Raw genomic sequence first — 48,140 nt, 5'->3', positions numbered from 1 at the left:
CAGGAGCACGTTCTCATTTTAGGGTAGGGTAATCGCGCCATCGAAAGCTGCGCGCAGCGTCTCGGCATCGAGCGGATCGAGAATTGGCAACCGCCCCAGACACGGCACCTTCCCCAGCATCGGAATGATCCGCTCATTCTCCTCATGCGGCTCGCCGATGAAGGCGATTCCCGCGATCGCGATCCGGCGCGCGCGCAGCGCCTCGATGCTGAGCAGGCTGTGGTTGATCGTGCCCAGCCCCGTCCGCGCGCACAGGATGACCGGCGCGTCCCAATAAGCGAACAGGTCGATCATCAGCAGCGTCTCGCTGACCGGCACCATCAGGCCGCCCGCGCCCTCCACCACCAGCGGGCCATCCACCTTCGGCAAGGCCAGCCGGTCGAGGCTGATCTCCACCCCGTCGATCCGCGCCGCCAGATGGGGGGAGGCAGGCGTGGTCAGGCGATAGGCTTCGGGCAGGATATGCGATGGCGGAAGGCCGGACAGCGCGGCCACGCGTTCCTTGTCGCCCACGGGATCGACGCCCGCCTGGACCGGCTTCCAATAATGCGCGCCCATGGCTCCGGCGAGGCCCGCCGCGAACACCGTCTTGCCGATGTCGGTATCGGTGCCGGTGACGATGAAGGCGCTCATGCGACCACCTTCCGCAACGCCTCGCCCAGCGCGGCGATATCCGCGCGGCCGACATTCAGCGTCAGGGAAATGCGCAAACGGCTGGTGCCCGGCGGCACGGTGGGCGGGCGAATCCCGCGCACGTCGAACCCCGCCTCCTGCAATGCGGCGGCGGCGGCCATGGCACGGCGGTCCTCGCCCAACAGGACAGGGATGATCTGGCTGCGCGGAGCGGGCAGGCCGAGCGGGGCGCAAATCGCTTCGCTGGCATCCACCATCAGCGTCTTCAACCGGTCGCGCAGATCGCCCGCCTGCTCGATCCGGTCGAGCGCCGCCGAGACTGCGACCGCCATCAGCGGCGAGGGCGCGGTGGAGAAGATGAACGCCCGCGCCCGGTTGATCAGATAATCGACAAGCAGGCGCGGCCCACAGATCAGCGCGCCCTCGACCCCCATCGCCTTGCCGCAGGTATGCAGCGTGACGACATTGTGGAGGCCATCCAGCCCGGCCGACAGCCCGCGCCCCGAAGGCCCGAAGACGCCGGTGCCATGGGCTTCGTCCAGGATCAGCATGGCGTCATGCCGGGCGGCCAGCATCGCCAGATCGTTGAGCGGCGCCATGTCGCCATCCATGGAATAAAGCGTCTCGACCGCGATCCAGATGCGCCCCTTGCCGCCTTCCTGCCGCCAGGCGGCGATCAGGTCGGAAAAGCTCTGCGGGTCATTATGGCGGGCGAACACGGTCACGGCCTTCGACATGCGGATGCCGTCATGCACGCTGGCATGGATCAGCTCGTCCGCGACGATCAGGTCGCCCCGCTGCGGCAGCGTGGAGAACAGGGCGAGATTCGCCGCAAAGCCGTTCGCCATGAACAGCGCGCCCTGCGTCCTGAAGAATCCGGCGGCCTTGGCCTCCAGCCCCTCATGCTCGGGCGCATTGCCGCGCAGCAGCCGCGATCCGCCCGATCCCACCGGCACGCCGCGCGCTACGGCATCGGCGACGGCCTGACCGATGATCGGGTCGGAGGCGAGGCCCAGATAGTCGTTGGAGGCAAAGTCCCGCCCGGCGCGTGGCGTCAGGCTGCGCAGACGGCCGCGCTTTTCCAGCGCGGCGAGTTGCGAGCGGAAAGGTTCGCTGGTCATGGCGCGGGCTATAGGCCCGTGGGGGTGGAAGGAGCAAGCCTGCCTGCCGATCCGTCGGTCATCGTGACCGCGGACGGAGAGACGACTTTGGGTGGTTTCTTGCCACTAAGCCCCCCCCCTTCAGGGGAGGGGTTGGGGTGGGGCCGGTCCGTTAAAGATTAGCTTTCCCTTGGGGCACGCCCCCACCCCTCAATCCCCTCCCCTGAAGGGGAGGGGAAGATCAACTGCCCGCTTCCCGCCATGCCTTGCGCTATTGTCAGAAAGAAAAGCTCAACGACACCGACGCGACATTGTCATTGGGGTCATCCGCATGCTGGCGGAAGCCATGCTGGTGCAGATAGCCGATCTCCGCGTTCACATTCTTCGCGAGCGGCGTCGTGATGGCGATCAGGTTGCGCATCCGCTCTTCGCCGCCGACCCGCTGGAAATTGGTCTTGTTGAAGTCGATGAAGCTCTCATGGCTCAGCACCAGCGCGGTCTTGCCGCCTTCCTTGAAGGGCAGCACATATTTGATGTAGGGACGCAGCCGCCAGGCCGTGCCGTCAATCCCCTCGCGCCAGCGTTCCTCCAGCCGCAGCCGGGCGCTGAGCTGGCCGGGACCGATCTTCACGATATTGTCGAAGGTCACCTGCTGGCGGCCGCGATGCTCCATCACGGCAAAGTCGCCGCCATTATATTGCGGGTCATGGGTATAGCCCGCCCAGACCGTGACTTTCTTGCTGACCTTGTAGCCGATCAGCGAATTCATCTCGACCTCATACAATCCGTCGCGATCGTCGCTGAACCGGGCAACGACCTCTTGCGAAAAGCGCCAGTGATCGCTCAGCTTCACCGTCGCGTTGGCGGTGGTCCAGAGCTGTTCGTCCTCGCTGGCATGGGCCACGGCCGGAACGGCCAGCACGGCGAGCGCAGGCAGCAGCTTACAGGTCAGTCGCATGTCGTCATTCTCCCCTCGCCCATTGCTGGCGAACGGGGGCCCACTATGACTGTTTCGTTACAATCATGTGACTATCCCATTGCCAATTTGTGACGGGCATGCTTCCCGACAAAAGCTGCCCGCCGCAGTTCAGGCCGGATTATGCTCCTTCAGGAAAGCATCCATGCGCTGGAGAAATTCCAGCCGGTCGGCCTGGCGGGAAAAGAAATGGTCGGCCAATGGCTGTTCGACATAGATATAGTCGCGCCCGGCGACCTTGCCGGCGGCCTTCAGCTTTTCGGCCATTTCGCGCGACTGGTTCACCTGCACTCGCCGGTCCTTCCTGCCGTGCATCAGCAGGATGGGCGCGGAAAATTGCGCGGCGAAGTTGATCGGGGAGACGGAGGCGAAATCGGGCGCCTGTTCCTTCATCCAGTCCTTGCGCCCGCCATGGTTCAGGAAGCGGGCATCATAGCGCATCATCGCCGACAGGTCCGACACCCCGGCATAGGACACCGCGCACCGATAGCGGGCACCGTCGCGCTGCGCCGCGCGCATGGCCGCATAGCCGCCATAGGAGGCGCCGACGACGCAGACCCGCTTCGCGTCGGCGATCCCTTGCCCGACGGCCCAGTCGACCGCATCGTTCAGATCATCCTGCATGGCGAGGCCCCATTGCCCCTCGCCCTTGGCCGCGAAGGCCGTGCCATAGCCGGACGAGCCGCGATAATTGGGCTGAAGCACGGCATAGCCGCGATAGGCGAGGAACTGCACCCACCAGTCCCATTCCTCGCTGTCGCGCGCGAAGGGGCCGCCATGCGGCATCAGGATCAGCGGCAGATTCTTCGGGTCCCTGCCCACGGGCAGGGTCAGGACGGCGGCGATCTCCAGCCCGTCGCGCGCCTTGTAGCGGATCGTCCTGACCGGCGAGAGATGGGTGCCGGGACCGAAGCTGGTGCTGATCTGCGACAGAACGCTCATCGCGCCCGCGGAGGTGTCGTAATAATAATAGGTGCCGGGCTGATCCGCGCTGCCGACATGCACGATCATGCGGCTGTGGTCGCGGCTGGTGGACACGATCCGCGCCCGGCGATTGGCGCCCACTGCCTTGTCGATGTCGGCCTGCACCTTCGCCAGTCCTTCGTCGAACCAGTGCACCCCCGGTCCATCGGCGGTATAATGCACGCCCGCCAGCCCGGTGCCGGCGGCGTCACGCTCCACCGTGTCGATGTCGAAACCCGGGGCGGCGAAGATCTTCGTCCCCAGTTCCAGCCTGGCGAGATCATATTCATAAAGGGCATCGGTCCCTTCATGATCGTCGCTGGCGACCGCCTTGCCGGGGTCGGCGGTGAACAGCATCGGCACGACCATGGATTCGTCGCGGCGGCGATTGGCCCGGTCGACCACCCGGAAACCGGATCGGCCGTCGGCGCGGTAGAGCAGCTTCGACATGCGCGTCGCGTCGTCATAGCCCACGCCCATCCGCACCGTTCCGGCCGCGTCGGCATACCAGGACATGACCTGCTGGCGCGACGGCACGACCAGGTGCATCTTGCCGGTGGAGACATCCACTTCGTCCACTTGCGGCCAAAAACCCGCATCATCGCCATAGATCGACGTTTGATAGGCCAGCAGGATGCGCGGGCTGCCGTCGCGCGCGACCCAGATCACATCGTCGCCATTCTGCGCCGCCACCTTCTTCGCGAGCATGTTGATCTTCGACCCGTCGCGCTTGATGCTGGCGACCCGGCTGATCGACCAGGGCATGCCCTCGACATTGGTTTCGCTGGCTATGCCCGCGATCAGCCAGTCGTCATTGACCCAACTCCACCAGTTGAGGTCATTTTCCCCCAATTGCAGGGCTCGGATGCGATTGGGTTCATCGGCAATGGCGGCGATCATCAGCATCAGTTCGCCATCGCGCGCGACCTTCGCGGCAAGGCGCGTCCCGTCGGGCGAGAGTTCCGGACGCTCCATCAGCGGCAGTTCGGCAAAGGCCTCGATCGGCCATTCCTTGCGCGGCGCAACCGTCTCTGCACTGGCAGACACGCAAAGCTGCGCGAGCAGAACGCCCGCGACCACAGAAAAGCCCCTCAAATCTTTCCCCCCGTAAAAAATGGCCCCGCCCCTCCATAGGGCAGAGCCATTTTCCTGTCTTTCCCTTTTTAAACGGGGATTTAGAGCATTTTGAAGTCCGCCGGAACGGCAGGCGGCCCGCAAGATGCGGCCAACAAGGGCTACCCCCCGTGCGCCAACGCCGCCAGCAGCAGCAGGGCGACGATATTGGTGATCTTGATCATCGGATTGACCGCCGGTCCGGCCGTATCCTTATAAGGATCGCCCACCGTATCGCCGGTCACGGCCGCCTTATGGGCTTCCGACCCCTTGCCGCCATGATTGCCGTCCTCGATGAACTTCTTGGCATTGTCCCAGGCGCCCCCGCCCGAAGTCATGGAAAGCGCCACGAACAGGCCCGAGACGATGACGCCCAGCAGCAACGCACCCAGCGCCGCAAAGCCGTTGGGCGTCCCCGCCACCGCCGAGATCGCGAAATAGACGACGATCGGCGCCAGCACCGGCAGCAGGCTGGGCACGATCATCTCCTTGATCGCGGCGCGGGTGACGAGGTCCACCGTGCGGGCATAATTGGGCCGCGACGTGCCCTCCATGATGCCCTTGTTGGTGGCGAACTGGTCGCGCACGTCCTTGACAACGTCGCCCGCCGCCCGGCCCACGGCGGTCATCCCCATCGCGCCGAACAGATAGGGCAGCAGGGCGCCCAGCAGCAGCCCGACGATGACATAGGGGTTGGACAGGCTGAAATCGACCGGCTCGGTCAGGCCCAGCGCCGAATTGTAGAATTTGAGGTCCTCCGTATAGGCGCCGAACAGCACCAGCGCGGCAAGGCCCGCCGAACCGATGGCATAGCCCTTGGTCACGGCCTTGGTGGTGTTGCCCACGGCATCGAGCGCGTCGGTCTTGACCCGCACGCTGTCGTCCAGATGCGACATTTCCGCGATGCCGCCCGCATTGTCCGTGACAGGGCCATAGGCGTCCAGCGCCACGACCATGCCCGCCAGTGCCAGCATTGCCGTGGCGGCGAAGGCGATGCCGATCAGGCCCGCCTGGCTGTAGGCGACAATGATGCCGACAACGATCACCAGCGTCGGCAGCGCCGTGGCTTCAAGGCTGACGGCCAGCCCCTGGATGACATTGGTGCCATGGCCGGTTTCCGACGCGCGGGCGATGCTGCGCACCGGGCGATAGTTGGTGCCGGTATAATATTCGGTGATCCAGACGATCAGGCCCGTCACCGCAAGGCCCACCATCATCGACCAGAACAGCGCCATGCCGGTATAGCCGCCGCTGCCGTCGAGATCGGCGCCGAAGCGGGCGTTGAGGTCGCCCAAAGTGAAACGCGCCGCCGCATAGAGCGCCGGGATCGACAGGATCGCCGTCGTCCAGAAGCCCTTGTAGAGCGCGCCCATGATCGACTGGCTCGCCCCCAACCGCACCATGTAGGTGCCGATGATCGAGGTGATGATGCACACCCCGCCGACGATCAGCGGCAGCGACATGAGGTTCATGAGGAAGGCATTGTCGACGCCCTTCACCAGCAGCGCGGTCAGCACCATGGTCGCGCCGACCGTCACCACATAGGTTTCGAACAGGTCCGCTGCCATGCCCGCGCAGTCGCCGACATTGTCGCCGACATTGTCCGCGATCACGGCGGGGTTGCGGGGGTCATCCTCCGGGATGCCCGCCTCTACCTTGCCCACCAGGTCCGCGCCGACGTCGGCCGCCTTGGTGAAGATGCCGCCGCCCAGACGCGCGAAGATGGAGATGAGGCTGGCGCCGAAGGCCAGCGCCACGAGGGAGTCGATCACCAGCCGGTCATCGGGCGCATGGCCCGCCGGCCCGGTCAGATACCAGAAGAATAGGCTGATCGCGAGCAAGGCTAGCCCCGCCACCAGCATGCCGGTGATGGCGCCCGCGCGGAAAGCCACGGTCAGGCCGCTTTGCAGCGTATCACGGGCGGCTTCGGCCGTGCGCACATTGGCGCGTACCGAAATGTTCATGCCGATGAAGCCCGTGGCGCCCGACAGCAGCGCCCCGATCAGAAACCCGATCGCGGATGTCGCGCCAAGGAAGAAGAAGACCAGAGCCGCGACGACGACGCCGACCATGCCGATGGTCGTATATTGGCGGCCGAGATAGGCCTTGGCCCCCTCCTGAATCGCGCCCGCAATCTGCTGCATGGTGTCATTGCCGGCGGAGGCCGCCAGCACCTGTCGACTGGTGAAAAGGCCGTAGAGCACGGCCAGCACGCCGCACCCTATGGCGATCGAGACAATCTGCATGAATGTTCCTCTCCCCCTGTTATGCCTGTCATCGGCCGCTCCGCAGGGAATGACGGGCGGGCGAAAGGCGTGGGAACGGGCGGCCGGAATATACGCATCCGGCATCAGGCACCGCATCAATCAGCATCAGGCTCACGCACATCATGCGGTCCTACCGGGCTGAGAAAGGTCGGGGGTGAAGCTACAGGGCGGACGGGCCGCGTCAACCCGTTACGATATTAAGGCGAATCAGGGTCGATCAGCCATGCTCCCAGCCGAGCCGGTTGGGCAGCGGCATCGCCACCCCGTCGATCATCAGCGTCAGCCCGCTCCCTTGCGAAAAACACCCGACCGGGATGGCCCGCACAGGCGGCTTGACGGCGGCGGGCAGGGCAAAGAGCAACTCATAATCATCCCCGGCGCGCGCCGCCGCGATCTGAACCGCATTGCTGGCGCCGCGCGTGCTTTCCAGCGCCGGCGACAGGGGAATATGATCGATGGTGACGGCAAGGCCGCTCGCCTCCGCCATGCGCGAGGCATCGATCAGCAGGCCGTCCGACACATCCATCATGGCATGGACATGCGGCGCCAGCAGCGCCCCTTCGGCCAGGCGCGGCCGCGGACGGCGATAGGCGTCGACCAGCGGGCCGGATGCGGTGGGATTGGCCTGCAACAGATCGAGCCCCACCCCCGCATCGCCCACCGGGCCGGTCAGATAGAGCCTGTCCCCCGCCTTCGCGCCGCTGCGGGGCGGAACCGGTCCGGAAGCTTCGCCCAGAGCGGTCAGGCTGTAGCTGCGCGGCGCGCGCTTCGGCATCCGCACCGTGTCGCCGCCCAGCAGGGGCATGGCGTGGCGGGCGAGCGCTTCACCCAATCCTTCGAGGAAGGCGGCGTCCCACGCATCATCACCCGACAGCGCATAGTTGAGCAGGCAGCCGAGCGGCCTCGCGCCCTTGGCGGCGAGATCGGACAGGTTCACCGCCGCCAGCTTCCAGCCGATATCGGCGGGCGGATCCTGGGCAAGATAATGCACCCCCTCCACCATGGTATCGCTGGTCAGGATCAGGCGCGCGCCGCCGATTTCGAGGACCGCCACATCGTCCTGCAAGCCCTGCGCCGCCGGATCGTTCGCGAGCAGGCGCAACAGGGTCAGGAAGCGGGATTCAGCGGACATGGCATCCCGATCCTCTTTAGCTTGACGTGTTCCTGCGAAGGCAGGAGCCTAGACCCGCCGTCTGAACTGGGCTCCTGCCTTCGCAGGAGCACGCTGTTTTGTCGAGGATCAAGCAGATTTACTTCCGCACGTCCTTCGCCACCGCGTCCAGCAGGCCATTCACGAACCCCGCCTCGCGCTTGTCATAGAATGCATGGGCCACATCGACATATTCGCTGATGACGGTGCCGGTCGCCACATCCTGGCGGGCAAGCAGTTCATAGGTGCCCGCGCGCAAAATCTGCCGCATCGGCTTGTCGAGCCGCTCCAGGCTCCACCCCTTGGAAAGACGCGCCACGATCAGCCCGTCAATTTCCTCGCGCCGCCGGTCCACGCCCTGCACCACGTCGTCGAAAAAGCTCTCTTCCGCCTGCGCATAGGTCACGTCCTCGATGGTCGCGCCCAGACGGTGCTGGTGGAACTCATGCAGCAGCAGATGGAGCGGCGTGCCCTCCATCTCCAGCTGGTATAGCGCCTGAACCGCGGCAAGGCGCGCGGCGGAGCGGGATTTGGAGCGTTCGTTCATCAGGATTCCATGTAACCGTTCGCCCTCGGCTTGTCGAAGGGCTGTGTGTTTATTTCAGGCGGAGCGCCACTGACGCCGCATGCGCCGGCAGCCCTTCCGCCTCCGCCAGCGCGACGGCGGCGGGACCAATGGCATCGATGCCGTCAGGCGTGAGACTGAGGAAGCTGGTGCGTTTCATGAAGTCCAGCACCGACAGGCCCGAAGAGAAGCGCGCCCGGCGTCCTGTCGGCAGCACATGATTCGGCCCGGCGACATAATCGCCCACCGCCTCGGGCGTCATGCGGCCAAGGAAGACGGAGCCTGCATGGCGTACCTGCTTGAACAGAGCGTCGGGTTCATCGACGGCGAGTTCCAGATGTTCGGCGGCAAGCCGGTCGACCAGCGGCATTGCCTCGTCAAAGTCGCGCACGACGATGATCGCGCCATTGGCGTTCCAGCTGGTCGTCGCCACCGCCTGCGTCGCCAGCAGGGGCAGGCGCCGCTGCACCGCCGCGGCCACCGCATCGGCAAAGGCCGCGTCGTCGGTGAACAGGATCGACTGGCTGGTCGGGTCATGTTCCGACTGGCTCAGCAGATCGGCGGCGATCCAGTCGGGATTGTTCCTGCCATCGGCCACGACGACGATTTCGGACGGCCCCGCCACCATGTCGATGCCGACCACGCCGTAAAGCTGGCGCTTCGCCTCCGCCACCCAGGCATTGCCCGGGCCGGTGATGACGTCGACCGGCCTGATCCGACCCGTGCCATAGGCGAGCGCCGCGACCGCCTGCGCGCCACCGACGCGCCAGATTTCCCCGATCCCGGCAATCTGCGCGGCGGCAAGGACCAGCGGGTTGATCTCGCCATTGGGGGTCGGCGTGACCATGGCGATGCGCTGGACGCCCGCGACCTTGGCCGGGATCGCATTCATCAGCAGCGAACTGGGATAGGCGGCGCGGCCACCAGGCACATAGAGCCCCGCCGCGTCCACGGCATTCCAGCGCGCGCCGAGGCGCACGCCCGCCGCGTCGACGCTATCGCTATCCTGCGGTTTCTGCTTTTCATGATAGGCGGCGATGCGCGCCGCCGCGAGTTCCAGCGCGTCGCGCAGCTCGGTGGAAAGCGTATCCAGCGCCTTGCGGCATTCGGCCGGCTCCACCGCCCAGCCGCTGACATCCAGATCATGGCGGTCGAAACGGCTGGTATAATCGGCCAGCGCGGCATCACCCTCGGCGCGGACGCGCTTGAGGATCGCAGTCACATCGCGCGACACATCCTCGTCAGCCTCACGCCGGGCATCGACCAAGGCGGTGAAGGCGGTCGCGAAGTCTGCGCTGCGGCTGTCGAGCCTAAGCGGCATCCTGCACCCCCACGGCCTTGCGGAAGGCCTCCACCAGCGGCACCAGTTCGGCCGAGCGCATCTTGTAGGCGGCGCGATTGACGATCAGCCGCGCCGACACCTGCATGATGACATTGGTTTCAACCAGGCCGTTGGCCTTCAGCGTCGCGCCGGAGGACACAAGGTCGACGATCCGCCGCGACAGCCCCAGCGAAGGCGCCAGTTCCATCGCGCCGTTCAGCTTCACGCATTCGGCCTGAATGCCCCGCGCCTCATAATATTTGCGCGTCAGATAGGGATATTTGGTCGCGACGCGGACATGGCTCAGCGCCGCCTCATCTTCGTCGGCAAGGCCCACGGGTTCCGCGACCGACAGGCGGCAATGGCCCATGTCGAGGTCGACCGGCGCGTAGATCTCCGAATAATCGAACTCTTCCAGCACGTCCGATCCGACGATGCCGATCTGCGCCGCGCCATGCGCCACGAAGGTCGCGACGTCGAACGCCCGCACCCGGATGATCGACACGTCCGGCCGGTTGGTGGCGAAGCGCAGCGCGCGGCTTTTCTTGTCATGGAACTCCGCCTCCGGTTCGATACCGGCTTTGGCGAGCAGGGGCAGCGCTTCATCGAGGATGCGCCCCTTGGGATGGCGAAGGTGAGCGGACGAGTCATGACCCGCGCGCCTTACTTGCGAAGGGGCAAAAGGGCAAGGTTCAGGCCGCTTCGGCCAGCGCCGCCTCGGTCGCGGCGATCCAGCCGCCGCCCAGCACCCGGTCGCCCGCATAGAGCACCGCCGCCTGCCCGGGCGCCACGCCATATTCGGGCGCGTCGAAGACCAGCCGCTCCCCATCCAGCCGCGCCCGCACCGGCTTCGCCATGGATCGCACCTTGGCTGTCAGCGGCCCGGAAAAATCCCCGCCCAGCCAGTTGATATCGCTCAACCGCGCCGCCGACACCGCCAGCGCCGCCTTCGGCCCGACGATCACGCGCCTTCCCTCGGCATCCAGCCGCACGACATAAAGCGGCTCGGCCTGCCCTCCGATCTCCAGCCCCTTGCGCTGACCGACGGTGTAGTGGATCATCCCCTTGTGCGTGCCCATGACGCGCCCGTCGATATGGACGATTTCCCCGCCCTCATCGGCATCGGGGCGCAGCTTCCGCACGATTTTCGCATAATCGCCGTCCGGCACGAAGCAGATGTCCTGACTGTCCGGCTTCATGGCGACGGACAGGCCCAGTTCCGCCGCGATCTCTCGCACCTGCGGCTTGGGCAAACCTCCCAGCGGAAAGCGCAGATAGTCCAGCTGCGCCTGAGTCGTGGCGAAGAGGAAATAGCTCTGGTCCCGCGCCGGATCGGCCGCGCGATGCAGTTCCGCGCCATGCGGCCCCTCCACCCGGCGCACATAATGGCCGGTGGCGAGGCAGTCCGCGCCCAGGTCCCGGGCGATCTGGAACAGGTCGGTGAACTTCACCCCCATATTGCACTTCACGCAGGGGATGGGCGTGCGCCCGGCCATATATTCATCGGCGAAGTCGGCAATCACTGACTCGCGAAACCGGCTTTCATAATCAAAGACATAATGCGCGATGCCGATGCGATCCGCGACCGCCCGCGCATCCCGGATATCCTGCCCGGCGCAGCAGCTTCCCGTGCGGCCCACCGCCGCGCCGTGATCGTAAAGCTGCAACGTCACGCCGATGGTTTCGGCCCCCGTGCGCGCGGCGAGCGCGGCGACGACGCTCGAATCCACGCCGCCCGACATGGCAACGACGATGCGCCGCGCCTTGAGCGGCTCGATAAGCTGAAACTGGGGCTGCATGGGCGCGCATATAGTCGCCCCGGCCCCAGCATTCCAGCCGGATTCCACCTGCCCGATCCCATCTCACCAAAATTGAGGGCAAGTTTACCGGACTTTATCCTTTAGCCCTTACACCCCTCTCCCATGGATTTGAGTTTCCTTCGGACTGGCGGGCTGAAACCCAGCTTCGTCAAGCCTTCGGGCCGGCGGCGCGTGCCGGTCTGGCCGTCCCTGCGGGCTGCTTCGGCAGCGGCGCAGGCGGCCAGCCCGACCGCGCAGGCGGTGGCGGGGGTCCTGCGGGGGCAGGACATCGAAGGAGACTGGGTCCAGGAACTGGCCGATATCCTCGCGCCACGTTCCGCCGGCAATATCGACGCCGTAGGGCTCGCGGGAAGCTTTAACCCGTTGATCGCGAACCGTTTAAAGGTGGGGCAAGGATAATGAAGGGGGCGTTTACCGTGGCGCTTTAGGGCCTGTTCAGGGCTTGAAGCGCAAACAGCCAAGCACTGCTGGAAATCGGAAACGCCAGTGCCGCTTATTGAGGGTGATAATGATCGAAAACCAGAAAATCAGACCTGCGCAGGTCGTAGGGCCGCTCGGAGAACCCCTGACTCTGGAAAGCCTGCCTCCCGTGGACACGACACGTTGGGTCGTGCGCCGGAAGGCGGAAGTCGTGGCGGCCGTCAATGGCGGCCTGCTGACCGTGGATGAAGCCTGCGCCCGCTATTCGCTGACGCTTGAGGAATTTGCGAGCTGGCAGCGCGCCGTCGACCGTTCGGGCATGCACGGCCTGCGCGTGACGCGCATCCAATATTACAAGTCCCTCTACGAACGGCAGCAGAAATACTGATCATCCGTTTCTGGAACAAAGGGTCGCACAGGAAGGGGGATCTGGCATCCGGCGGCCTTCTGTTTTGGCAAAGTCAAGTCCAAATGGAACGCAAAGCCGACTTCTCCGTTGAACAACTCAGCCAACCCGAAAGGGGCTGTGGTCCAAGGAGAGTGAGAAATGGGCATCATTTTGTGGCTTGTCGTCGGTGGCGTCATCGGCTGGCTTGCCAGCATGGTCATGCGCACCGACGCGCAACAGGGCATATTGCTGAACATCGTCGTCGGCATCGTCGGCGCGTTCGTCGGCGGCCTGATCTTCAGTGGCGGTTCGATCAATGACGGCCTGACGCTTTACAGCTTCCTCGTGTCGCTGGTCGGCGCCATCATCTTGCTCGCAATCGTCAATCTGGTGCGCCGCGGCTCCGTCCGCTGATCGCCGGAAATGAACAAAGAGGCCGCGCCTGATGACGCGGCCTCTTTTTTAACCCTCAGCTCCGCCCCGCAAAGAAGCGATAGAGCGCCAGCACGCCGATCGCGCCCAGCACGGCGGCTATGAAGCTCGCCTGCTCGCCCGGCGCATAAATACCCAGCAACCGCCCGACATAGCCCGCCAGCAACGCCCCGGCGATGCCCAGCAATATGGTGACGACGCAGCCGCCCGGATCGCGGCCGGGCATGACCAGCCGCGCGATCGCGCCCGCGAACAGCCCGACAATGATCCATCCCAGCAATTCCATCGTCGCCCTCCAGCCGCTACAGGCGCCATAGCGCCACAGTCCGCCCGCTTTGGCAAGGGCACCAGTCCGCCAACGGCTTTGCAGTTCGCGCCGCAGCCGTGATAATGGGGGCTTGAGCCCAGTGATGTATTCATATAATACAGCAGCCCGAACGGCGCCTGTTGGTTGAAAAGCATGGCCGAAAGATGGATTCAGAATGAATTACGAAACCCAGTTGGTCGGCGATACCCCGGCAGAGGTCCTTTCCGGTCAGGATGAGCGCCCGATCTGGCGCCGCCGGCTGGTGATCGGCGCCGCCATCGCCATCATCCTGATCGCGGTCGCCACCTGGATCAGCATGCGCGGCAAGGGCGCAGACATCCCGGCCAACAGCGCCCAGGCGCCGGTCGTCACGGTCATCAGCCCCGGCCAGTCGATGGTGTCGCACACCGTCAGCGCCACCGGCTCGCTCGCAGCGCGCGTGGAGATGCCGGTCGGCGTCGTGGGCGAAGGCGGCGCCGTGACGCGGGTGCTGGCGCAGCCGGGCGACTGGGTGCGCGGCGGACAGGTGCTGGCGACCGTCGAACGCTCGGTCCAGACGCAGCAGATCCGCTCGCTCGCCGCCCAGGTGGAGGTGAACCGCGCCGACGCCAAGCTGGCGCAGGCCCAGCTCGACCGCGCCAAGGCGCTGGTGGCGCGCGGCTTCATCAGCCAGGCCGATATCGACCAGCGCACCGCGACCCGCGATGCCGCCAATGCGCGCGTCAGCGTCGCCGTCGCCCAGCTGGCCGAACAGCGCGCCCGCACCGGCCGCCTCGACATCCGCGCGCCCGCGGCCGGGCTGGTGCTGACCCGCGCGGTGGAACCGGGCCAGATCGTGGGATCGGGCAGCGCGGTGCTGTTCCGCATGGCCAGGGATGGCGAGATGGAAATGCTGGCCCAGGTCAGCGAAGGCGATCTCGCCGCGCTGCGCGTGGGCAACAGCGCCACCGTCACCCCGATCGGCGGCACCGCCCGCTTTGCCGGGCGCATCTGGCAGGTGTCGCCGGTGGTCGACAATCAGAGCCGGCAGGGCATTGCCCGCATCGCCATCCCCTATGATCCGGCGATCCGGCCGGGCGGCTTCGCCTCGGCCACGATCGTCAGCGGCACCGGATCGGCGCCGATGTTGCCGGAATCAGCGGTGCAGAGCGATGCGAAGGGCAATTTCGTCTTCATCGTCAACGGCCGCGACGAAGTGCAGCGGCGGGACGTCAGGATCGGTCAGGTGACCGATGCGGGCGTGTCGATCCTGAACGGCCTCAACGGCAATGAACGCATCGTGGCTTCAGCCGGCGCCTTCCTGACCCCAGGCCAGAAGGTGAAGCCGGAAGCCGGCAAGTCGAAATCATGAGTTTCCGCAATATATCCGCCTGGGCCATCCGCAACCCGGTGACGCCGCTGGTGCTGTTCGTGGCGCTGCTGCTGGCGGGCATGGTCAGCTTCAGCCGGATGGACGTCAACCAGCAGCCCGACATCAGCTTCCCCATGGCGCAGGTCGTGGTGCTGCAACCCGGCGCCGCGCCGACCGAGCTGGAAACGCAGGTGACGCAGCGGGTCGAGGCCGCCGTGCGCGGCATCAGCGGCGTCGATGAAATCACCTCCTTCGTGTCCGAAGGCCGGTCGATGACCAATGTGCAGTTCCAGATCGGCACGCCGGTCGACCGCGCCGTCAATGACGTGAAAAACGCCGTCGACCAGATCCGCAGCGACCTGCCCGAAGGGATTTTGGAACCGCAGGTCAGCCGCGTCGACATTGACGGCGGCCCGATCGCCTATTTCAGCGCCGAAGCGACCGACATGACGCTGGAGGAGCTGTCCTGGTATGTCGACAATAGCGTGGCCAAGCGGTTGTTGGCAGTGCCCGGCATGGCGGCGGTCAAGCGCGGCGGCGGCGTGTCCCGCGAAATCCGCGTCATCCTGAATCCGGCCAAGCTGCAATCGCACGGCATCACCGCGTCGCAGGTCAACCAGCAATTGCAGCAGGTGAACCTGAACGCAGCCGGCGGCCGCACCGAAATCGCCGGCGCCGAACAGGCGATCCGCGTGCTCGGCAATGCCCGCGACGCCTATGCGCTGGGCCAGACGCAGATCGCCATTTCCGGCGGCCGCACCGTCAAGCTCGCCGACCTTGCCGATGTGCGCGACATGTATGCCGAACAGCGCACCCTGTCGCTGATGAACGGGCGGCAGGTGACCAGCTTCAGCATGGAAAAGGCCAAGGGCTCATCCGACGTCACCGTCTTCGACGAGGCGATGAAGGTGCTGGACCAGCTGAAAAAGGAAAATCCCAAGGTCCATTACAAACAGCTCTACACCAGCGTCGACTATACCAAGAGCCAGTATCACAGCGCCATTGCGGCGATGATCGAGGGCGCGGTGCTGGCCGTCGTCATCGTCTTCCTGTTCCTGCGCGACTGGCGCGCGACGATCATTTCGGCGCTGGCCATACCGCTGTCGGCCATTCCCGCCTTCTGGTTCATGGACATGATGGGCTTCACGCTCAACATGACCTCGCTGCTGGCATTGAGCCTGGTGGCGGGCGTGCTGGTCGACGATGCGATCGTGGAGATCGAGAATATCGTCCGCCACATGCGCATGGGCAAAAGCGCCTATCAGGCCGCGATCGACGCCGCCGACGAAATCGGCCTGGCCGTGCTGGCAACCACCATGGCGATCGTCGCGGTGTTCCTGCCGGTCGGGATGATGCCGGGCATTTCCGGCCAGTTCTTCATCCAGTTCGGCCTGACCGTGGTGGTCGCGGTGCTGCTCAGCCTGGCCGTCGCGCGCCTGATCACGCCGATGGTCGCCGCCTATTTTCTGAAGGCGCATGGCGAGGAAAGCCATGGCGAAGGCTGGCTGATGGATATCTACATGGCGATATTGCGCTGGTCGCTGGATGAACGCAGGGCCATCGCCCATCGCACGCGCGGCGGCACGGCCCGCTTCACCGCCTGGCTGCGCGACCATCGCATCTGGACGATGGGCTTCGGCTTCCTCGCCTTCCTCGCGACCATCCTCGCCTTCTGGACCCTTCCCATGTCCTTCCAGCCGAGCATGAACACCGATTTCAGCCAGGTGAAGATCGAAACCGTGCCCGGCAGCACGCTGGAACAGACCACGGCGATCACCCGCAAGGTCGCGAACATGCTGGCTGCGGACAGGGATTATGTCGACGCGGCCTTCGCGGATATCCAGACGACGGGCGCCGACATCTTCCTGACGCTGCGCAAGGACCGGCCGACCAGCTCCGTCGACTGGGAACGCAAGGTCGCGCCCAAATTCCAGCAGGTCGCGGACGCCCGCGTCAATTTCCAGTCGCAATCGGGTGGCGGCTTCGGGCGCGACATCATCATCATGTTCGGCAGCGACGATCCGGCGCTGCTGGAACAGACCGCCAACAGGCTGGTCGCGGAAATGGCCGGCATCCATGAAATCCGCGCGCCGCGCGTGCAGGGCGACATGAACCGGCCCGAAATCGTCATCAAGCCGCGCTTCGACCTGGCCGCCAGCCTGGGCGTTACGACCGCCGCGCTCAGCCAGACGATCCGCGTCGCGACGATCGGCGATATCGATCAGAACAGCGCGAAATTCTCGCTGTCCGACCGGCAGATTCCGATCCGCGTGTCGATCGCGGAGGACAGCCGCCGCGATCTGGCGACCATCGAGAACATGCCGGTGCCGACCGTCAGCGGCGGCTCGGTCCCGCTGAAGGTCGTCGCCGATATCGAATTCGGCTCGGGGCCGACGCAGTTGCGGCGCTACAACCAGATCCGCCGCATCGTCGTGGGCGCGGATCTGGCCCCCGGCGTCGTCACCAGCCAGGCGATGACAAGGATCAACGCCCTGCCGACGATGAAGGCGGTGCTCGACGGCAAGATCGCGGGGGTGCAGAAGATCAACACCGGCGACAGCAAATGGCAGGCGGAGATGGTGATGAACTTCGTCATCGCCGTGATCTCCGGCATATTGCTGGTGCTGGCCGTGCTGACGCTGCTCTACAAGCGGCTGATGCCGCCCTTCGTGAACCTGGGCTCGCTGCTGCTGGCGCCGCTGGGCGGGGCGCTGGCGCTGCATGTCGCCGGGCAGCCTCTGTCGATGCCCGTGTTCATCGGCCTGCTGATGCTGCTGGGCATCGTCGCCAAGAATTCGATCCTCGTCATCGATTTCGCGCTGGAGGAAATGCAGAAGGGCGTCCCCCGGCTGGAGGCGATCATCGACGCCGGGCACAAGCGCGCCCAGCCGATCGTGATGACCACCGTGGCGATGGTGGCGGGCATGGTGCCGACCGCGCTGTCGCTGGGCGGCGACGGCGCATGGCGCGCGCCGATGGGCATCACCGTGATCGGCGGCCTGATCCTGTCGACGCTGCTGACGCTGGTCATCGTGCCGGCGACCTTCAGCCTGGCACTGGGGATCGAGGAATGGGTCGGACCACGCCTGGGCCGCCGCCTGCTGACCTATCGGCCGGGCGATGCCCGTGGGGGAACCACGCAACCGGCGGAATAGGGGGGATGGCAGACATGAAGCCCCTCCCCTTCAGGGGAGGGGAAGCGCAAACGTCGGCTCATGACCCAAATCCCCCTCCGGCCTCTCCCCACCAGTCCCCCCCGAAAAGAACCACTTGCCTGAACGAAACGGCGGCGTAACCGTTAGGCGGTCATGAAGCTGCTCGCCCTGCCCCGCCCCGCCGTCGTCACCCCTCCCCATCCGGCCCGGCGCATGCGGATGGTGGCGACGGGCATGCTGCTGGCCATGGCGGCGCTGTTCCTGGCGGCGCGGGCGACGGTCCATCTCCATCCCGCCATGGGCTTCGTCCAGGCCTTTGCCGAGGCGGCGATGGTCGGCGGCCTTGCCGACTGGTTCGCCGTCACGGCCCTGTTCCGCCATCCGCTGGGCCTGCCGATCCCACATACCGCGATCATCCCGCGCAACAAGGACCGGATCGGCGACACGCTCGCCCTGTTCCTGCGCGACAATTTCCTCACTCCCGCCGTCGTCGCCCGGCGCATGCAGCGGCTGGACATGGCGGGCGCGGCGGGCCGCTTCCTCGCCAGCCCGTCAGGCGGCGACGGCCGGCTACGCGAAGGCGCGTCCCGGCTGGTCGCGGACATATTGGAAGCGCTGGATCAGGAACGGCTGGGCGGCATGGTGAAGGGCGCCATCGCCCAGCGGCTGCGTGCCATCAACCTCGCCCCGCTGGCCGGCCAGGCGCTGGAAGCGGCCATGCGCGACGGTCGCCACGCGCCGGTGATGGACGGCATCATCCTGTGGGCCGACCGCGCGCTGGAGGCCAACGACCATCTGATCCGCCAGATGGTGCATGACCGTTCGGGCAAGATCCTGCGCTGGACCGGGCTTGATGAAAACCTCGCCAACGCGATCATCGACGGGCTGCGCAAGCTGCTGGCGGACATGGCGCGGGACCCCGGCCACGGCCTGCGCCTGAAGGCGGAGGAGGGCATGGCAAAGCTCGCCGCGGACCTGCAATCCGACCGCGAAATCCAGGCCCGGGTGGCCCGCATCCGGGACGAGATCGTCGACAATCCGGCGATGCAGCGCTGGATCGACGGATTATGGGAGCAGGCGCGCAGCGGCCTCCTGCGCGCCGTGCGCGATCCCGGCAAGGCCATGGCGGGGCGCCTGGGCGAGGCACTTCATCAACTCGGCGGCACCTTGCAGGACGATGCCCGCCTGCGGTTCCTGATCAACCGCTTCATGCGTCGCGCGGCGGTGGGCGCGACGGCCAGCTATGGCACGACGATCGTCAAGCTGGTCAGCGAAACCGTGCGCGGCTGGGATGCGGGCACCGTCACTAGCCGCCTTGAACATGCCGTCGGACGGGACCTGCAATATATCCGGGTCAACGGCACGCTCGTCGGCGGGCTGGTGGGACTCGCCCTCCACGCCGTCGATACCGTGCTTTAGGGGTGCGTGGGGATTTAGCTTGGTAGTGCAATTGGGTGGAAGGCGGACCGTCTCCTTTTCGTCACCCCGGGCTTGACCCGGGGTCCCGCTACCTTTTCAGGCGCGCTCCGAAAAGAAAAGCGGGACCCCGGAGCAAGTCCGGGGTGACGAGGGTGGGGATGTCGGGAAATGGCCAAAAGCAGCCAACCGATTCTCCTGTCCTACAGCCCCTTGCCCGCGCTAAGCTCCGACCCGGCTCTTTCACAAATAGGAAATGGAACAAAAAACGCCCTTTCCCGTGGGTCTATCGTGTCACCTATGTCACCCAAATCCTACAAGCTTGCCGCCACGCCCAAGGGAGATGCCATTTGTGCGACGTGATTTCCGAGCCGTGAAATGTTCCATTTCACGCGAAATCACTCTAGAGGGCCACGGCAAGCGAAGAGCGGCACCCGAACAGCAGGAAGCATCATGTCAGACGTCACCATCAAACGCGCCCTCCTTTCCGTGTCGGACAAGTCCGGCCTCATCGAACTGGGGCAGGCGCTGGGCAAGCATGGCGTCGAACTGGTGTCGACCGGCGGCACCGCCAGGGCGCTGCGCGAGGCGGGGTTGCAGGTGAAGGACATTTCCGACCTCACCGGCTTCCCGGAAATGATGGACGGCCGCGTCAAGACGCTGCACCCCAAGGTCCATGGCGGCCTGCTCGCGGTGCGGGGCAATCCCGCTCATGTCGCCTCCATGCAGGAACATGAAATCGGCGCGATCGATCTTGTCGTCGTCAACCTCTATCCCTTTGCCGCCACCGTCGCCAAGGGCGCGGAGCGCGAGGAGATCATCGAGAATATCGACATTGGCGGCCCCTCCATGGTCCGCTCGGCCGCCAAGAACCATGAAAGCGTGGCGATCGTCACCGATCCCGCCGACTATGCCCGCCTGATCGCGGAAATGGACGAGAAGGGCGGCGCGACCTGCTACGACTTCCGCCGGATGCTGGCGGCCAAGGCCTATGCCGCCACCGCCGCCTATGACTCGATGATCGCCAGCTGGTTCGCCTTTGCCGATCAAGGCGTCGACTTCCCCGAAACGCTGGCCGTGTCGAGCAAGCTGGGCGCGACCCTGCGCTATGGCGAGAATCCGCATCAGTCCGCCGCACTCTATCTGCCCGTCGGTCCCTCTGCCAACGGCATCGCGCAGGCGCAGCAGATCCAGGGCAAGGAACTCAGCTACAATAATTATAACGACGCCGACGCCGCGCTGGAGCTGGTCAGCGAGTTCCGCGATGGCCCGCCGACCGTGGTGATCGTCAAGCACGCCAATCCCTGTGGCGTCGCGACCGGCGACACGCTGATCGAGGCCTATGAAGCCGCGCTCGCCTGCGACAGCGTCTCGGCCTTCGGCGGCATCATCGCCGTCAACCGCCCGCTCGATGGGCCCACCGCCGAAGCGATCAGCGGCATCTTCACCGAAGTCGTCGCCGCCCCCGACGCGGACGACGACGCCAAGGCGATCTTCGCGAAGAAGAAGAATCTCCGCCTGCTGCTGACCGGTGAGCTGCCCGATCCGGCCCGCACCGGGTTGATGATGAAGAGCATCGCCGGCGGCATGCTGGTGCAGAACCGCGACAATGGCCGCATCAGCCGCGACCAGCTCAAGGTCGTGACCAAGCGCGCCCCGACCGAACAGGAACTGGCCGACTGCCTGTTCGCCTGGACCGTCGCCAAGCATGTGAAATCCAACGCCATCGTCTATGCCAGGGGCAACAGCACCGCGGGCATCGGCGCGGGCCAGATGAACCGTCTCGAATCCGCCCGCATCGCCGCGTGGAAGGCGAAGGACGCCGCCGAAAAGGCGGGCTGGAGCGAAGCGCGCACCATCGGCTCGGCGGTCGCCTCCGACGCCTTCTTCCCCTTTGCCGACGGCCTGCTGGCGGCGGTCGAGGCGGGCGCCACGGCGGTGATCCAGCCGGGCGGATCGATCCGTGACGAGGAAGTCATCGCCGCCGCCGATGAAGCGGGCCTCGCCATGGTCTTCACCGGCATGCGCCACTTCCGCCACTGACGGGAAATGATGCGGATGCGAAGGGCCATCGGTCCTTTCGCATCCGCAAAAATGAAGCTTTTCAGCCAGTTTTCGCCAACTGGCCTCTTTCCATCAGCCTGCACGAAGCCTATCTGATTCGTGACCCTTCTCCCACGTCAGGCGTTGGGCGGACCCGATAAAAGTTCGACAGGAGAATATAGGATGACCAGAAAGACCCTGGCGGCCCTTGCCGCCACGATGACCCTTGCCCTGCCCACCGCCAATGCCTTCGCGGGGATCAGCCAGATGGACGTGGTGGTCGACGGCCGCACCGGCGCGGAAACCCGCAGCCTCACGGTGTCGGTAGCGGATCTCAACCTTGCCAGCACCCATGGCGCCCGCCTGGCCGATTCCCGTATTACCAAAGCCGCCAAGCAGGTCTGCGGCTGGATGAACGGCTCGATCCTGCCCGCCACCCCGGAATATCGCGCCTGCTTCGGCGGCGCGCTGGATAGCGCCCGCGCCGACCTCAACACGCTGATCCAGGCCCAACGTCAGGGCTGATCCTCACCGATCGACCAGGGGCCGTTCCGCTTGGCGGGGCGGCCCTTTTCCTTGCCAGTCATCCTTACCAGCCATTAACCACTCCTTAGAGGATTTCCTTCACTCCCGGATGCGGAACTGTTCATCCCGGGGGGATTTAAACATGCCGCGTATCGACCAGAGTGTGGACGTCGCCATTATCGGCGCAGGTCCGGCCGGCCTGACCGCCGCCTATCTTCTGACGAAAAAAGGATATTCCGTCACCGTCATCGAGAAGGACCCGGTCTATGTCGGCGGCATCAGCCGCACCGTGGAACTGAACGGCTTCCGATTCGACATTGGCGGGCACCGCTTCTTTTCCAAGTCGAAGGAGGTGGTCGACCTCTGGAACGAGATTCTGCCCGATGATTTCATCCAGCGCCCACGCATGAGCCGCATCTATTATGAGGGCAAATTCTACAGCTATCCGCTGCGCGCCTTCGAAGCGCTGGCCAATCTGGGCCTGTGGCGTTCGACCCTGTGCATGGCGAGTTTCGCCAAGGCCAGGCTGTTTCCCAACCGCCATGTCCGCTCCTTTCAGGACTGGACCGTCAATGCCTTTGGCCACAAGCTGTTCTCGATCTTCTTCAAGACCTACACCGAAAAGGTCTGGGGCATGCCCTGCGACGAAATGTCCGCCGACTGGGCGGCGCAGCGGATCAAGGGCCTGTCGTTGTGGAGCGCGGTCGTCGACGGCCTCAAGCGTTCGCTGGGCCTCAACAAGAAGCCCAATGACGGCATGGCGACCAAGACGCTGCTGGAAAGCTTCCGCTATCCGCGCCTTGGCCCCGGCATGATGTGGGAAGCAGCGCGCGACTTCGTGGTCGAAGGCGGCAACCGGGTGCTGATGGGGCACAGCTTCAAGCAGCTTTCGCAGGATCAGGGCTCGGGCCGCTGGCGCATGGTCGCGCAGGGGCCGGGAGGCGAGGTGATCGTCAATGCCGGCCATGTCATCAGCTCAGCGCCGATGCGCGAACTGGCCGGCCGCATCCATCCCCTGCCCGCGACGCTCGGCAATGCGATGGAGCTGAAATATCGCGACTTCCTGACCGTCGCGCTGATGGTGAAAGGCGCGGATATCTTCCCCGACAACTGGATATACATCCACGACAGCAAGGTGCAGGTCGGCCGCATCCAGAATTTCCGCAGCTGGTCGCCGGAAATGGTGCCCGATCCCGACCTTGCCTGCGTGGGCCTTGAATATTTCTGCTTCGAGGGGGATGGCCTGTGGTCGTCCGGCGATGCCGATCTGATCGAACTGGCGAAGAAGGAAATGGCGATCCTGGGCCTTTGCGATCCCAGGGATGTCGTCGGCGGCGCCGTGGTGCGGCAGGAAAAGGCCTATCCGGTCTATGACGACGACTATGCCGCCAATGTGCTGGCGATGCGGACCGAATTGCAGGATCTTTACCCGACTCTGCATCTGGTCGGCCGCAACGGCATGCACCGCTATAATAACCAGGATCACGCCATGATGACGGCCATGCTGACCGTCCGCAATATCGAAGCGGGCGAACAGCTGTACGATATCTGGGCGGTCAATGAGGATGCCGAATATCATGAGGCTGGCGAGGAAGGCCAGGATGTCGCCGGTCAGCGCGCCGCGCTGGCAAGCCAGCGACTGGTGCCGGGCAAGCTGAAGGCAGCATAAGGCCATGGGGGGCAAGCTCAGGCCGCTGATCGCCCTGGTCGGCATGACGATCACGCGGCTGATGTTCGCCCGCTATGCGCTGGTGAGCCTCTGTGCGCTCTGCGCCGACATGGCCCTGTTCCTGGCCTTGTGCCGGGTCGGACTGTCGCCCACCATCGCTGCCTTTGCCGGTTATATGGGCGGACTGATCCTGCACTGGATGCTCAGCATCCGCTTCGTGTTCGTGGTGGCGGGCGGCGCCACGCATGGACAGCGGGTGGCGTTCGTGATCAGCGCCCTGCTGGGTCTGGGCATCACCGTCATCATGGTGACGGGCCTGTGCGCGCTCGGCATCGCACCGGCAGCAGCGAAGGCGCTGTCCATCCCCGTGAGCTTCCTTACCGTCTATGCGATCCGCAGATATGGCATATTCGCTCGCGCCTGAAGCCCCGGCGGGGGCAGGCGGCAACCCCTTCGCCGCCTGGGGGACGGCACGCTGGGCCTTTGTCGCATGGCTGCTGTGCTGCGCGATCATGATCTGGCTGTTCCGCCACGATTTTGCGGTTCTGGGCTTCTACGATCCCGACGACGCGCTGCGCCTGCAGGAGGTTCGGGACTGGCTGGCGGGCCAGTCCTTCTTCGATGTCAGCCAGCATCGCGTGAACCCGCCCATGGGCGGGCCGATGCATTGGTCGCGCATCGTCGACATGCCCATCGCCCTGCTGATCCTGCTCGCCCGCCCCCTGATCGGCGCCGCGAACGCAGAGATTTTCGCCTGCGTCACCACGCCTTTATTGCTGCTCGGCGGCACGGCCAGCGCGGTTTACTGGATGGCCAAGCGGATCGGCGGGCGCGACATCGCGCTGGCCTCCGTCGTCCTGCTGCTGGCGACACCCACCATCCTGATCCAGTTCATGCCATTCCGGATCGATCATCATGGCTGGCAGATCGGCATGGGCGCGATCGCGCTCACGGGCGCCTTCGATCCGAACGCGCGCCGTGGCGGCCTGATCTCCGCGCTGGCAATCGCGATCTGGCTTCAGATTTCAAGCGAAGCCCTGCCCTATGCCGTGCTGTTCGCGGGCCTGTTCGGGCTGCGGTCACTGATTGAGGGCGCGCAGGGGCCGCGTTTCACCACCTATGCGCTGACGCTGGGAAGCGGCGCGCTCACCCTGTTGACGGCGATGCGCGGTTGGCAGGCACCTTTCGACCAGCATTGCGACGTTCTTTCCGCCGCCTATGTCTGGCCGCTCGCCGCCTTTTCCGCCGCGACGGGGCTGGGAATGGCGTCCATCGGCTCGTCATCGACGGCACACCGTTTCGCCGTCATGGCCCTGGGCGGCGGGGCAGCCATCGCGATGTTCGCGATCGTCGGCGGCGACTGCGTCACGGGCGATCCGTTCCAGGCGCTCGGCCCCATCGCCTACAGGCATTGGTACATGCAGATCATGGAAGGGCGCCCGATATGGGAGCAGGATGTGGTGAAGATGGGCGTCATCGCCCTGCCGTCAGTCGTCGGCCTGTTCAGCGCTCTCCTCGCCGCCCGGGCGGCAGCGCCGCATAGCCGGGAGCAGGTGGGTTGGCTGGTCCTCGCTTTGCTGATCGGCGGAACCGCGGCGGTTGCCATCATGGTCATGCGGGCCCTGTCGGTCGCCCATCTGACGGCCTTGCCCAGCACGGCCTGGATGCTTCTGCATCTGTTGAAGCGCGTCCAGGCATCGCCCAGGGCTGCCCTGCGCATCATCGGATCGGTGGCGCTGACCGCGCTCACCCCTGCGGGTATCTGCGCGCTATGGGGCGTGGCCACGTCCCAGCCCGACAAGCCCGGCGGCAAGCTCGTCAGCTGTCAGGCCACCGCGGCGCTCCGCCCGCTGGGCGCACTGCCTGCGGGAACCCTGTTCGCGCCGGTGGACATGGGACCTGATATTCTGGTCAAGACCCATCACAGCGTGATCGCCACGGGCCATCATCGCAATGCGGCGGGGATCACCGAAGTCATTCAGGGCTTCATGGCGCGGCCCGACGCGGCCCGGAAGCTGATCGGCGGGCTGCGAGGCGGGCGTGGCGCCGACTATGTCATCGCCTGCAACAATCTGAACGAATTCACCTATTATGGCAAAGCCAGTCCTCAGGGACTGGCCGCGATGCTGTCCAGGGGCCAGCATCCAGACTGGCTGATACCCATGCCCGGCGAGAGGCCGGTGCGCATCTTCAAGGTCATCCGTCAGCCGGGCTCGAAGGCCAATGCTACGCCATTCATGCAATAACGCTTGCCCGTCGGCCTGGGGCCGTCGTCGAAGACATGGCCCAAATGGCCACCGCATCGGGCACAATGCACCTCGGTTCGGATATAGCCGAGTTCAAGGTCCCGGGACGTACCCACGGCTCTGGGCAGGGGCGCCCAGAAACTGGGCCAGCCTGTGCCGCTGTAGAATTTGGTCTTCGAACTGAACAATCGCTGCCCACAGCCGGCGCAGGTGAACGTGCCGGAGCGGTGTTCCTTGTTCAGCGGACTGGTGAAGGGATATTCGGTCGAATGCCTGCGCAACACCTGATAGGCGAGCGGGCTAAGGCGCTTGCGCCATTCCGCATCGCTCAGCGCGAAGGGGTAGGCGGCGTCGGCCCTGCCCGGCCCCGACTGCCAGAGGGCAAGCGCTGCGGCGGCATAACCGCCCATGACCAGAAATCGCCGCCGATCCATGGACCGCGCCATAGCAGGTTCAGCCTGTCGCGCTTCTGAACAGCTGTTTCCACCACCCGCCGCCCGATTTCAGCACATGCCGGCGGAACAGCAGCACGCCGACCCGGATGATGAGGGCAACCCAGAGAATCTGCCACATGATGGCCAGCAGATGCGGCCAGATCGCATCCACCTGCGCTGCCCGCGCGATCATCGCGAAGGGGGAGGAGAAGGGCAGGATGACGGCCGCGATTTCCGGCGGCGATCCCATCTTGTCGACCGCATAGGTGGCGAAGAAGAAGATCAGCATCTGCCCCATGGTCACCGGCATGTTGAGCGTCTGCACCTCCCGCACCGTCGCCGCCTGCGCGCCGATGCCCAGGAACAGCGAGCCAAGCAGCGTATAGGCCATGCCGAAATAAATGACGGCCAGCATCAGGAAGACCGGCCAGCCGGTCGCCGGGACGGGCAGGTTGGCGCCGGGCGTCTTCAGCGCCAGGAACACGCAGAAAGCCGTGCCGCCCCAGAACAGGATGCCGACGAAGCTCATCGCCAGCATCGCCATCAGCTTGCCCAGGAAGATCGCGTCGACCGGCACTGCCGCAGCGAGGATCTCGATGATCTTGTTCGTCTTCTCCTCGACCAGATTGGACAGGATCATGCCCGCGAGCAGGATGGTCAGGAAGAAGATCACGATCTGGGCGATGCGGCCGATCACCAGCCTGCCCTGCGTCTGCGCGCCGACGCTGGTCGCAACCTGCTGCGCCTCCACATGCACCATATGCAGCGACCGTTCGGCCACCGCGGCGCTGGCGAGCAGGCTGATATCGCCTTCCAGCCGTTGGATGTCCTGGGGCTGGCCCGTCATCACCGGACGCGCCGGGGACCCTGAAACGATCACCACGATATCGGCATCGGCCTTCGCCAGCTGGACCCGGGGCGGGGGCGAGAGCGGAACGCGGCGCAGCACCGGCAGTCCTTGCGGCCCCATGCGTTCGGCCAGCCTGGCATGGGCCCGCTGCATCCGGGCGACATCGCCCGCCGACATGGCGACCCCCACGACGGGGCGCAGATCGGTGGTGGATATCCGGTCGCCAAGCCCGCCGAACGCCATGCCGATGATGATCGGAAACAGCGGGCCGAGCAGAAAGAATATGAAGGTGCGGGACAGCACGACGGCGGTGAAATCCCGCCGGGCGATGACGAAGGCAGCGCGCATCATCTCCTTCACGCCGCTTGCTCCCGCGCCTGATCTTCCTGCATTTGCCGCGCCGCGGCCTCCCCCGCAATGGCGACGAAGGCGTCGTGCAGGCCGGGACGCTCGATCGAGAGGCTTTCTATCCCGGCATTGCCATCGAACAGCGCGCGCAGCAGGGGTTCGATGCCGTCCTGCGGCAAGGCGAAATGCCAGGTCCCATCCTCCGCCAGCGTTTCGGCGGGGAGGGCGCGGCGCCAGCCACCATCGCTGGCGCGGGTGCGAAGCCGCACCTGCGGGCGGAGGCGGTTGCGGGCGTCATCCACCGTGCCGTCGAAACGCAGGCGGCCACCGGCGACGATGGCGACGCGTTCGCAAAGACGTTCGGCATGGGCGATGACATGGGTGGAGAAGAGCACCGTCACCCCGCGCCGGGCCTGATCGCGGATCAGGGATTCCAGCTTGCCCTGATTGAAGGCGTCCAGACCGGAAAAAGGTTCGTCGAGGACGATCAGGCGCGGTTCATGAACGATCGTGCCGAAGAGCTGGACCGTCTGGGCCATGCCTTTCGACAATTGGCGGATCGGCTTTTCCACCGAAGCGCCCATGCCATAATCTTCCAGCATGGCGCGGGCGCGCTCCCGCCCGGTCCTGAGCGGCAGACCCCGCAGGGCGCCCATGAAAGCGATCGCCTCGAATGCCTTCATCGAGGGATAAAGACCCCGTTCTTCGGGCAGATAGCCCACATTGCGGGCCTGCCGCAGCGGTACGGGATCGCCGAGCAGGCTGCGATGGCCCTCATCCGGGTCGATGATGCCGAGCAGGGTGCGCAGCAGCGTCGTCTTGCCCGCGCCATTGGGGCCGAGAATGCCGTAGATCGCCCCGGTGGGCACCGCCATGTCGATGCCGTCGACCGCCCGGAAATTGCCGAATGTCTTGACAAGACCATGGCCTTCGACGGCATAGGTCGGTTGAGGAACCCCGATCATCGGCCTCTGATAGTCGCATCGCATGCCAACGCAAAACGAAACCTTGGAACAGCGGCTTAAGGCCGAAGCAGCGCGGCTGGGCTTTGCCGCCTGCGCCATCGCGCCGGCGGATGCCGCGCCGCGATCTGCCGAGCGGCTGCGGCAATGGCTGGATGCCGGACATCATGGCGGGATGCTGTGGATGGAGGAGCGCGCCGGGCAGCGCGGGTCGCCGCAGGGGCTGTGGCCGGACGTGCGCAGCGTCATCATGCTGGGGATGAGCTATGCGCCGGGGCGCGATCCGCTGGCGCTGGCAGAGGCGGGCGACCGGGGGCGGATTTCGGTCTATGCGCAGGGGCGTGACTATCATGATGTCGTCAAGAAGGGGCTGAAGGCCCTTGCCCGCTGGCTGGTCGAACAGCAGCCCAGCGCGCTGAAGGTCTTCGTCGACACCGCGCCGGTGATGGAGAAGCCGCTGGCGGAGGCGGCGGGGCTGGGCTGGCAGGGGAAGCACAGCAACCTCGTCAGCCGGGAACATGGCAGCTGGCTGTTCCTGGGGGCCATCTATAGCGAGATCGCCCTGACACCCGATGCGCCGGAGAAGGACCATTGCGGCAGTTGCACCGCCTGTCAGGCAGCCTGTCCGACCGGCGCTTTTCCCGCGCCCTATGTGGTCGATGCGCGGCGGTGCATTTCCTACCTCACCATCGAGCATAAGGGGCCGATCCCGGAGGAATTGCGGGCGGGGATCGGCAACCGGATTTATGGCTGCGACGATTGTCTGGCCGTCTGTCCATGGAACAAATTCGCCAATAGCGCCGCGGCGAACCGGGCCTTTATCGGGCGGGCGGAACTGGCGGCGCCGGACCTTGGCGATTTGCTGGCGCTGGACGATGCGGCCTTTCGCGAGATTTTCTCAGGCTCCCCGATCAAGCGGATCGGACGCAACCGGATGGTGCGCAATGCCGCCATCGCCGCGGGGAACAGCGGCGACAGGCGGCTGATCGATCGACTGCGGCCGCTGATCGGGGATGACGATCCGGTGGTGGCGGAGGCGGCGCGCTGGGCGCTGGGGCGGTTGGACGCATCGCAGGGATCCGGGTGACACAAGTGACACGACAAAAGGGCGGAGGTCCGGCCTTTCCGCTGCCATTTCCCGGCAAGGATTCCTGTTGTCAAAGAGCCGGTTCGGGCTTGGCATGACCGACCCTCGATAGGACAGGATTATTTCGCCTGGAGCGCGGCGGCGCAACTCGCCGGATCAACATCTGTCCCCGCGGGCGTGCGGGCGTCGACATGGGTGACGAGCGGTTCCCTGCCCTGCGGCGGGACGTAGAGATAGGCGTCCAGCACGCAGCGGCCATTGGCGAATTGCAGTTTGCGCATGGTGCTTTCGCGAATATCGAGCCGGGGCTGGCCGAACAGCTGGATGAGATGCCGGGCGTCCGATCCGATCAGCGGGCCGGAGCGGGTGAAGGCGCTGGCCGGGGGCCCGGCGGGCGGCGGGGCGACATGCGCTGCGGGGGGCGGGACGACGCCTCCGCAAGCCGCGAGGGTCAAGGACAGGAGTGCGACGAGCGCCGGACGGATGGCCAGATGGGAGCGGGTCATGGCATTTTCCTTCGGGCACCGTGCAGCATGGGGACTGCCATAGCCGCGCTCCAGATCGGCGCAAGCAGGTTGAGGATCGGCGCGAGGAAGATCAGCGCCGAGACGAGGCGCAGGCGCCACGGGTTGCCGCGCGGGATCGGCGGCAGGACGAAGGGCTGCGATCATGACCATGGCGCGGCGATTGCGGCGGCGATCAGTGGCGTTGCGCGGGGCATCGCGGACGGTTAGAGACTGCGGGATTTTTCCTGCTTTCCATTGATGAAGGATTTTGCGTGACCGCTGCTGCCCCCACGCTTGATGTTGTCGCCATCGGCAACGCCGTTGTCGACGTGCTCGCCCGGAGCGACGACGCCTTTCTGGCCGAACATGCGCTGACCAAGGGCGGAATGCAGCTGATCGACGCCGCCACCGCGACAAGCCTTTATGCCGACATGGGCGCGGGCAAGGAAATCAGCGGCGGGTCGGCGGCGAACACGCTGGCGGGGCTGGCGGCGCTGGGCAAGAAATGCGGTTTCATCGGGCAGGTCAATGACGACCAGCTGGGCGCGGTGTTCACGCATGACGTGCGGGCGCTCGGCATCCGCTATGACACGCCGGCGATGCAGGGCGACGTGCCGACGGCGCGTTGCCTGATCCTGGTCACGCCCGACGCGCAGCGGACGATGAACACCTTTCTGGGCGCGTCGCAGTTCCTGCCGCGCGAAGCGCTGGACCTGGACCTGATCCGGTCGGCCAGCATCCTTTATCTCGAAGGCTATTTGTGGGACCCCGAGCAGCCGCGCGCCGCAATGCGCGCCGCCATCGATGCGGCGCGAAGTGCCGGACGGAAAGTCGCCTTCACCCTGTCCGACAATTTCGTGATCGACCGGCATCGCGCCGACTTCATCGCGCTGATCGATCAGGGGCTGATCGACATCCTCTTTTCCAATGAGGGCGAGATTCAGTCGCTGGCGCAGGTCCATGATTTCGAGAAAGCGGTGGCGGCGATCGCGGCGAAAGTGCCGGTGCTGGTGTCGACGCGCAGCGAAAAGGGCGCGATCGCCGTGGTCGACGGCATGCGTTATGAGGCCTTTGCGGCGCCGGTGGCCGAGGTGATCGACACGACCGGGGCGGGCGATCTGTTCGCGGCGGGATTCCTGGCGGCGCATCTGGAGGGGCTGGAGATCGACAAGTGCCTGAAGCTGGGCGCGGCGGCGGCGGCCGAGGTGATCTCGCACTGGGGCGCGCGGCCGGAAGCGGATTTGCAGGCGATCCGGGCGAAGACGCTGGGGTGATATAGGGGCCGGGCGGAAGTCCGGCCTTTTTTAACGCTGTCGTGTTCCTGCGAAGGCAGGAACACATGGTTTCAAGTCGATAGGACTTATGCCGGCTTCTGCTTGCGGAACAGGGCGCGGTCGTCGGGGCCGAAGCCCCAGCGCCAGATGACGAAGCCGTAGACGCCGAGGATGGTGAAGACGCCGAAGGCCAGTTCCACCCATTCGAACCGGGGCGGTAGCGCGACGAAGGCCGCGCCGACGATGCAGGCGACGCCGGAAGCGCCGAGCAGCGGCCAGCGCCAGGCGTTGACCCTGGCTCCGAGCAGGATCGAGAGCAGGCGCGCCTTGACGAGGGCGCTGACGCCGAGCGCCATGCTGAGCGCGAGGGCGGGCGCGGCGGCGAGCGCCATGTCGTGGAGGCCGAGGCGCTTTGCGAGGAAGATCAGCGCGAAGCTGAGCGCCGCCTGCAAGCCGATCATCAGCAGCGAGATCATCAGGTTGCGGTGACGGGCGATATAGACCAGCGCGGATTCGCTGACGACGGCGGTGGCGGCGACGACTTCGGCCAGCAGCAGGAAGGCGAGCGCGCCGGTGCCGCCGACGAAATGCGGACCGACCAGGCCCATCACCGCTTCGCCGGGAATGCCGAGGGCGAGGGCTATGCCCGCCTGCGCGGCGATGATCCAGAAGCCGACCTGGCTCACCTGTTTCGCGATGGCGGTGAGGTTGCCCTCCGCCAGATTGCGGGTGATGACGGGGCCAAGGATCGGGTCGAAGCTGGTTTTCAGCTTCTGCGGCAGGGAGGCGACCTGCTGCGCGACATAATAGATGCCGACCACCGCCGGGCTGACGAACAGGCCGAGGATCGCCATGTCAAGGCGGCGCGAGCCCCATTCGACCCCGTCCGCCGCCGCGAGCGGCAGGTTGCGCCGGGCCAGCCGCCAGAGCCGGCCGAAATCGGGGCGCCAGCCATGGGGGATGCCGTAATGGCGGGTCAGCGGGATGATCGAGGCGACCAGCGCGGCGATCATCGAGACGACATAGGAGAGGATGAGGCCGTCGCGGGTCGAATAGAAGGCGAAGGCGAAGGCGCCGATGCTGATCGCCCATGGCTCTATGATCGACCGGGCGCGCACCGTGGCGCCGATGTCGAAACGATAGGCGCAGGCGGCGAGCGCCACGTCGGAACCCGCAACGGCTATCACGATCAGCGCGAGCAGACGGTCCAGGCCGTTGATACCGCTATTGGGGAACATCGCCTGCGGGAAGGCGACGAGGATCGCGCTGCCGATAAGGGAGGCGATCAACGTCACCAGCATGGCATCGGTCACGACATGGCTGTGCGGACGTTCGGTCTGGGCAAGCGCGCCCGCGAGGCCGCGTTTCAGGCCAAGGGTCGCGAGCTGGGCAATGAATTCCACCACCAGCACGGCATAGGCGAAGCGGCCGAGCGCATCGGCGCCGTACCAGCGGCCGGCGATGAACAGGAAAGGCAGGCGCGCGGCGAGACGGAGCAGGAAACCGAACACATTGATCCGTCCACCCCGGGCGAGCGCCGCAATGTCATCCTGCTGCGCGGGAGAGGCCCCTTCAACCGGCAACGAACTATGGTCCCCCTGTGAGATCAATGCTGTGACATCAATGCTGTGGCGTCATTTTGTGGTGCCGGACTGTAGCAATATCTGGAAAGAGCGCGAGTTTTTATTCGGCGCGCAGCGGACGGGCGAGCAGCGCGTCCATGACCTGGACGAGCGGCGCGGCGTCTTCGAGCAGGGCGCAGACAGCTTCGACCACGGGCATTTCGACCCTGGCGGCGCGGGCGGCCTGCCGCAGGACGGGGGCGGTGAAGGCCCCTTCCGCTACGGTCCGGCGGTTGGAGAGGAGGGTCTTGGCCGACTGGCCCTCGCCCAGCCCCTTGCCCAGCGAGAAGTTGCGGCTGTTGGTCGAGGAGCAGGTGAGGACGAGATCGCCAAGGCCCGAAAGGCCGGCCAGGGTTTCGGCGCGGGCACCGCGGGCGAGGCCGAAGCGGGTCATTTCGGCGAAACCCCTGCTGATCAGCGAGGCGCGGGCGTTGAGGCCGAGGCCAGCACCCTCCGCAACGCCGCAGGCGATGGCGAGGACATTCTTGACCGCGCCGCCGATTTCCGCGCCGACCACATCGTCGGACAGATAGGGGCGGAAGGCGGGGCGGGCGATGCGGGCGGCGATCTTTGCGCCAAGATCGGCGTCGGCGCAGGCCAGCGTGATCGCGGTGGGAAGGCCCTTGGCCACCTCATGGGCGAAGGTGGGGCCGGAAAGAACGGCGATAGGGGACGTTGGCTGGGCCTGCGCCGCGACTTCCGACATGAGGAGGCTGGTGCCGGCCTCTATGCCCTTGGAGCAGAGGATGAGCGGGGTGCCTGCCGGAGCCTGGGCCACGACCGCGCGCAGATGCTGGGCCGGGCTGACGATCAGCAGCATGTCGCGGTCGGCCATGGTGCTGATGTCGCCGGTCGCTTCGATAGACGGGCTGAGCGGGATATTGGGGAGATAGAGCGGGTTCTGCCGGTCCTTGTTGACCGCCTCCACCACTTCGGGCTCCAGTGCCCAGAGGCGGACATGCTGGCCGTCTGCGGCAAGGGTTTGGGCGAGCGCCGTGCCCCAGGCGCCTGCTCCGATGACACCTGCTTTCATGGGAGGGGGGCCTTCATGCTTTCACTCCTGCTCCGCGCGCTTTTTCGGCGCCGGGGTCCAGCGGCCAGCGCGGGCGGGCCGGGACGGTCAAGTCATCGATCAGGCCTGCCGCGTAACGCTCCGCGCCGGCCCATGCGATCATCGCGGCATTGTCGGTGCAGAGCCAGAGCGGTGGGGCGACGAAGGGCAGGCCGTGTTTGGCGGCCAGCGTTTCGAGCGCGGCGCGGATCGACTGGTTGGCGGCGACGCCGCCCGCGACGACGAGGGCGGTGATGTCCTTGAGGTCGGCCAGTTGCCGCGCAGTGCGGTCGATCAGGCAGTCGATCACCGCCTGCTGGAAACTGGCGGCGATATCCTCGGTCGAATATTGGCCGGATTGGGCCGCGCGCATGACGGCGCTTTTGAGGCCCGCGAAGGAGAAATGGGGTTCCGCCGTGCCGACCAAGGGGCGCGGGAGGGGAACGGCTTTCGGGCTGCCCATCGCAGCGGCCTTTTCCACCGCCGGGCCGCCGGGATAGCCCAGGCCGAGCAATTTCGCCGTCTTGTCGAAGGCTTCGCCGCTGGCATCGTCTATGGTGGTGGCAAGGCGGGTATAGTCGCCGGGGCCACGCACATGGAGAAGCTGGCAATGGCCGCCCGACACCAGCAGCAGCAGATAGGGGAATTGCAGGCTGGGGTCGGCGAGGCGCGGCGAGAGGGCGTGGCCTTCGAGGTGATTGACCGCGATCAGGGGCTTGTTCGCCGCATGGGCGAGCGCCTTGCCGGTGACGAGGCCGACCATCACGCCGCCGATCAGGCCGGGGCCGGCGGTGGCGGCGATCACGTCGACATCATTGAGGGTGAGGGCGGCGTCGGACAAAGCGGCCTCGATCAGGGGAGCGAGTGCTTCGACATGGGCGCGGGCGGCGATTTCGGGGACGACGCCGCCATAAGGGCGGTGCGCCTCTTCCTGCGTGGCGAGGCGATGGGCCAATATCCTGCCCTCCGCCGTCACCAGCGCCGCTGCGGTTTCGTCGCAGCTTGATTCCAGGCCGAGGATGATCGTCATTGCCGCTTCCATCTAATGTCCGCGACCATTAGAGCAAGCGGCATATGCAAAAGCCTGATCAACCGCTCCGCCTTGGCACCCGTGGCTCTCCGCTTGCGCTGGCGCAGGCGCATATGACGATGGCGGCATTGCGCGCCCGCCATGGCTGGGACGAGAGCGCGGTCGAGATCGTCGTCGTGCAGACCAGCGGGGACAGGATTCAGGACCGGCCGCTGGCCGAGATCGGCGGCAAGGCGCTGTGGACCAAGGAACTGGACCGGGCGCTGGTCGAGGGCGAGATCGATTTCGCGGTGCATTCGATGAAGGATGTGGAGACGCTGCGGCCCGCCGGAATCCGCATCGCCGCCATGCTGCCGCGCGCTGATGCGCGGGATCGGCTGGTGGGCGCGGGAGGTTTTGACACGTTGCCGGAAAGGCCGGTGGTCGGGACCAGCTCGCCGCGCCGGGCGGCGCAGGTGAAGCGGTTGCGACCCGATGCGCAGGTCGTGCTGTTTCGCGGCAATGTGGCGACGCGGCTTGCCAAGCTGGCGGCGGGGGAAGCCCATGCGACCCTGCTGGCGGCGGCGGGGCTGGACCGGCTGGGTCTGCAGGATGTGGGGGTGACGATCCCGATCGAGGTCATGCTGCCCGCGCCGTCGCAGGGGGCCGTGGGGATCGAGACGTTGAGCGGCAATGTGGCGATGCTGGCATTGCTGGCGACGATCAGCGACGCGGACACTTTCGACTGCGTGATGGCCGAGCGGGCGGTGCTGGTCGGTCTGGGCGGGACCTGCCACTCGCCGATCGCGGCGCTGGGGCGGCTGGAGGATGGGCGGATTCATCTGCGCGCCGAGATCATCAGTCCGGATGGGCAGGAAACGGTCGGGGATTCGCTGCGGATCGACCGGGATGACATGGCGGCGGCGGAAGCCATGGGACGCGGCCTGCTGGAGCGGGCAAGTCCGGCGTTGCGCGCGCTGTTCGAGGCGTGAGGCCACTCGTCATCCTGCGACCCGAGCCGGGTGCCGGCAAGACGGCGGAGCGGGCGGCGGAATTGGGACTGCTGGCGCGGGTTCATCCCCTGTTCGCGCCAGCGGTGGTGGAATGGCAGGCCCCTGCCCCGGACCGTTTCGATGCGCTGTTGCTGACCAGCGCCAATGCCGCGCGGCTGGCGGGCGACCGGCTGGCCGATTATCGGGACCTGCCTGCCTATGCGGTCGGGCGGGCGACGGCGAAGGCGCTGGAGGCGGCGGGATTCGCGTCGGTCGTCGCGGGCGCGGGCGATGGGACAGCCATTGCGCAACGGATCGCGGCGGACGGGCATCGCAGCGTGCTGCATCTGGCCGGCCGCACGGCCGCGCCGATCGAAGCGGGACCGCTGCGGATCGAGCGGATCGCCGTATATGAAATGCAGCGGACCAGCGATGACGGGCTGGCGGAACGGCTGGAGCCGGGCAGCATATTGTTGGTTCATTCGCCGCGCGCCGGGGAGATTCTGGCGCAGCGGGTCGGCGGGCAGCAGCGCGCGGCCCTGCACCTGATCGCGATCAGCCCGGCGGCGCTGGCGGCTTGCGGCATGGGCTGGGCCAGCGCCCAGGCGCCCGATATGCCCGATGATGAGAGGATGCTGGCCCTTGCCGTCCGATTATGCGAATGATTCGGCCTTGATGGAAGAAAGGCCCTTGATGAGCGACACGGACGGCGCGGCACCGGCTCCGGCAACAGCAGCGCCCGCGCGTCGGCGGGGTCCCTGGCTGATGCTGATCCTGCTGATGCTGGCCTTTGCGATCGGGGTCGTGATCACCGTGCTGGCCATGCCGCGCATCGCGCAGCGCTGGGGCGGGTCGCCGCAATCGGTCGCGGCGGCGCCCCTGCCGGGCAGCGGCGCGGCGATACGGCCGCTCTCCGTCGATGCCGCGGAGATGCTGGACGGGCGGGTCGTGCAGCTGGAGGAACGGCTCAACCGGATCACCGTCGAGGCGCAGGCGGCGTCGGGCAATGCGGCGCGGGCGGAGGGGCTGCTGGTCGCCTTCGCGGCGCGGCGCGCGCTCGATAGCGGGGCGCCGCTCGGCTATGTCGAAGGGCAGCTGCGGCTGCGCTTCGGCCAGGCGCAGCCGCGCGCGGTGGCGACCATCATCAATGCGGCGCGCGAGCCGGTGACGCTGGCCGACCTGCGCGGCGGGCTGATGGCGATGGCGGATCAGGTGACGGTCCCGCCTGCCGATGCGAGCTGGTGGGAAGCGCTGGAGCATGAGGCGCGCGAGCTGGTCACCATTCACAAGGCATCCACCCCCTCTCCCCGGCCGCAGGCGGCGCTGGATCGGGCGATCCGCTATATTGACGGGTCACGGGTCGGCGCGGCGCTGGCGGAGGTGGAGCAGATGCCCGGGCGCGCGGCGGCGGATCGCTGGATGCAATTTGCGCGGCGCTATCTGGAGGCGCGGCGGGCGCTCGACCTGATCGAGACGGCAGCGATCCTGGAGCCGCGCCAGTTGCGGGCGGCCGATGGCGGAGCGGTGGCGCAGACCTCTCCGCTGGCGCCCTGAATCCGCTGTCACAAACGACGAACCGTTCGTCCTGATGGATGAAAATCCATGGACTCGGGGGCCATTGTCATGAGAATGTCATTTTTCCCTTTGGGAAAAGGAAAGACATTTTCGTGCCGCCCTATGCTGACGCCATTGCCAGTTTCTGGAAAGGTCGCCTGGCCAGCGGTCCGCGCGCGGCCGAGCGGCCGTCGCTCCAGCATCTACTGGGCAATGCATCGGTGCCGTTCGACCTCATGCGCACGCGGACGCAGATATCGGCGCTGACCGGCGCGATCCGGGGCGATGGGCGGCATATCCTGCTGATTCCCGGGCTGATGGCGTCCGAACAGCGGATGGAACCGCTCCGCGCGGTGCTCAATGCAGCGGGCTATTCGGCGCATGGCTGGGGCATGGGGCGCAATTTCGGGCCAAAGCCCGACAGTCTGGCGCAGATCGACCGGCGGGTGGATCAGATTCAGCGTGAAACCGGTTCGAAGCTGATATTGGTGGGCTGGAGCCTGGGCGGGCTGTTCGCGCGGGAATATGCCAAATTCGCGACCCACAAGGTCAGCGGCGTGGTGACGATGGGCACGCCCTTTTCGGGCGATCCGCGCGCCAATCATGCGTGGCGGCTCTATCAGCTGGTGTCCGGCTTTCCGGTGGATCGGCCGCCCTTTGCCTGCGATCGGGAGCAAAAGCCGCCGGTGCCGACCGTGGCCCTGTGGTCGCGGCGGGATGGCGTGATCCTGCCGGAATGCGCCAGGGGGCGCGCCGGGGAACGGGACCGGGCGATCGAGGTGGATTGCACCCATATGGGCTTTGCGGCATCGCCCGAGGGGATTTTGGCGGTTGGCAAGGCGCTGGAGGCCATGCGGGTTTGACATGAAGGATGGCCGTCAGGGCTGAAGTCGATCCGCCCTAAACCATTTCACCCGTCAGCAAGCGCGGCAACGCTCCGGATTGTCCCCGCGCCTCCGCCATGAAGCGGTTCTTGAGCAGGGACGTGCGCTGCACCGCTGCCAGACCCGCGCGGCGCACGAGCGAAGGAATGCGCCCCGGCACGTCGAACAGCCGGACCAGCCCGTCCATCGCCACGCTGGTCATCATCGCGTCCAGCCCGCGCCAGCGCTGATAGCGCGTCAACAGTTGCGCATCGCCCGGATCAAGGCCCAGCCGCATGCCTTCCACCAGAACCTCCACCAGCGCGGCGACATCGCGGAAACCGAGGTTGAGCCCCTGCCCCGCGATCGGATGGATGGCATGGGCGCTGTCGCCCACCAGCGCCAGACGGGTATCGGTGATGCGCGCCGCATGGTGGAAACCCAGCGGATAGCTCGACCGTGGCCCGGCCAGCGCGATCTCGCCAAGGAAACCGCCCATGCGCTTCTGCGCCTCCGCCAGCCAGGCGCGTTCGGAGAGCTTGAGCATGGCGGGTGCCTGATCCGTCGGCACGGTCCAGACAATGGCCGATCGCGTGCCCGGCAGCATCGGCAGCAACGCGAAAGGACCGCCGGGATAGAAGATCTCATAGGCCGTATTGGCGTGCGAAACCTCATGGTCGATGGCCGTGACCATCGCGACATGCCCGTAGTTCCAGCGCGTGGTGCGGATGCCGGCGGCTTCGCGGGTCGGGCTGTTGCGCCCTTCGGCGGCAACCAGCAGCGCGCCATGGATCGTCTGCCCGCCCGCCAGCGTCAGCGTCACGCCATCGGCATGGCGATCGACATGGGTGGCGCGATCGGGCTGGAAGCGGGTGAGGTTTTCCGCCTTTTCCGCCGTCTGCGCCAAGGCAACGCGCAGGTCGCGATTGGGGAACATGATCCCCATGACGCCATCATCCGCGTCCGGCGCGAAGTCGAGCGCGCCCGGCTCCAGCCCGTCGCTGACCCAGATGCGGTCGATCGGGCAGCCCTTGCCCTCCAGATAGGCCACCACGCCGATGGCGGAGAGCATGGCATGGCTGGTCGAGCTGATCGCGGAGACGCGGCCGTCGAAACCGGCGGCGGTGGTTTCCTGCGCGTTGGCCGGATCGATCACGGCGCAGCGCACGCCATGGCCGGAAAGCGCGATGCCAAGGGTCAGGCCGACCAGGCCACCGCCCAGAATGACGACGTCGAAGCGTTGCATGGCGGTGGTTCTAGGCTGTCGGGACAGGAATGGAAAGCGGCTGTTCGCGACGTGCTCCCGCGCAGGCAGGAGCACGATGTTTGTTTTACAGCTTGCGCACCCAATTGGCCGGATCGGCCACGGCGCCGCGCTGGATGCCGGTCAGCTCCGCGCGCAACGCTTCGGTGACGATGCCGCCATCGCCATTGCCGATGGTGAAGTCGCCATCGGCGCTCTTCACCGTGCCGATCGCGGTCACCACCGCCGCCGTGCCGCAGGCAAAGGCTTCGCGCAGCCTGCCGCTGGCGGCGTCGGCGCGCCATTGGGCAAAGCTGTAGGGTTCCTCGCGCACCTCATGCCCCTGGGCGCGGGCGAGGCTGATCAGGCTGTCGCGGGTGATGCCCGGCAGGATGGTGCCCCCCAGCGGCGGAGTGACGATCGAGCCGTCATCCATCACGAAGAACACGTTCATGCCGCCCAGTTCCTCGACCCACTTGTTCTCCGCGGCGTCGAGGAAGACGACCTGATCGCACCCATGCTTGCTGGCTTCCTTCTGCGCGACCAGCGAGGCGGCATAGTTGCCGCCGCATTTGGCGGCGCCGGTGCCGCCGCGCGCCGCGCGGGTGAAATGTTCCGACACCCAGAGCGTGACCGCTTTCTTGCCGCCCTTGAAATAGGCGCCGGCGGGCGAGGCGATGACACAGAAAATATATTCGTTCGCCGGACGCACGCCCAGGAACGTCTCGCTCGCGAACATGAAGGGGCGCAGATAGAGGCTGCCCTCGCCGGTCGGAATCCAGTCGGCGTCGGTCTTCACCAGCAGCTCGACGGCGTCCATGAAGACGTCTTCGGGCAAAGCGGGCATCGCCATGCGTTCAGCCGACTCAGCGAAGCGGCGGGCGTTTTCCTCCGGCCGGAACATGGCGATGCTGCCATCTTCCAGACGATAGGCCTTCATGCCCTCGAAGATTTCCTGCGCATAGTGCAGCACGGCGCAGGCGGGATCGAGCTGGAACGGTTCGCGCGGGCCAAGGGCGTGGCTGTGCCAGCCCTGCCCCTCCGTATAGCGAATCGTGACCATATGGTCGGTGAAGAGCTTTCCGAAACCCGGGTCCGCCAGCAATACCGCGCGCTGGTCCGCCGATACAGCCTGGCTGCTGCGGGTGACGGTGAAGCGCGATGTCTGCTGGACGTCCATGACGAAAAACTCCTTTGGGTTGGACGGGGCCGCCTATGTCATAGATGGCGGCCGGAGACAATGGGTCATTAATACTGACCAATCTGGCCCAGCAAGGGCCGCTTGGCTCCGGCTGGCCTCTTGGCGCTCGGCCGCGGCCTCGCTATCCCCGTTCCATGCAGTTTTTCTCCGATAATGCGACCCCCGTCTGCCCGGAGGTGATGGCGGCGATCGCGGCGGCCGACCGGGCCGACCATGGCTATGACGGCGACATGTGGAGCGCGAGGCTGGACGGCGCCTTTTCGAATCTGTTCGACACCCCGGTCAAGGCGCTGTGGATCGCCACCGGCACGGCGGCGAACAGCATATCGCTGGCCTGCCTCTGCCCGCCCTATGGCGGGGTGCTGTGCCATGAGGAGGCACATATCGTCGTCGACGAATGCGGCGCGCCCGGCTTCTACACCCATGGCGCGAGCCTGATGGCGCTGCCCGGCGAGGGCGCGAAATTATCGCCCGAGGGGGTGGTCGAGCGATTGAAGGCGATCCGGCCCGATGTGCATCAGGTGCCGGCGCGGGCGATCAGCATCACCCAGGCGACCGAATATGGGCTGGCCTACACGCCCGATGAGGTGGCGGCGCTGGGCGCGGCGGCGCGGGCGCAGGGGCTGGGTTTCCATATGGACGGGGCGCGCTTCGCCAATGCGGTGGCATATCTGGGCTGCCATCCGGGCGATGTGAGCTGGCGGGCGGGGGTCGACATATTATCCTTCGGCTGCGTCAAAAATGGCGGGATGATCGGCGAAGCGCTGGTGTTTTTCGGGGAGCAGGCAGCGGCGCGCGCGGCCGAGGCGGCACGCTGGCGCAAGCGGGCCGGGCATCTCTTTTCCAAGGGCCGCTATCTGGCGGCGCAGTTGCTGGCGATGGTCGAGGGCGACCTTTGGCTGCGCAATGCGCGGGCAGCCAATAGGGCGGCGCAGGCTCTGGCCGAAGCCGCGGCCGGACGGCTGATGCATGCCGTCGAGGCCAATGAGCTGTTCGTGCGGCTGACGGCGCAGGAGGCGGCGGCGCTGCGGGCACAGGGCTTTGATTTCCACGATTGGGGAGAGGGCGCGGCGCGGCTGGTCACCAACTGGTCGCAGGACGCCGCCAGCGTAAAACCGCTGGCCGATGCGCTCAGGGCCCTGAAAGAATGACGGAGGACAAGGGGGTCGCCCTGCCCTTCATTCTTGTCACGCTGATCTGGAGTTCCACTTGGATCGTGATCCGCGACCAGTTGGGCAGCGTGCCGGCGAGCTGGTCGGTCTGCTATCGCTTCCTGCTGGCGGGCGTGGCGATGGCGATCTTTGCCAGGGTGCGACGCGTGCCGCTCCGGATCGGCGGCAGGGGGCTGGTCTTTGCCGGGCTGCTGGGCGTGGCTCAGTTCGTGCTGAACTTCAACTTCGTCTATCGCGCGGAGCATTATCTGACTTCCGGCGTGGTGGCGGTGGTCTATGCCATGCTGCTGATCCCCAACAGCATCATGAGCTTCCTCTTCTTCCGCCAGCCGGTGAGCCGGGCCTTTGTCGCCGGATCGGTTGTCGCGGTGGCGGGCATCGCGCTGATGCTGGCGCATGAATATCATGCCGCGAGCGTCAGGCCGGACATGGTGCTGCTGGGCGCGGCCTTTTCGATCACCGGGCTGATGAGCGCTTCGGCCGCCAATGTGATGCAGGGGATGGAGATTGCGCGGCGGCTGCCGATGGTGGCGGTGCTGGCCTGGGCGATGCTGATCGGCGCGGGGGTGAATGCGGTCTTCGCATGGGTCATCGCCGGGCCGCCGGTGATTGAGTTGCGGCTGGGCTATCTGGCCGGGATTGCCTGGCTGGGGCTGGCGGGATCGGTCGTGACCTTTCCGCTCTATTTCCGGCTGATCCAGCGCATGGGCGCGGGGCGCGCGGCCTATACCAGCGTGCTGATCCCGGTGATCGCCATGCTGATCTCCACGCTGGTGGAGGGCTATCGCTGGACCGCTCTGGCGAGTGCCGGCGCGCTGCTGGCGATTATTGGAATGGTGGTGGCGCTGCGGACCAGGCAGGCTTAACGCCGCACGCCCGGCCGGTAGAGACGCTTGGCGGCGTTCACCTTGTCGATCAGGCTGGTGAGCGGGACGGGCGTGGAGGCGGCGCGCGCCGGCATGGACAGGGTGTTGATGCGCTGGCCAAGGGCGGCGAAGGCATTGTCGAAGCGGTCCATTTTCCTGTCCTTGCGAAGCTGACGGCACCGTCATCGGGCAGGGATGGTTAAGAAGGCGTTAGCGATGATCCGACTTTGCGGCGGGCCGCGTCAAAGGCAGGCGGGCAGGCCTTCGCGATAGGTCGGATAGCGGGGCGACCAGCCGAGCAGGCGCCGGGCCCGGCCATTGGCGACGCGGCGGTTTTCGGCATAGAAGGACAGGGCCATGGGGGAGAGCCGCGCTTCCTCCAGCGTCAGCAGCGGCGGCAGAGGCCGGCCAAGAAGGACGCAGGCGGCTTCGATCAGCCGATTCTGCGCGCAGGGGAGATCGTCGGAAAGATTGTAGATGCCCGACGGCCCTTGATGCAGCGAGGCGACGACACCCGAGACGATGTCGTCGACATGGGCGCGGCTGAACAGCTGATCGGGCAGGTCGATGCGATGCGCCCGCCCTTCCCGCACCCGGTCGAGCGCCGAGCGGCCCGGCCCGTAAATGCCGGGCAGGCGGAAACGGCGCATGTCGGGGCGGAGCGCGCCCCAGTCGGCATCGGCCCGCGCGCGGGCGGCGCGGCGGCCGGGGCGGATGGGGCTGGATTCATCGACCCACGCGCCCGCCGCATCGCCATAGACGCCGGTAGAGGAGAGATAGCCGCTCCAGATCGCGGGCGCGGCGGCGATGTCGGCGCCATAGCGGGCGAGGACGGGATCGGCGTCCCCCTCCGGCGGGACGGAGGAGAGGATGTGGCTGGCCTGCGCAATGGCCGCGCGGACGGCGCTGCCGTCATCGAAGGCGAGCGCTTGCGCATCGGCAATGCGGCGGACGCCGGTGATCTGCCAACCCTCGCCGCGCAGGCGGGCGGCCAGGCGGGAGGCGGTGTAGCCCATGCCGAGGATGAGCATATGAGGCATATTCAACGGCTGGGATGCCTAAACCGTGAAGCTCTCGCCGCAGCCGCAGCTGCCCTTGGCATTGGGGTTGTTGAAGACGAACCCGGCGGTGAAATCGTCCTCCACCCAGTCCATGGTCGAGCCGACCAGATAGAGAACCGAGGCGCCGTCGATATAGAAGGTGCCGCCGGGAGTTTCGATCTTCTCATCGAACCGGGCTTCCTCGCTCACATAGTCGACCGAATAGGCAAGGCCCGAACAGCCGCGCTTCGGGGTCGAAAGCTTGACGCCGATCGTGCCTTCGGGCGCCTGCGCCATCAGGTCCGCGACGCGCTGCTGCGCGGCGGGCGTCAGGATGACGGCGGCGGGGCGGGCGCGGATTTTGGTTTCGCCATTGGAAGTAGGGGTCATCAGAGCATTCCCAGTTCGAGCTTGGCCTCATCCGACATTTTCTGCGGGTCCCATGGCGGGTCCCAGACGAGGTTCACCTGCGCGTCGCCCACGCCCGGCACCGCGCCGACGCGCAGTTCGACTTCGCCCGGCATGGATTCGGCGACCGGGCAATGCGGCGTGGTCAGCGTCATGGTGACGACGGCATGGCCGTCCTCGGTCACGTCGACGCCGTAGACGAGGCCGAGATCATAGATATTGACCGGGATTTCCGGGTCGTAGATTTCCTTGAGCGCATCGATGATGGCGTCATAAAGGCTGCCGCCCGGCTCGCCCTTGGACGTTTCGGCGGGCTTCTGAGCAAGGAAGCCGTCGAGATAGTCGCGCTGGCGATGGCCAGAATCGGTGGTTTCCTCGACGCGCGCCTTCGGGGGTGTTTCCACCGCTTCGACCTCTTCCACCAATATCTTCCGCTCTTCGCTCATCCGAAGATTTTCCTCACTCTTTCAATGCCTTTGACCAGCGCATCCACGTCGCCCTCGTCGCTGTAGATGCCGAAGCTGGCCCGCGCGGTCGCCTCGACCCCCAGATGGCGCATCAGCGGCTGCGCGCAATGATGCCCGGCGCGGATCGCGACGCCCGTTTCGTCCAATATGGTGCCGACATCGTGCGGATGCACCCCCTCCACCTCGAAGGAGAGGATGCCCGCGCTGTCCTCCGGCCCGAAGACGCGCACGCTGTTCAGGCTTTCCAGCGCCGTCCGCGCCTTGCCGACCAGCGCGCATTCATGGGCGTGGATCGCGTCAAGGCCGATGGCCTGCACATAGTCGATCGCCGCCGACAGGCCGACGACGCCGGTGATATGCGGCGTCCCCGCCTCGAACCGGGTTGGCGCGGGGGCATAGGTGGTCTTTTCGAACGTCACCTTGTCGATCATCGAGCCGCCGCCCTGATAGGGCGGCATGGCGTCGAGCAGTTCCTTCCGCCCCCAGAGCGCGCCGATGCCGGTCGGGCCGTAGAGCTTGTGCGCGGAAAAGACGTAGAAATCGCAGTCCAGCGCCTGCACATCCACGGCAAGGCGGGGCACGGCCTGGCAACCGTCGATCAGGATCTTGGCGCCGACGCTATGGGCGATATCGGCGGCGCGGCGAACGTCGAGGACGCTGCCCAGCACGTTCGACACATGGGCGAGCGCGACCATCCGGTGCGCGGGGGTGATCATCGCCTGCATCGCATCGAGGTCGATCTTGCCGTCGGCGGTCAGCGGCACGACGTCGATCTGCGCCCCGACATTCTCAGCGACGATCTGCCAGGGGACGATATTGCTGTGATGCTCCAGCATCGAGAGCAGGATGCGATCGCCCGCCTTCAACTGCGTCCCCGCCCAGCTTTGCGCGACCAGATTGATGCCCTCGGTCGCGCCACGGACATAGACGATCTCGCTGTCCGACGCCGCGCCGATGAACTGCGCGACCTTGCGGCGGGCGGCTTCATAGGCGAGCGTCATATTGGCCGAGCGCTCGTAAACGCCGCGATGGACCGTCGCATAGTCCGGACCATAGGCGCGGGCGATGGCGTCGATCACGGTACTGGGCTTCTGCGCGGTGGCGGCGCTGTCGAGATAGTGCCAGGTACCGACGCCGGGGAAGTCGCGGCGCAGGCTCAGCTTTTCTGCGGCGCTGACGGTCATACCAGCGTCTCCAGCTTGGCGATGGCGGCGGCTTCGAGGCTGTCCTTCACCGCTTCATCGGCAACATCGTCGAACACGCCCGCGACAAAGGCTTTCAAGAGCAGTGTCTTGGCCGTCGCCGGGTCCATGCCGCGGCTCGCCATGTAGAAGAGGGCCTGCTTGTCCAGTTCGCCCACGGTCGCGCCATGAGCGCATTTCACGTCGTCGGCGTAGATTTCCAGCTCAGGCTTGGCGTTCGCCGTGGCGGTGCGATCGAGCAGCATGGCTTTCACCGACTGGAAGGCATCGGTGCGCTGCGCATCGCGGGCGACGTTGATGGAGCCCAGATAGCTGCCGGTGGCGCGCTGGCCCAGGATCGAACGGATCGTCTGGCCGCTGGTTGCATCGGCTTCCGCATGGGTGACGGCGGTGATGATCTCCAGCACCTGATCGCCGCCGCCAATGATCGCGCCCTTCAGTTCGAAATGCGAATTCTTGCCCAGCGTGACGGTGAAGGTCACGCGGCCGAATTTGCCGCCGATATTGAGCACATGGAAATCGCAGCGCGCTCCGTCCGCGATGCTGATCGCATAATCATGCACCGCCGCCGCGCCTTCGCCCGCATCCTGCAACAGATGATGGCGCGCAGTGTCCCCGGCGGCGACATCGATGCGCACCGGCGCGGGCGTCGGCCAGATAGTCGCCAGCGCCTCAAGATCGCTGTAGCGCCATTCCTCGGCCCTGCGTGTGGGGAGGGGGCGCGTGGGAAGGGTGAGCGTGGTCACGCCGCAGCCACCTCCGCCCCAACCACATCAGCATAACCCTCGCGCTCCAGTTCCAGCGCCAGTTCGGGGCCGCCCGACTTCACGATCCGGCCAGCCGCCAGCACATGCACGAAGTCCGGCTTCACATAGTCGAGCAGGCGCTGATAATGGGTGATCAGCAGCACCGCCTTGTCGGGCTTGCGCATGATGGCGTTGATGCCGGAACCCACGATCTTGAGCGCGTCGATGTCGAGGCCGGAGTCGGTTTCGTCGAGGATCGCCAGCCTGGGGTCGAGAATGCCCATCTGCACCATTTCGGCGCGCTTCTTCTCGCCGCCCGAAAAGCCGACATTCACCGGACGCTTCAGCATCTCCATGTCGAGGCCGAGCAGGCCCGCCTTTTCCTTGGCGAGCTTGATGAACTCGCCGCCCGACAGGGCCTCCTGCCCCCGCGCCTTGCGCTGGCTGTTGAGGCTCTCGCGCAGGAATTGCAGGTTGGACACGCCCGGAATCTCGACCGGATACTGGAAGCCCAGGAACAGCCCGGCGGCGGCGCGCTCATGCGGCTCCAGCTCGAACAGATCGGCGCCTTCGAAGGTCGCGGTGCCGCCGGTCACCTCATAGTTCGGACGGCCGCCCAACGTATAGGCCAAGGTCGACTTGCCCGCGCCGTTCGGCCCCATGATCGCGTGGATCTCGCCCGCGTTGATGGAGAGCGAGAGTCCTTTCAGGATCGCCTTGCCGTCGATTTCATTGGTCAGATTGTCGATCGTCAGCATGTATTCAACCCTTATGCGCGCGCTGGAGCGTCCGCGCGGTCCAGAAGGCCATGTCCCGCACATCGCCCGGTGCGGGGAACAGCGTGTCGATATGGCGCTTGATCGGCATATAGGGCCACCAGTCGGCGCCGGGTTCGGGCGCGCCCTTTTCCAGCATGCCGGTCACGAATTCCGTCACCGGAGCCATGCGAGCGAGGTTGGGCGCCTTCGCCTTGTGGAACGCCTTGTCGGTCTTGAGCCGTTCGGTGAAGGCCAGGTCGCCCTTGTCCAGCGCGGCGCGGCATTCGGCCTGCCAGGCGTCGAGATCGCCGAAATCCTTGGCGGCGCGGGCCTGAAGTTCGCCTTCCTCCAGCTCATAATCCTCAGTCAGGATGCGGATCGCGGCGGTCCATGCCTGACCATTGCCGACATCCTCCGCGAAATCGGCGAGGGCATCCTGGATATCGTCTTCGTCGCTCAAGATTCTATTCCTTAGTGTAACCTTGGGGGGCCTCAGCCCACCGATCCTTCGAGAGAAATCCCCAGCAGCTTCTGCGCTTCCACCGCGAATTCCATCGGCAGTTGCTGCAGCACTTCCTTGGCGAAGCCGTTGACGATCAGGCTGACCGCGCTTTCCTGGTCCAGG

Annotated in this window: 46 protein-coding genes and 2 pseudogenes; 19 read left to right on the top strand and 29 right to left on the bottom strand. The window is 66.1% G+C overall.

All coding sequences use genetic code 11. The annotated features are described in order from the left end of the window. Positions 1-18 precede the first annotated feature (18 nt). From bioD to mnmA, 10 genes and pseudogenes are all read right to left on the bottom strand, one after another. The gene (bioD, locus tag RUH75_RS12705; protein WP_313806446.1) at positions 19-633 is read right to left on the bottom strand and encodes a dethiobiotin synthase; all 615 of its coding nucleotides are present in this window, start codon (positions 631-633) and stop codon (positions 19-21) included. Further along, positions 630-1,754 (bottom strand): 8-amino-7-oxononanoate synthase, encoded by a 1,125-nt coding sequence (locus RUH75_RS12700; protein WP_313806444.1) that lies wholly within the window; start codon positions 1,752-1,754, stop codon positions 630-632. The genes bioD and RUH75_RS12700 overlap by 4 nt, the downstream gene beginning before the upstream one ends. A gap of 256 nt (positions 1,755-2,010) precedes the next feature. Further along, complete coding sequence (locus RUH75_RS12695; protein WP_313806442.1) at positions 2,011-2,691, bottom strand: DUF2490 domain-containing protein; 681 nt, start codon at positions 2,689-2,691, stop codon at positions 2,011-2,013. 129 nt (positions 2,692-2,820) lie between these two features. Beyond that, a complete protein-coding gene (locus RUH75_RS12690; RefSeq protein WP_313806440.1) occupies positions 2,821-4,767 on the bottom strand; it encodes a S9 family peptidase in 1,947 nt (648 codons plus the stop codon). Between the two features lie 140 nt (positions 4,768-4,907). After that, on the bottom strand, positions 4,908-7,031 hold the full coding sequence (locus RUH75_RS12685; protein WP_313806438.1) for a sodium-translocating pyrophosphatase: 2,124 nt from the start codon (positions 7,029-7,031) through the stop codon (positions 4,908-4,910). A gap of 238 nt (positions 7,032-7,269) precedes the next feature. Beyond that, positions 7,270-8,184 carry a thiamine-phosphate kinase gene (gene thiL / locus RUH75_RS12680; RefSeq protein WP_313806436.1) on the bottom strand — a complete coding sequence of 305 codons (915 nt, stop codon included), beginning with the start codon at positions 8,182-8,184 and terminating at the stop codon, positions 7,270-7,272. 118 nt (positions 8,185-8,302) lie between these two features. After that, entirely contained in the window at positions 8,303-8,749 is a 447-nt protein-coding gene (nusB, locus tag RUH75_RS12675; RefSeq protein WP_313806434.1) for a transcription antitermination factor NusB, read from the bottom strand. Between the two features lie 49 nt (positions 8,750-8,798). Beyond that, positions 8,799-10,088 (bottom strand): histidinol dehydrogenase, encoded by a 1,290-nt coding sequence (gene hisD, locus RUH75_RS12670; RefSeq protein ID WP_313806432.1) that lies wholly within the window; start codon positions 10,086-10,088, stop codon positions 8,799-8,801. Then, positions 10,078-10,739: pseudogene (hisG, locus tag RUH75_RS12665) on the bottom strand (ATP phosphoribosyltransferase). Before hisG ends, hisD begins: the two are co-directional and overlap by 11 nt. A 41-nt stretch (positions 10,740-10,780) precedes the next feature. After that, complete coding sequence (mnmA, locus tag RUH75_RS12660; RefSeq protein WP_313806430.1) at positions 10,781-11,887, bottom strand: tRNA 2-thiouridine(34) synthase MnmA; 1,107 nt, start codon at positions 11,885-11,887, stop codon at positions 10,781-10,783. Positions 11,888-12,010: 123 nt separating this feature from the next. Here mnmA and RUH75_RS12655 point away from each other — a divergent pair, with 123 nt between their 5' ends. From RUH75_RS12655 to RUH75_RS12645, 3 genes are all read left to right on the top strand, one after another. Continuing rightward, positions 12,011-12,307 carry a hypothetical protein gene (locus tag RUH75_RS12655; RefSeq protein WP_313806428.1) on the top strand — a complete coding sequence of 99 codons (297 nt, stop codon included), beginning with the start codon at positions 12,011-12,013 and terminating at the stop codon, positions 12,305-12,307. A gap of 109 nt (positions 12,308-12,416) precedes the next feature. Then, on the top strand, positions 12,417-12,716 hold the full coding sequence (locus RUH75_RS12650) for a DUF1153 domain-containing protein (RefSeq protein WP_007687284.1): 300 nt from the start codon (positions 12,417-12,419) through the stop codon (positions 12,714-12,716). A 159-nt stretch (positions 12,717-12,875) separates the two neighbouring features. After that, positions 12,876-13,130, top strand: a complete 255-nt coding sequence (locus RUH75_RS12645) for a GlsB/YeaQ/YmgE family stress response membrane protein (RefSeq protein WP_176596844.1) — start codon at positions 12,876-12,878, stop codon at positions 13,128-13,130. A 55-nt stretch (positions 13,131-13,185) separates the two neighbouring features. Here RUH75_RS12645 and RUH75_RS12640 read toward each other — a convergent pair whose 3' ends face one another. Beyond that, the gene (locus RUH75_RS12640; protein WP_313806421.1) at positions 13,186-13,434 is read right to left on the bottom strand and encodes a GlsB/YeaQ/YmgE family stress response membrane protein; all 249 of its coding nucleotides are present in this window, start codon (positions 13,432-13,434) and stop codon (positions 13,186-13,188) included. A gap of 196 nt (positions 13,435-13,630) precedes the next feature. Between RUH75_RS12640 and RUH75_RS12635 the strand changes: the two genes are divergently transcribed. The 8 genes from RUH75_RS12635 (at position 13,631) to RUH75_RS12600 (ending at position 25,860) form a co-directional block, all read left to right on the top strand. Then, positions 13,631-14,806, top strand: coding sequence for an efflux RND transporter periplasmic adaptor subunit (locus RUH75_RS12635; protein WP_313806419.1), 1,176 nt, complete (start codon positions 13,631-13,633; stop codon positions 14,804-14,806). Then, the gene (locus RUH75_RS12630; RefSeq protein WP_313806417.1) at positions 14,803-17,961 is read left to right on the top strand and encodes an efflux RND transporter permease subunit; all 3,159 of its coding nucleotides are present in this window, start codon (positions 14,803-14,805) and stop codon (positions 17,959-17,961) included. Before RUH75_RS12635 ends, RUH75_RS12630 begins: the two co-directional genes overlap by 4 nt. Positions 17,962-18,114: 153 nt before the next feature. Further along, positions 18,115-19,380, top strand: a complete 1,266-nt coding sequence (locus tag RUH75_RS12625) for a DUF445 domain-containing protein (RefSeq protein WP_313806415.1) — start codon at positions 18,115-18,117, stop codon at positions 19,378-19,380. 450 nt (positions 19,381-19,830) lie between these two features. Beyond that, entirely contained in the window at positions 19,831-21,420 is a 1,590-nt protein-coding gene (gene purH / locus RUH75_RS12620) for a bifunctional phosphoribosylaminoimidazolecarboxamide formyltransferase/IMP cyclohydrolase (RefSeq protein ID WP_313806413.1), read from the top strand. Between the two features lie 183 nt (positions 21,421-21,603). Beyond that, positions 21,604-21,945 carry a UrcA family protein gene (locus RUH75_RS12615; RefSeq protein ID WP_313806411.1) on the top strand — a complete coding sequence of 114 codons (342 nt, stop codon included), beginning with the start codon at positions 21,604-21,606 and terminating at the stop codon, positions 21,943-21,945. A gap of 142 nt (positions 21,946-22,087) precedes the next feature. Further along, on the top strand, positions 22,088-23,614 hold the full coding sequence (locus RUH75_RS12610) for an NAD(P)/FAD-dependent oxidoreductase (RefSeq protein WP_313806408.1): 1,527 nt from the start codon (positions 22,088-22,090) through the stop codon (positions 23,612-23,614). 4 nt (positions 23,615-23,618) lie between these two features. Next, on the top strand, positions 23,619-24,038 hold the full coding sequence (locus tag RUH75_RS12605) for a GtrA family protein (protein ID WP_313806406.1): 420 nt from the start codon (positions 23,619-23,621) through the stop codon (positions 24,036-24,038). Continuing rightward, the gene (locus tag RUH75_RS12600) at positions 24,016-25,860 is read left to right on the top strand and encodes a hypothetical protein (protein ID WP_313806403.1); all 1,845 of its coding nucleotides are present in this window, start codon (positions 24,016-24,018) and stop codon (positions 25,858-25,860) included. The genes RUH75_RS12605 and RUH75_RS12600 overlap by 23 nt, the downstream gene beginning before the upstream one ends. Here the strand turns inward: RUH75_RS12600 and msrB are convergent. Genes msrB through RUH75_RS12585 form a run of 3 tightly spaced genes read right to left on the bottom strand, consistent with a single transcriptional unit; the run spans position 25,818 to position 28,457 of the window. Next, positions 25,818-26,294, bottom strand: coding sequence for a peptide-methionine (R)-S-oxide reductase MsrB (gene msrB, locus RUH75_RS12595; RefSeq protein WP_313806401.1), 477 nt, complete (start codon positions 26,292-26,294; stop codon positions 25,818-25,820). The two genes, RUH75_RS12600 and msrB, sit on opposite strands and share 43 nt — an antisense overlap. A 19-nt stretch (positions 26,295-26,313) precedes the next feature. Next, complete coding sequence (locus tag RUH75_RS12590) at positions 26,314-27,504, bottom strand: ABC transporter permease (RefSeq protein ID WP_313806399.1); 1,191 nt, start codon at positions 27,502-27,504, stop codon at positions 26,314-26,316. After that, on the bottom strand, positions 27,501-28,457 hold the full coding sequence (locus RUH75_RS12585; RefSeq protein WP_313806397.1) for an ABC transporter ATP-binding protein: 957 nt from the start codon (positions 28,455-28,457) through the stop codon (positions 27,501-27,503). Before RUH75_RS12585 ends, RUH75_RS12590 begins: the two co-directional genes overlap by 4 nt. 22 nt (positions 28,458-28,479) lie before the next feature. Between RUH75_RS12585 and queG the strand changes: the two genes are divergently transcribed. Beyond that, positions 28,480-29,541, top strand: a complete 1,062-nt coding sequence (gene queG, locus RUH75_RS12580) for a tRNA epoxyqueuosine(34) reductase QueG (protein WP_313806395.1) — start codon at positions 28,480-28,482, stop codon at positions 29,539-29,541. A 119-nt stretch (positions 29,542-29,660) separates the two neighbouring features. Here the strand turns inward: queG and RUH75_RS12575 are convergent, their stop codons facing one another. Together RUH75_RS12575 and RUH75_RS12570 are read right to left on the bottom strand one after the other, a co-directional pair. Continuing rightward, on the bottom strand, positions 29,661-30,047 hold the full coding sequence (locus tag RUH75_RS12575; RefSeq protein WP_313806393.1) for a hypothetical protein: 387 nt from the start codon (positions 30,045-30,047) through the stop codon (positions 29,661-29,663). After that, positions 30,044-30,193, bottom strand: a pseudogene (locus RUH75_RS12570) (cysteine biosynthesis protein); the annotation flags it as partial. The gene RUH75_RS12575 and the pseudogene RUH75_RS12570, both read right to left, overlap by 4 nt. Before the next feature lie 126 nt (positions 30,194-30,319). On the opposite strand from RUH75_RS12570, the gene RUH75_RS12565 reads away from it, so the two are divergent. Continuing rightward, positions 30,320-31,321 (top strand): adenosine kinase, encoded by a 1,002-nt coding sequence (locus RUH75_RS12565; RefSeq protein WP_313806391.1) that lies wholly within the window; start codon positions 30,320-30,322, stop codon positions 31,319-31,321. Positions 31,322-31,407: 86 nt separating this feature from the next. On the opposite strand, the gene RUH75_RS12560 is transcribed toward RUH75_RS12565, so the two are convergent. From RUH75_RS12560 to tsaD, 3 genes are all read right to left on the bottom strand, one after another. Continuing rightward, positions 31,408-32,904, bottom strand: a complete 1,497-nt coding sequence (locus RUH75_RS12560) for a lipopolysaccharide biosynthesis protein (protein ID WP_313806388.1) — start codon at positions 32,902-32,904, stop codon at positions 31,408-31,410. A 100-nt stretch (positions 32,905-33,004) separates the two neighbouring features. After that, on the bottom strand, positions 33,005-33,976 hold the full coding sequence (locus RUH75_RS12555) for an NAD(P)H-dependent glycerol-3-phosphate dehydrogenase (protein ID WP_313806386.1): 972 nt from the start codon (positions 33,974-33,976) through the stop codon (positions 33,005-33,007). 13 nt (positions 33,977-33,989) lie between these two features. Beyond that, on the bottom strand, positions 33,990-35,024 hold the full coding sequence (gene tsaD / locus RUH75_RS12550; RefSeq protein ID WP_313806383.1) for a tRNA (adenosine(37)-N6)-threonylcarbamoyltransferase complex transferase subunit TsaD: 1,035 nt from the start codon (positions 35,022-35,024) through the stop codon (positions 33,990-33,992). A 44-nt stretch (positions 35,025-35,068) separates the two neighbouring features. On the opposite strand from tsaD, the gene hemC reads away from it, so the two are divergent. From hemC to RUH75_RS12530, 4 genes are all read left to right on the top strand, one after another. Then, entirely contained in the window at positions 35,069-35,995 is a 927-nt protein-coding gene (gene hemC, locus RUH75_RS12545) for a hydroxymethylbilane synthase (protein WP_313806381.1), read from the top strand. Beyond that, on the top strand, positions 35,992-36,660 hold the full coding sequence (locus RUH75_RS12540; protein ID WP_313806379.1) for a uroporphyrinogen-III synthase: 669 nt from the start codon (positions 35,992-35,994) through the stop codon (positions 36,658-36,660). Before hemC ends, RUH75_RS12540 begins: the two co-directional genes overlap by 4 nt. A 10-nt stretch (positions 36,661-36,670) precedes the next feature. Next, positions 36,671-37,549, top strand: a complete 879-nt coding sequence (locus RUH75_RS12535) for a hypothetical protein (protein WP_409592351.1) — start codon at positions 36,671-36,673, stop codon at positions 37,547-37,549. Between the two features lie 113 nt (positions 37,550-37,662). Beyond that, on the top strand, positions 37,663-38,412 hold the full coding sequence (locus RUH75_RS12530) for an alpha/beta fold hydrolase (protein WP_313806374.1): 750 nt from the start codon (positions 37,663-37,665) through the stop codon (positions 38,410-38,412). A gap of 37 nt (positions 38,413-38,449) precedes the next feature. Here RUH75_RS12530 and RUH75_RS12525 read toward each other — a convergent pair whose 3' ends face one another. Together RUH75_RS12525 and RUH75_RS12520 are read right to left on the bottom strand one after the other, a co-directional pair. After that, a complete protein-coding gene (locus tag RUH75_RS12525) occupies positions 38,450-39,658 on the bottom strand; it encodes an FAD-dependent monooxygenase (RefSeq protein ID WP_313806372.1) in 1,209 nt (402 codons plus the stop codon). Between the two features lie 85 nt (positions 39,659-39,743). Continuing rightward, complete coding sequence (locus RUH75_RS12520) at positions 39,744-40,835, bottom strand: branched-chain amino acid aminotransferase (protein WP_313806369.1); 1,092 nt, start codon at positions 40,833-40,835, stop codon at positions 39,744-39,746. 155 nt (positions 40,836-40,990) lie between these two features. On the opposite strand from RUH75_RS12520, the gene RUH75_RS12515 reads away from it, so the two are divergent. Both RUH75_RS12515 and RUH75_RS12510 read left to right on the top strand, forming a co-directional pair. Further along, entirely contained in the window at positions 40,991-42,007 is a 1,017-nt protein-coding gene (locus RUH75_RS12515) for a beta-eliminating lyase-related protein (RefSeq protein WP_313806367.1), read from the top strand. Then, positions 42,004-42,894 carry an EamA family transporter gene (locus RUH75_RS12510; protein WP_313806365.1) on the top strand — a complete coding sequence of 297 codons (891 nt, stop codon included), beginning with the start codon at positions 42,004-42,006 and terminating at the stop codon, positions 42,892-42,894. The genes RUH75_RS12515 and RUH75_RS12510 overlap by 4 nt, the downstream gene beginning before the upstream one ends. Here RUH75_RS12510 and RUH75_RS12505 read toward each other — a convergent pair. The 8 genes from RUH75_RS12505 to RUH75_RS12470 form a co-directional block, all read right to left on the bottom strand. After that, on the bottom strand, positions 42,891-43,046 hold the full coding sequence (locus RUH75_RS12505; RefSeq protein WP_313806363.1) for a hypothetical protein: 156 nt from the start codon (positions 43,044-43,046) through the stop codon (positions 42,891-42,893). The genes RUH75_RS12510 and RUH75_RS12505 overlap by 4 nt on opposite strands. 90 nt (positions 43,047-43,136) lie before the next feature. Further along, entirely contained in the window at positions 43,137-43,934 is a 798-nt protein-coding gene (locus RUH75_RS12500; RefSeq protein WP_313806362.1) for an SDR family NAD(P)-dependent oxidoreductase, read from the bottom strand. Between the two features lie 18 nt (positions 43,935-43,952). After that, positions 43,953-44,324 carry an iron-sulfur cluster assembly accessory protein gene (locus tag RUH75_RS12495; RefSeq protein ID WP_313806360.1) on the bottom strand — a complete coding sequence of 124 codons (372 nt, stop codon included), beginning with the start codon at positions 44,322-44,324 and terminating at the stop codon, positions 43,953-43,955. After that, positions 44,324-44,788: an SUF system Fe-S cluster assembly protein gene (locus RUH75_RS12490; RefSeq protein WP_313806358.1), complete on the bottom strand. Its 465-nt coding sequence runs from the start codon at positions 44,786-44,788 to the stop codon at positions 44,324-44,326. Before RUH75_RS12490 ends, RUH75_RS12495 begins: the two co-directional genes overlap by 1 nt. Beyond that, positions 44,785-45,993, bottom strand: coding sequence for a cysteine desulfurase (locus tag RUH75_RS12485; protein WP_313806356.1), 1,209 nt, complete (start codon positions 45,991-45,993; stop codon positions 44,785-44,787). Before RUH75_RS12485 ends, RUH75_RS12490 begins: the two co-directional genes overlap by 4 nt. Beyond that, a complete protein-coding gene (locus RUH75_RS12480) occupies positions 45,990-46,757 on the bottom strand; it encodes a SufD family Fe-S cluster assembly protein (RefSeq protein ID WP_313806353.1) in 768 nt (255 codons plus the stop codon). Before RUH75_RS12480 ends, RUH75_RS12485 begins: the two co-directional genes overlap by 4 nt. Beyond that, positions 46,754-47,515 carry a Fe-S cluster assembly ATPase SufC gene (sufC, locus tag RUH75_RS12475; RefSeq protein ID WP_313806351.1) on the bottom strand — a complete coding sequence of 254 codons (762 nt, stop codon included), beginning with the start codon at positions 47,513-47,515 and terminating at the stop codon, positions 46,754-46,756. Before sufC ends, RUH75_RS12480 begins: the two co-directional genes overlap by 4 nt. Before the next feature lie 4 nt (positions 47,516-47,519). Then, positions 47,520-47,975 carry a hypothetical protein gene (locus RUH75_RS12470; protein ID WP_313806349.1) on the bottom strand — a complete coding sequence of 152 codons (456 nt, stop codon included), beginning with the start codon at positions 47,973-47,975 and terminating at the stop codon, positions 47,520-47,522. Between the last annotated feature and the right edge of the window lie 165 nt (positions 47,976-48,140).

It is taken from the genome of Sphingobium sp., from assembly GCF_032153725.1.
GTDB lineage: Bacteria > Pseudomonadota > Alphaproteobacteria > Sphingomonadales > Sphingomonadaceae > Sphingobium.
Note: the sequence above shows the minus strand (reverse complement) of the source record. Positions and strands in the feature narration are given on the sequence as shown.

Bases quoted from the DNA above. Each gene is read 5' to 3' on its own strand.
- RUH75_RS12510 (WP_313806365.1), top strand. From the start codon at position 42,004: ATGACGGAGGACAAGGGGGTCGCCCTGCCCTTCATTCTTGTCACGCTG.
- RUH75_RS12695 (WP_313806442.1), bottom strand. From the start codon at position 2,691: ATGCGACTGACCTGTAAGCTGCTGCCTGCGCTCGCCGTGCTGGCCGTT.
- bioD (WP_313806446.1), bottom strand. From the start codon at position 633: ATGAGCGCCTTCATCGTCACCGGCACCGATACCGACATCGGCAAGACG.
- RUH75_RS12655 (WP_313806428.1), top strand. From the start codon at position 12,011: ATGGATTTGAGTTTCCTTCGGACTGGCGGGCTGAAACCCAGCTTCGTC.
- RUH75_RS12640 (WP_313806421.1), bottom strand. From the start codon at position 13,434: ATGGAATTGCTGGGATGGATCATTGTCGGGCTGTTCGCGGGCGCGATC.
- hemC (WP_313806381.1), top strand. From the start codon at position 35,069: ATGCAAAAGCCTGATCAACCGCTCCGCCTTGGCACCCGTGGCTCTCCG.
- RUH75_RS12485 (WP_313806356.1), bottom strand. From the start codon at position 45,993: ATGACCGTCAGCGCCGCAGAAAAGCTGAGCCTGCGCCGCGACTTCCCC.
- RUH75_RS12605 (WP_313806406.1), top strand. From the start codon at position 23,619: ATGGGGGGCAAGCTCAGGCCGCTGATCGCCCTGGTCGGCATGACGATC.
- RUH75_RS12630 (WP_313806417.1), top strand. From the start codon at position 14,803: ATGAGTTTCCGCAATATATCCGCCTGGGCCATCCGCAACCCGGTGACG.
- RUH75_RS12615 (WP_313806411.1), top strand. From the start codon at position 21,604: ATGACCAGAAAGACCCTGGCGGCCCTTGCCGCCACGATGACCCTTGCC.
- RUH75_RS12555 (WP_313806386.1), bottom strand. From the start codon at position 33,976: ATGAAAGCAGGTGTCATCGGAGCAGGCGCCTGGGGCACGGCGCTCGCC.
- purH (WP_313806413.1), top strand. From the start codon at position 19,831: ATGTCAGACGTCACCATCAAACGCGCCCTCCTTTCCGTGTCGGACAAG.
- RUH75_RS12650 (WP_007687284.1), top strand. From the start codon at position 12,417: ATGATCGAAAACCAGAAAATCAGACCTGCGCAGGTCGTAGGGCCGCTC.
- RUH75_RS12525 (WP_313806372.1), bottom strand. From the start codon at position 39,658: ATGCAACGCTTCGACGTCGTCATTCTGGGCGGTGGCCTGGTCGGCCTG.
- RUH75_RS12490 (WP_313806358.1), bottom strand. From the start codon at position 44,788: ATGAGCGAAGAGCGGAAGATATTGGTGGAAGAGGTCGAAGCGGTGGAA.
- hisD (WP_313806432.1), bottom strand. From the start codon at position 10,088: ATGCCGCTTAGGCTCGACAGCCGCAGCGCAGACTTCGCGACCGCCTTC.
- RUH75_RS12500 (WP_313806362.1), bottom strand. From the start codon at position 43,934: ATGCCTCATATGCTCATCCTCGGCATGGGCTACACCGCCTCCCGCCTG.
- queG (WP_313806395.1), top strand. From the start codon at position 28,480: ATGCCAACGCAAAACGAAACCTTGGAACAGCGGCTTAAGGCCGAAGCA.
- sufC (WP_313806351.1), bottom strand. From the start codon at position 47,515: ATGCTGACGATCGACAATCTGACCAATGAAATCGACGGCAAGGCGATC.
- RUH75_RS12635 (WP_313806419.1), top strand. From the start codon at position 13,631: ATGAATTACGAAACCCAGTTGGTCGGCGATACCCCGGCAGAGGTCCTT.
- RUH75_RS12625 (WP_313806415.1), top strand. From the start codon at position 18,115: ATGAAGCTGCTCGCCCTGCCCCGCCCCGCCGTCGTCACCCCTCCCCAT.
- RUH75_RS12515 (WP_313806367.1), top strand. From the start codon at position 40,991: ATGCAGTTTTTCTCCGATAATGCGACCCCCGTCTGCCCGGAGGTGATG.
- RUH75_RS12645 (WP_176596844.1), top strand. From the start codon at position 12,876: ATGGGCATCATTTTGTGGCTTGTCGTCGGTGGCGTCATCGGCTGGCTT.
- RUH75_RS12685 (WP_313806438.1), bottom strand. From the start codon at position 7,031: ATGCAGATTGTCTCGATCGCCATAGGGTGCGGCGTGCTGGCCGTGCTC.
- RUH75_RS12495 (WP_313806360.1), bottom strand. From the start codon at position 44,324: ATGACCCCTACTTCCAATGGCGAAACCAAAATCCGCGCCCGCCCCGCC.
- RUH75_RS12700 (WP_313806444.1), bottom strand. From the start codon at position 1,754: ATGACCAGCGAACCTTTCCGCTCGCAACTCGCCGCGCTGGAAAAGCGC.
- tsaD (WP_313806383.1), bottom strand. From the start codon at position 35,024: ATGACGATCATCCTCGGCCTGGAATCAAGCTGCGACGAAACCGCAGCG.
- RUH75_RS12535 (WP_409592351.1), top strand. From the start codon at position 36,671: ATGGAAGAAAGGCCCTTGATGAGCGACACGGACGGCGCGGCACCGGCT.
- RUH75_RS12520 (WP_313806369.1), bottom strand. From the start codon at position 40,835: ATGGACGTCCAGCAGACATCGCGCTTCACCGTCACCCGCAGCAGCCAG.
- nusB (WP_313806434.1), bottom strand. From the start codon at position 8,749: ATGAACGAACGCTCCAAATCCCGCTCCGCCGCGCGCCTTGCCGCGGTT.
- thiL (WP_313806436.1), bottom strand. From the start codon at position 8,184: ATGTCCGCTGAATCCCGCTTCCTGACCCTGTTGCGCCTGCTCGCGAAC.
- RUH75_RS12585 (WP_313806397.1), bottom strand. From the start codon at position 28,457: ATGATCGGGGTTCCTCAACCGACCTATGCCGTCGAAGGCCATGGTCTT.
- RUH75_RS12610 (WP_313806408.1), top strand. From the start codon at position 22,088: ATGCCGCGTATCGACCAGAGTGTGGACGTCGCCATTATCGGCGCAGGT.
- RUH75_RS12505 (WP_313806363.1), bottom strand. From the start codon at position 43,046: ATGGACCGCTTCGACAATGCCTTCGCCGCCCTTGGCCAGCGCATCAAC.
- RUH75_RS12575 (WP_313806393.1), bottom strand. From the start codon at position 30,047: ATGACCCGCTCCCATCTGGCCATCCGTCCGGCGCTCGTCGCACTCCTG.
- mnmA (WP_313806430.1), bottom strand. From the start codon at position 11,887: ATGCAGCCCCAGTTTCAGCTTATCGAGCCGCTCAAGGCGCGGCGCATC.
- RUH75_RS12600 (WP_313806403.1), top strand. From the start codon at position 24,016: ATGGCATATTCGCTCGCGCCTGAAGCCCCGGCGGGGGCAGGCGGCAAC.
- msrB (WP_313806401.1), bottom strand. From the start codon at position 26,294: ATGGATCGGCGGCGATTTCTGGTCATGGGCGGTTATGCCGCCGCAGCG.